General features: G+C 32.0%; 47 protein-coding genes, 1 tRNA gene and 2 pseudogenes. 44 read left to right on the top strand and 6 right to left on the bottom strand.

What is annotated here, in order from left to right:
* Positions 1–291: 291 nt before the first annotated feature.
* A complete protein-coding gene (locus M2475_RS05915) occupies positions 292–672 on the bottom strand; it encodes a VOC family protein (RefSeq protein WP_277490218.1) in 381 nt (126 codons plus the stop codon).
* A 213-nt stretch (positions 673–885) separates the two neighbouring features.
* Between M2475_RS05915 and M2475_RS05910 the strand changes: the two genes are divergently transcribed.
* From M2475_RS05910 to M2475_RS05890, 5 genes are all read left to right on the top strand, one after another.
* Positions 886–1,857 (top strand): helix-turn-helix transcriptional regulator, encoded by a 972-nt coding sequence (locus tag M2475_RS05910; RefSeq protein WP_277490217.1) that lies wholly within the window; start codon positions 886–888, stop codon positions 1,855–1,857.
* Between the two features lie 16 nt (positions 1,858–1,873).
* A complete protein-coding gene (locus M2475_RS05905) occupies positions 1,874–2,623 on the top strand; it encodes a GNAT family N-acetyltransferase (RefSeq protein ID WP_277490216.1) in 750 nt (249 codons plus the stop codon).
* Positions 2,624–2,718: 95 nt separating this feature from the next.
* The gene (locus M2475_RS05900; RefSeq protein WP_277490215.1) at positions 2,719–3,360 is read left to right on the top strand and encodes a TetR/AcrR family transcriptional regulator; all 642 of its coding nucleotides are present in this window, start codon (positions 2,719–2,721) and stop codon (positions 3,358–3,360) included.
* Positions 3,361–3,426: 66 nt separating this feature from the next.
* Complete coding sequence (locus M2475_RS05895) at positions 3,427–3,696, top strand: hypothetical protein (RefSeq protein ID WP_277490214.1); 270 nt, start codon at positions 3,427–3,429, stop codon at positions 3,694–3,696.
* A gap of 19 nt (positions 3,697–3,715) precedes the next feature.
* Complete coding sequence (locus M2475_RS05890) at positions 3,716–3,925, top strand: hypothetical protein (protein ID WP_277490213.1); 210 nt, start codon at positions 3,716–3,718, stop codon at positions 3,923–3,925.
* A 109-nt stretch (positions 3,926–4,034) separates the two neighbouring features.
* Here M2475_RS05890 and nrdI read toward each other — a convergent pair whose 3' ends face one another.
* Positions 4,035–4,391, bottom strand: coding sequence for a class Ib ribonucleoside-diphosphate reductase assembly flavoprotein NrdI (gene nrdI / locus M2475_RS05885; RefSeq protein WP_277490212.1), 357 nt, complete (start codon positions 4,389–4,391; stop codon positions 4,035–4,037).
* A 162-nt stretch (positions 4,392–4,553) separates the two neighbouring features.
* Between nrdI and yaaA the strand changes: the two genes are divergently transcribed.
* The 4 genes from yaaA to ytvI all read left to right on the top strand — a co-directional run bounded on the left by yaaA (position 4,554) and on the right by ytvI (position 7,604).
* Positions 4,554–5,306, top strand: coding sequence for a peroxide stress protein YaaA (gene yaaA / locus M2475_RS05880; protein ID WP_277490211.1), 753 nt, complete (start codon positions 4,554–4,556; stop codon positions 5,304–5,306).
* 74 nt (positions 5,307–5,380) lie between these two features.
* Positions 5,381–5,908 (top strand): DUF308 domain-containing protein, encoded by a 528-nt coding sequence (locus tag M2475_RS05875; RefSeq protein WP_277490210.1) that lies wholly within the window; start codon positions 5,381–5,383, stop codon positions 5,906–5,908.
* Positions 5,909–6,008: 100 nt separating this feature from the next.
* The gene (locus tag M2475_RS05870; RefSeq protein ID WP_277490209.1) at positions 6,009–6,431 is read left to right on the top strand and encodes a GNAT family N-acetyltransferase; all 423 of its coding nucleotides are present in this window, start codon (positions 6,009–6,011) and stop codon (positions 6,429–6,431) included.
* An 81-nt stretch (positions 6,432–6,512) separates the two neighbouring features.
* Positions 6,513–7,604: a sporulation integral membrane protein YtvI gene (gene ytvI / locus M2475_RS05865; RefSeq protein ID WP_277490208.1), complete on the top strand. Its 1,092-nt coding sequence runs from the start codon at positions 6,513–6,515 to the stop codon at positions 7,602–7,604.
* 53 nt (positions 7,605–7,657) lie between these two features.
* Here ytvI and asnA read toward each other — a convergent pair whose 3' ends face one another.
* Positions 7,658–8,671 carry an aspartate--ammonia ligase gene (asnA, locus tag M2475_RS05860; protein ID WP_277490207.1) on the bottom strand — a complete coding sequence of 338 codons (1,014 nt, stop codon included), beginning with the start codon at positions 8,669–8,671 and terminating at the stop codon, positions 7,658–7,660.
* A gap of 129 nt (positions 8,672–8,800) precedes the next feature.
* Here asnA and M2475_RS05855 point away from each other — a divergent pair, with 129 nt between their 5' ends.
* From M2475_RS05855 to M2475_RS05770, 18 genes and pseudogenes are all read left to right on the top strand, one after another.
* Positions 8,801–9,118: a hypothetical protein gene (locus M2475_RS05855; RefSeq protein ID WP_277490206.1), complete on the top strand. Its 318-nt coding sequence runs from the start codon at positions 8,801–8,803 to the stop codon at positions 9,116–9,118.
* Between the two features lie 78 nt (positions 9,119–9,196).
* The gene (locus M2475_RS05850) at positions 9,197–9,529 is read left to right on the top strand and encodes a rhodanese-like domain-containing protein (protein ID WP_277490205.1); all 333 of its coding nucleotides are present in this window, start codon (positions 9,197–9,199) and stop codon (positions 9,527–9,529) included.
* Between the two features lie 145 nt (positions 9,530–9,674).
* Entirely contained in the window at positions 9,675–12,278 is a 2,604-nt protein-coding gene (locus M2475_RS05845) for a calcium-translocating P-type ATPase, PMCA-type (RefSeq protein WP_277490204.1), read from the top strand.
* A 344-nt stretch (positions 12,279–12,622) separates the two neighbouring features.
* Positions 12,623–12,907, top strand: coding sequence for an autorepressor SdpR family transcription factor (locus tag M2475_RS05840; protein WP_277490203.1), 285 nt, complete (start codon positions 12,623–12,625; stop codon positions 12,905–12,907).
* Positions 12,891–13,565, top strand: a complete 675-nt coding sequence (locus M2475_RS05835) for an SdpI family protein (protein WP_277490202.1) — start codon at positions 12,891–12,893, stop codon at positions 13,563–13,565. The genes M2475_RS05840 and M2475_RS05835 overlap by 17 nt, the downstream gene beginning before the upstream one ends.
* A 346-nt stretch (positions 13,566–13,911) precedes the next feature.
* Positions 13,912–14,151 (top strand): annotated as a pseudogene (locus M2475_RS05830) (transposase); the annotation flags it as partial.
* Between the two features lie 416 nt (positions 14,152–14,567).
* Positions 14,568–15,599: an SIS domain-containing protein gene (locus M2475_RS05825; RefSeq protein ID WP_277490201.1), complete on the top strand. Its 1,032-nt coding sequence runs from the start codon at positions 14,568–14,570 to the stop codon at positions 15,597–15,599.
* Positions 15,600–15,601: 2 nt separating this feature from the next.
* Positions 15,602–16,276, top strand: a complete 675-nt coding sequence (locus M2475_RS05820; RefSeq protein ID WP_277490200.1) for an HAD family phosphatase — start codon at positions 15,602–15,604, stop codon at positions 16,274–16,276.
* A complete protein-coding gene (locus M2475_RS05815; protein ID WP_277490199.1) occupies positions 16,269–17,102 on the top strand; it encodes a sugar phosphate isomerase/epimerase family protein in 834 nt (277 codons plus the stop codon). The genes M2475_RS05820 and M2475_RS05815 overlap by 8 nt, the downstream gene beginning before the upstream one ends.
* Positions 17,099–17,509, top strand: a complete 411-nt coding sequence (locus tag M2475_RS05810) for a PTS sugar transporter subunit IIA (protein ID WP_277490198.1) — start codon at positions 17,099–17,101, stop codon at positions 17,507–17,509. The genes M2475_RS05815 and M2475_RS05810 overlap by 4 nt, the downstream gene beginning before the upstream one ends.
* 12 nt (positions 17,510–17,521) lie before the next feature.
* The gene (locus M2475_RS05805) at positions 17,522–17,992 is read left to right on the top strand and encodes a PTS sugar transporter subunit IIB (protein WP_277490197.1); all 471 of its coding nucleotides are present in this window, start codon (positions 17,522–17,524) and stop codon (positions 17,990–17,992) included.
* An 11-nt stretch (positions 17,993–18,003) separates the two neighbouring features.
* Positions 18,004–18,780, top strand: a complete 777-nt coding sequence (locus tag M2475_RS05800) for a PTS sugar transporter subunit IIC (RefSeq protein ID WP_277490195.1) — start codon at positions 18,004–18,006, stop codon at positions 18,778–18,780.
* Positions 18,764–19,597 carry a PTS system mannose/fructose/sorbose family transporter subunit IID gene (locus M2475_RS05795; RefSeq protein ID WP_277490194.1) on the top strand — a complete coding sequence of 278 codons (834 nt, stop codon included), beginning with the start codon at positions 18,764–18,766 and terminating at the stop codon, positions 19,595–19,597. Before M2475_RS05800 ends, M2475_RS05795 begins: the two co-directional genes overlap by 17 nt.
* An 8-nt stretch (positions 19,598–19,605) precedes the next feature.
* A complete protein-coding gene (deoC, locus tag M2475_RS05790) occupies positions 19,606–20,244 on the top strand; it encodes a deoxyribose-phosphate aldolase (RefSeq protein ID WP_277490193.1) in 639 nt (212 codons plus the stop codon).
* A 12-nt stretch (positions 20,245–20,256) separates the two neighbouring features.
* Positions 20,257–21,651 carry an MATE family efflux transporter gene (locus tag M2475_RS05785; RefSeq protein ID WP_277490192.1) on the top strand — a complete coding sequence of 465 codons (1,395 nt, stop codon included), beginning with the start codon at positions 20,257–20,259 and terminating at the stop codon, positions 21,649–21,651.
* A gap of 101 nt (positions 21,652–21,752) precedes the next feature.
* The gene (locus tag M2475_RS05780) at positions 21,753–22,193 is read left to right on the top strand and encodes a GNAT family N-acetyltransferase (protein ID WP_277490191.1); all 441 of its coding nucleotides are present in this window, start codon (positions 21,753–21,755) and stop codon (positions 22,191–22,193) included.
* A gap of 62 nt (positions 22,194–22,255) precedes the next feature.
* Complete coding sequence (locus M2475_RS05775) at positions 22,256–22,981, top strand: GntR family transcriptional regulator (RefSeq protein WP_277490189.1); 726 nt, start codon at positions 22,256–22,258, stop codon at positions 22,979–22,981.
* Between the two features lie 16 nt (positions 22,982–22,997).
* Positions 22,998–23,723, top strand: coding sequence for a GntR family transcriptional regulator (locus tag M2475_RS05770; RefSeq protein WP_277490188.1), 726 nt, complete (start codon positions 22,998–23,000; stop codon positions 23,721–23,723).
* A 95-nt stretch (positions 23,724–23,818) separates the two neighbouring features.
* On the opposite strand, the gene M2475_RS05765 is transcribed toward M2475_RS05770, so the two are convergent.
* Both M2475_RS05765 and M2475_RS05760 read right to left on the bottom strand, forming a co-directional pair.
* Positions 23,819–25,432 (bottom strand): hypothetical protein, encoded by a 1,614-nt coding sequence (locus M2475_RS05765; protein WP_277490187.1) that lies wholly within the window; start codon positions 25,430–25,432, stop codon positions 23,819–23,821.
* Between the two features lie 22 nt (positions 25,433–25,454).
* A complete protein-coding gene (locus tag M2475_RS05760) occupies positions 25,455–26,333 on the bottom strand; it encodes an ABC transporter ATP-binding protein (RefSeq protein WP_277490186.1) in 879 nt (292 codons plus the stop codon).
* Between the two features lie 325 nt (positions 26,334–26,658).
* On the opposite strand from M2475_RS05760, the gene M2475_RS05755 reads away from it, so the two are divergent.
* From M2475_RS05755 to M2475_RS05685, 15 genes are all read left to right on the top strand, one after another.
* Entirely contained in the window at positions 26,659–27,255 is a 597-nt protein-coding gene (locus M2475_RS05755; protein WP_277490185.1) for a TetR/AcrR family transcriptional regulator, read from the top strand.
* Positions 27,256–27,395: 140 nt separating this feature from the next.
* Positions 27,396–27,677: a co-chaperone GroES gene (locus tag M2475_RS05750; protein WP_277490184.1), complete on the top strand. Its 282-nt coding sequence runs from the start codon at positions 27,396–27,398 to the stop codon at positions 27,675–27,677.
* A 21-nt stretch (positions 27,678–27,698) separates the two neighbouring features.
* Positions 27,699–29,318 carry a chaperonin GroEL gene (gene groL, locus M2475_RS05745; RefSeq protein WP_277490183.1) on the top strand — a complete coding sequence of 540 codons (1,620 nt, stop codon included), beginning with the start codon at positions 27,699–27,701 and terminating at the stop codon, positions 29,316–29,318.
* A 250-nt stretch (positions 29,319–29,568) separates the two neighbouring features.
* Entirely contained in the window at positions 29,569–31,362 is a 1,794-nt protein-coding gene (locus M2475_RS05740) for a vWA domain-containing protein (RefSeq protein ID WP_277490182.1), read from the top strand.
* A 10-nt stretch (positions 31,363–31,372) separates the two neighbouring features.
* Positions 31,373–32,032 (top strand): BsaA family SipW-dependent biofilm matrix protein, encoded by a 660-nt coding sequence (locus M2475_RS05735; RefSeq protein WP_277490181.1) that lies wholly within the window; start codon positions 31,373–31,375, stop codon positions 32,030–32,032.
* A gap of 3 nt (positions 32,033–32,035) precedes the next feature.
* Positions 32,036–32,581: a signal peptidase I gene (locus M2475_RS05730; RefSeq protein WP_277490179.1), complete on the top strand. Its 546-nt coding sequence runs from the start codon at positions 32,036–32,038 to the stop codon at positions 32,579–32,581.
* The gene (locus tag M2475_RS05725; RefSeq protein WP_277490178.1) at positions 32,578–33,501 is read left to right on the top strand and encodes a BsaA family SipW-dependent biofilm matrix protein; all 924 of its coding nucleotides are present in this window, start codon (positions 32,578–32,580) and stop codon (positions 33,499–33,501) included. The genes M2475_RS05730 and M2475_RS05725 overlap by 4 nt, the downstream gene beginning before the upstream one ends.
* A gap of 152 nt (positions 33,502–33,653) precedes the next feature.
* Positions 33,654–34,232 carry a hypothetical protein gene (locus tag M2475_RS05720; RefSeq protein ID WP_277490177.1) on the top strand — a complete coding sequence of 193 codons (579 nt, stop codon included), beginning with the start codon at positions 33,654–33,656 and terminating at the stop codon, positions 34,230–34,232.
* Between the two features lie 93 nt (positions 34,233–34,325).
* Positions 34,326–34,949 (top strand): pentapeptide repeat-containing protein, encoded by a 624-nt coding sequence (locus M2475_RS05715; RefSeq protein ID WP_277490176.1) that lies wholly within the window; start codon positions 34,326–34,328, stop codon positions 34,947–34,949.
* A gap of 9 nt (positions 34,950–34,958) precedes the next feature.
* Positions 34,959–35,774, top strand: a complete 816-nt coding sequence (locus M2475_RS05710) for an SIR2 family protein (protein ID WP_277490175.1) — start codon at positions 34,959–34,961, stop codon at positions 35,772–35,774.
* A 9-nt stretch (positions 35,775–35,783) separates the two neighbouring features.
* Complete coding sequence (locus M2475_RS05705) at positions 35,784–36,527, top strand: DeoR/GlpR family DNA-binding transcription regulator (RefSeq protein WP_277490174.1); 744 nt, start codon at positions 35,784–35,786, stop codon at positions 36,525–36,527.
* Positions 36,528–36,612: 85 nt separating this feature from the next.
* The gene (locus M2475_RS05700) at positions 36,613–37,701 is read left to right on the top strand and encodes a Gfo/Idh/MocA family oxidoreductase (protein ID WP_277490173.1); all 1,089 of its coding nucleotides are present in this window, start codon (positions 36,613–36,615) and stop codon (positions 37,699–37,701) included.
* Positions 37,701–38,522, top strand: coding sequence for a sugar phosphate isomerase/epimerase family protein (locus M2475_RS05695; protein ID WP_277490172.1), 822 nt, complete (start codon positions 37,701–37,703; stop codon positions 38,520–38,522). Before M2475_RS05700 ends, M2475_RS05695 begins: the two co-directional genes overlap by 1 nt.
* A 12-nt stretch (positions 38,523–38,534) precedes the next feature.
* Complete coding sequence (locus tag M2475_RS05690; RefSeq protein ID WP_277490171.1) at positions 38,535–39,323, top strand: alpha/beta hydrolase; 789 nt, start codon at positions 38,535–38,537, stop codon at positions 39,321–39,323.
* A 105-nt stretch (positions 39,324–39,428) separates the two neighbouring features.
* Positions 39,429–39,504 (top strand) — tRNA-Asp (locus M2475_RS05685).
* A 304-nt stretch (positions 39,505–39,808) separates the two neighbouring features.
* Here M2475_RS05685 and M2475_RS05680 read toward each other — a convergent pair.
* Positions 39,809–40,939 (bottom strand): annotated as a pseudogene (locus M2475_RS05680) (IS3 family transposase).
* A 306-nt stretch (positions 40,940–41,245) separates the two neighbouring features.
* On the opposite strand from M2475_RS05680, the gene M2475_RS05675 reads away from it, so the two are divergent.
* Both M2475_RS05675 and M2475_RS05670 read left to right on the top strand, forming a co-directional pair.
* Positions 41,246–42,736 carry a LuxR C-terminal-related transcriptional regulator gene (locus M2475_RS05675; RefSeq protein WP_277490170.1) on the top strand — a complete coding sequence of 497 codons (1,491 nt, stop codon included), beginning with the start codon at positions 41,246–41,248 and terminating at the stop codon, positions 42,734–42,736.
* A 455-nt stretch (positions 42,737–43,191) separates the two neighbouring features.
* Positions 43,192–44,721, top strand: a 1,530-nt coding sequence (locus M2475_RS05670; RefSeq protein WP_277490169.1) for an InlB B-repeat-containing protein, incomplete at its 3' end; no start/stop codon positions are given.

Genomic DNA, 44,721 nt, shown 5'->3' with positions numbered 1-44,721 from the left:
ATAATATAAGACATTATCACAATGAAAAAGTAAGAAAAATGGAATCTGAGCAAAAAGTGAATTAGTTTTCCACATAGGATAGAAGATATTATAAAGGAAATAGTCGAAGTATGGATTCGACCTTTTTAAGGGCTGCAGTTTTCCACGATTTCTCCAAAATGGCATAGAAAAAAGGCTGTTAACCTTCAAGGCGATAAAAATCACCTATCTGTCACAGCCCCTTTTTATATACTACAAATAAATAGCTAATCTTTATAAGATTAGCTATTTAACAAGTTCATTTTTATATTTCTATGTGCTTAAATACCATGTAAATCCAAATTTGTCCAAAACCTCTGCGCCTCCATCTTCTTGGTGTGGTGCAGGATGTGGAGTAAAGCTTTGTATCAATTTACCACCCTTTGCAAGTTTTACAGAAATTTCTTCTATTATTTTTCGTGATGGTAGTACAACACAAATTGCCATTCCCGAAATTACGACAGGATCTTTTACATCGGCACCCATAATGCATCCTTCATATTTTGAAAAAGAAACACTTGCATGCATGATAGGATTGTTTGGATCATTGTTCAATCGTACAAAATCAGTTTTGCCACCTCCGAATGCTTCAGCATACAAAGTAAAAGCTTCTTCACAGTTCCCATTAAATGTTAAATATGGAGTTATCATCATTAAATCCTCCTTAATAAATTCTATATGAAATGATTATATCATTTTTGAAATGTATTACAATGAAAATTAAGTCTCTCTCTTTTTGAAAAGCAATGTCGAGTAAGAAATAAAACAAGTTATTGAATACGCTAAAAAGAGAAAGATTAGAATAGCAAGTGAAATCAAGTAATTTATTCATAAATTTTATATAATAGTATAAGGTGTGGTGATATTATGTATACATGGAAAAAACAGATTCAAATAATTGTGGATGAAATTGATGAGTGTATAAAACAATATAACAATGAAGCATTAACACTACGTTTGCTTTCTGATAAGCTAGGGTATTCTGAATTTTATATGACTAGAAAATTCAAAGAAATATCGGGGATGAAATTTAGAGAATATGTAATACATAGAAAATTAGCGTTTGCATTAAAAGAAGTTCGTGATAGTGATAAGTCTATTTCTGAAATTGCTTTTACTTATGGATTTTCCTCACACGAAGCATTTACTAGATCTTTTAAGAAAGCCTATGGAGTTTCGCCAAGTAGATATCGGAAAAATCCAAAACCACTTGTTCTTCGTACTAAAATAAATACGGTTGATCGCTACTTTCTAGGAAGTGAAGAACTTGGTATGATAAATTCAATAGAAGATATAAAAATCTATTATGTGACGATTCCTGCTCATAAGTTTGTATATATTAAAAATTGTGAGAGTAATGGATATTGGGATTTTTGGGAAAAGCAAAATTGTATAGCTGGACAGGATTATGAAACGATTTGTGGATTGCTTGATAGTATGAAAGGAAAGTTAGATGATTATGGTAGTAGTGAAGTCAATGGTGGAAGTGGTCAAGTTATGGCTTATATAAATGATCTAAATGGAAGGCTTTGTGATTGGGGGTTCTTACGGAGTGAGTGTTATGGGGCGAGACTTCCAAAGGATTACAAGGGATATATTCCAAAACAAATGGATTTGCTTGAAATTCCAGAAGCTGAATACCTTGTTTTTGAACATGGGCCATTTGATTATGAGCAAGAAAGTGTTTATATTGAAGAAAGAGTTGAAAAGATAATGGCTACTTTTGACTTTACGAATACAGAATATTGTTTTGATATGAGCGCAGGGAGAATAATGTATTTCTATTATGATCCAGAGAGGTTTTGGAAATATGTTAGACCAGTAAAAAGAAAGAAATGATAAAGAGGTGTAGAGAATGGATAATTTTATTAATATAACGGAAGAAAATCTTGTAAATGAGCATATTTGTTGTATTATTCGAAGTAAAAAAATACATCCAGGTATTGAAGCTAAAAAGAAATGGTTGTCAGATAGACTTAAGGAAGGTCATGTGTTTAGAAAATTAAATGCTAAAGCTATGGTATGTATTGAATATGCACCACTTGAAAAAGCATGGGTTCCCATTGTAGGCGATAATTATTATTATATTTATTGTTTATGGGTATATGGTAGTGATTGTAGAGGAAAAGGGTATGGAAAAGCTTTGATGGAATACTGTATAGCAGATGCAAAGGCAAAAGGGAAATCAGGGATTTGTATGTTAGGGTCTAAGAAACAAAAATCTTGGCTTAGCGATCAATCTTTTGCGAAGAAATTTGGGTTTGTAACAGTTGATGCCACAAAAGATGGCTATGAATTACTCGCTCTTTCGTTTGATAAAACAACACCAAGGTTTACTAAACATGCAAGACAACAAAAAATTGATAACCAAGCTTTAACAATCTACTATGATATGCAATGCCCTTATGTATTTTCATATATTGAAAAAATAGAAGCTTATTGTAAACAAAACGAGATTCCTTTATCACTAATGTATGTGGATAGCTTACAGAAAGCAAAAAGTGTTCCTGGAGTATTTAATAATTGGGGAGTGTTTTATAAAGGAGCTTTTAAAACCGTTAATTTACTAGATATTACAAGCTTAAAAAGGATATTATCAAAATAAAAAAATAAAAATTTCAAAAAGGTGTTGACAACAAATCATTGATATTATATACTGTGAATGTAAACAGACCGACCGACGGTATAGAAAGGTGAGAGATGAGAGTTGTAAAACACCATGATGAAAGAAAGAATGAAATATTGGATACAGCTGAAAAGTTATTTATTACAAAGGGTTATGAAAAAACAACCATCAATGATATATTAAAAGCTATTGGTATTGCCAAAGGAACTTTCTATCATTACTTCATTTCAAAAGAAGAAGTATTGGATGCTGTGATTATGAGAATTATAGAACAAGATATGATCGTTGCAAAAAAAATCGCAAATAGGAAAGATATTCGTCCATTTGATAAAATGCTCCAAATCTTATTATCACAGTCTTCAAGTAGTACGGAAGGGAAAAGTGATATGATTGATCAATTCCAACAACCACAAAATGTTCTGATGAAACAAAGAGCAATGGAACAATCTATGCATTACCTTGGTCCAATTCTAGCAGAAGTGATAGAGGAAGGGAAACAGCAGCAGGAATTTAATACAGCATATCCACTAGAATCCATTCAATTTCTAATGGTTGGTATTCAAACATTATTGGATAGCCCAATGCGAAACAAAGAAGACATGGAGAAGCTATTTCAATCGTTTATTGATATTATCTTTCGTGTATTAGGAGTGAATGAAAAGATAATTCGCAAAGAAGAAGTAACAAATCAAATCAAACAAATTTTTATAAATTAACTCAACAAATGTTGAGTTTAAAAAACACCATTAATAGACCGTCGGTCGGTAAAGGAGGAAAGAAAGATGAACCATACAGAAGTAATTGCAACAATTGCAGAAGAAACAAGCATTAATGAAAGCACATGTGAAGTAGTAGTAAAGGCATATGAAAAGTATTGTGAGAAGAATATTACGAGTGTATCAAAGAAACACATAGAGGCTATTGTTCGTTATATTGTGGATACAACAGATGTGAAAGAAATCGAAGCGAGAGCTGTTATGAATATCTTATTTGATCTTTTAGGGGATCAATTAAGAAGTAAAATACCATTTATGAAAAGCAAAAAATATTAAGGAGAAAGAGAGAAGAACAATGGAAAATAAAAAAACAAGTAAAAAGGGAATTATTATTGTATGTAGTATTTTAGTAGTATTAGGAATTGTATCAAATATCGTTGAACAAAATATTGATAAACATGCAATTAAAAAAGTAGTGACAACACATCTTGAAGAAAAGGATGACGAGCGAATTCAATTTGAAGATAATGAATACCAAGGATTTCTTGAAGAGATAGGATTTTAGTAAAAGGCACTACGATTAAATACTATGACAGTTAAAAAGAAGCAATAAAAAGCTTCTTTTTTCATGATTTGTATCATCTATATAGATGATTTCATCAGTTTGTTTTTCATTATATAGCATTTAAAATATTTTTCACTTTTTCAACGTCTTCATAGGTTCCATCATTTTCAAACTTGTAAAGACAATCAACGCCATAATTTTCAGCGACAACATCGGCTGCTTTGGCAAACACTTCCTCACCATAACTACTATCACCACTTCCAATAACGCCTTTTATGTGGTTTTTGTTATTTGTAAGGAATGACTCTACTTCATATGGTAATTCTCCATAACCATCAGTGTATGTAAGTAAGATGAAGTCTTCGTTGATTGGCTGGTCCCCTTCTATTTTCATGGTATTAGGAATACCTAATTTATCAATAAACAAGTCAATATTTCCTGTTCTTGATGCATATACTATTTTCATATGTATTTCCTCCTTATGTTAGTTTAAGATAACTTATTTAAATATTATCATCTCTTCATGGAAAAGTAATGTATCTTGACCAACAAAAGAATGAATACTATTTTCAAGTTTTAATAATTTAAAAGTAACATATGATATAGTATATCTGGAAGGAGTGAGTATATGATAATTCTTATTTCCCCAACGAAGACGATGGTAGAAAATCCCAATGATACATATTGTATGAGTGAATTTTTTGAGATTAGTAAAAGTATTATGAAAGCATTATCTGGATCTTCAATTGAAGGTTTGATGAAGCTAATGAAGATCAAAGAACCACTAGCGACTCAAAACCATGAGCGGTTTTCAAATTTTTCATTTGATGGAAAGGGTACTTCAGCTATTTTAGCGTATCAAGGAATTCAATATAAATATATGCAACCAGCTTCATTCAATAAGGAAGAAAGGCAATATGCGCAAAAGCATTTACGTATTTTATCTGGTTTATATGGAATATTAAAGCCATATGATAATATTTATCCATATCGATTAGAGATGCAGACAAAGTTATCAATAAATGAATATAAAAATTTATATGCACTATGGAAACCTATTATTTCAAAGTATATTATGGAAGAAATTCAAAAAAGTGAGGAACCATATATATTAAATTTAGCTTCTAATGAATATAGCAAAGTATTAGATGAACAATGTAAAATGTATATGATAACGATAAGCTTTAAAGTTATTAAAGAAGGTATTCCTAAAAATGAAGCAACTCAGGCGAAAATAGCTCGTGGTAGGATGGTGCATTTCTTAGCGAATAAAGATGTGCATACATTGGATGAAATAAAACAATTTCATGAAGATGGGTATCAATATGACGAAACATTATCAAGTGTAAATGAGATGGTGTTTGTGAAAAATAAGAGGTGAATTTAACCTGTGCACTTTACTTTTCATATAGATTGTTTAGTAGTATTCTAAAAGTAGGATAGGAGATGATTTATATGAAAGAAAGTAAAAGCATCGGCTGGCTAGAGCTGGCGGTAGGGATTGTATTTCTAATTTCCGCATTTGTGAGTTTTACAAATCCTGAGAATACATTAGAAGCGTTTGTGATATTGTTTGGTATTGCAGCTATTATGAAAGGAATTGGTACTTTTGTTGGATATACAAAACTCAAATCAATGACTGGTTTGGGAACTAGTTTAGTTCTTATATCTGCTGTTTTAGATGTTATATTAGGTATTTTATTCTTAACAAATTTAGCTTCTGGAGCAATTACATTAGCTTTGTTATTTGCATTGTGGTTTATTTTGGATTCTTTTGTAGGGTTGATGAATTTATCTTATGTGAAAGAAGCAAGTACAGGACTATATTGGGTATATTTAATTTTAAATATATTCTCTTTGATAATTGGGTTTATGATGTTATTTAATCCAATGATTTCACTTGTTACAATTTCGATGTTAGCAGGTATATATTTTACTGTTTTTGGCATCCAGTTTATTATTTTAGCCTTTAACCGTATATAAGAACTTCCTAGTATTAGGAGGTTCTTTTTTATATAATAGCAGTAGAGGTGATGGCATGTGAGAAATTCGAAAATTAAAGCCAAGTGAAGTGAAAGAAGCAATGGAACTTGTATGGAATGTATTTTTAGAGTTTGAAGCAATTGAGTATCCAAAACAAGGAGTTGAAGAGTTCAAACGTTATATTATGGAAGATAATATCTTACAGATGTTGGATAAAAAGGAAATTGTTATCTGGGGATGTTTTGATCGTGAGTTAGTTGGGATGATTGCAGGAAGAATTCCAGATCATATTACCTTGTTATTTGTTGATAAAAGATATCATCGTCAAGGAATTGCGAAACAGTTATTTCAAATAATGAAAGATGATTTTATAAACACTTATCATATTGATAAAATCACTGTAAATTCATCTTTATATGCTAAAGAAGTATATAAGAGACTTGGTTTCTATGAGGTCCAAGAGGTACAAGTTGTAAATGGGATACCGTTTATTTCCATGCAAATGGATGTGGGAAAAGTATAGATAGCAACATAATCTTACATAATTGTTAGGAAATATAAAGGTGATTTTATGTATAATAGAATATAAATAGTGAGGTTTTATATGGAAATGGAAAAACGGAAGAAGTTTTTGGTGAATCTTTGTTATTATATAGCGATTATAGGAATTGTTGTTTTTGTCTTTCGTTATGTAGTTGGCTGGTGTCTGCCATTTATTCTTGGCTTTGGTATAGCTTTTATCATGCAAGGATTGATTAAAAAAATAAGCAAACGTATCAAGATAAAAAATAAGTTTGTATCATTGCTTGTACTGACCTTGTTTTATATTATCGTAGGTGGTTTGGTTACCTTAGGTGTAATGCAGTTATTAGCAATGCTTGGAAGCTTTTTTAAAGACTTACCAGCGTATTACTCTTCAACGATTAAACCAGCTTTAGAAACGCTATTTAGCGGGTTAGAAGATGTTTTAAATAATATTAGTCCAAACTTAGCACAAGGATTAAATGATGTAAATACAGTATTGTTAGATATTGCGAAATCGGTTGCCCCATCCGTATCTTCAAAATCACTTAGTTATCTAACTTCTTTTGCATCGTTTGTGCCATCCTTTCTAATCAGTTTTTTATTAATGATTATATCTTCGTATTTTTTCACGATTGATTTTCAAAAAATAACAAACTTTATTATGCTTCAATTTAATGATAAGACAAAAAACATCATTCGGCATACAAGGCGACATATGGTGCAAACAATAGGTAAATTTATAAAATCTTATGGTATTATCATGTTTATTACTTTTGTGGAATTAAGTATAGGTTTGTTTATTTTACAAATTGATAATGCGATAGCAATTGCTTTTTTAATCGCTGTATTTGATATTCTACCAGTGTTAGGAACAGGTGGAATTATGATTCCATGGATTATTATCACTATCTTGAATGGACAATTAGAATTGGCTATTGGTTTAGCGATTGTATATATCATAATCACTGTTATCCGTAATATCATTGAACCAAAGATTGTTGGTGTTCAAGTTGGAGCACATCCAATTATTATGTTGATATCCATGTTTGTTGGGACAAAGCTTCTTGGTATTTTTGGGATCTTCATTTTACCAATCCTTGTTATTTTGGTAAAAAATTTAAATGAAGAAGGAATTATTCACCTTTACAAGAATCCAAATGATAAAAAATAAAAGGTATGTTTCCTGTCAATTAGGAAAGATACCTTTTTTAGTTGTATAGACCATTATAATAATGGAATATTATTTTTTGCACATGCTTCAATAACATCGTCTGACCACAAGGATGCTTGTACTTCACCAACATGCGCTTTTCTTAGGAAATACATACATAAGCGTGATTGTCCAATTCCACCACCAATAGTAAGTGGTAAATCATGTTGCATAATTGATTTATGATATGGCATTGCTAGACGGTAAGTAGCATTTGCTTTTTTTAATTGTTCATCTAAGACACGATCATTTACTCTTATTCCCATCGAAGATAATTCCAAAGCGGTATCCAACATTGGATACCAAACTAGGATATCGCCATTTAATTGCCAATCATCGTAATCTGGGGCACGTCCATCATGACGTTTACCAGAGTTTAATTTATCACCAATCTGCATTAGGAAAACAGCACCATATTCTTTTGTAATCTTTTGTTCTCTTTCTTTTGGTGATAACGAAGGATATAAATCTTCTAGTTCTTGAGATGTAATATAATGTATTTTTGGAGGTAACATAGCACTTCCTAAAGAAGGATAGTGTTTGATAATTTGATATTCAATCTCCAACAAGATATTATATATTTTATTTACAGTTGTTTTTAAGTAATTTAGATTCCGATGTTTGGTATCAATGATAAGTTCCCAATCCCATTGATCAACATAAATAGAATGGATATTATCCAATTCTTCATCACGACGAATTGCATTCATATCCGTATATAGTCCTTCAAACTTTCCAAGATCGTAACGTTTTAAAGCATCTCTTTTCCATTTTGCTAGAGAATGTACGATTTCGATTGAACGATTGTTGATATCAGGAGCATCAAAGGAAATAGGACGCTCAATCCCATTTAAATCATCATTTAAACCACTATCAGCTTGAACAAAAAGTGGGGCTGATACCCGAGTAAGATGTAAGGCTTCACCTAACCTTCTTTCAAATGTATCTTTTACTAACTTTATTGCAATTTCCGTCTCTAATAAAGATAGTGATGGTGTATATCCACTAGGGACAATTGTTTTTCCCATAAGTTCAACTCCTTTTCCATTAATAATAGTATATATTATAGGTGTTGTCAAAATGAAATTAATAGAAATTGTATTACTATGAAAGGATTGCTATAATTAAAAAAGATACCTAAAGGAGGGAACATTATTATGGAAGTATACGTAATAGAAAATCATGATGGAGAGGGAAAATTTCCTACTTTTCCTAAAGGCAGCAAAGTTGAAAACATTATCCCATGTAAACAGTATACATACTGGTCAAGTGGTGTAATAGATGGATATGAAACATATATTCCCAATACATATATTGAAAACAATTGTTTAAACTGTGATTATAATCCAACCGAATTGGTTGTGAAAGCAAAGGATTGTGTTGAACTTATAAAGGTTGTTTTTGATTGGGGTTATGTAAAAAGTAAGCATGGTGAATATGGTTGGTTGCCATTTGGAATCTTATATATGAAGTAAAATATATCTTTTTATGTGCATAATATTAGTAGTGAACTTCTATATATTATAAAATATATATTGATAGGAGTTAGAGATATGTTTAATAAAAATGAAGAAATATATGTAAGAGAATTGATAGAGAAGCTAAAAGAGAAGCCTTTGATTGTCGATGTTCGAGAACCTGATGAATATCAAGGTGGTCATATTCCATCATCTATTAATATTCCTCTTGGTCAAATTGATTATTATGAACCTCCAGAAGAGGTATTCTTGGTTTGTCATTCAGGAAGAAGAAGTCGTGCTGCGGCTTTGATATTAAAGGATAAAGGCTATTCAGCAAGAAGTGTAAGTGGCGGATTGTTGAAGTGGAATGGACCACTTGAAGAAGTAAATGGAGATAATGATACGTTAAATAAGATGACTTTATAATGGATATGAAAGTCTGATTAGAATTATTTTTATATTGTAAGAAGATGCTAGGTACTAGCATTTTTTCTTTTGTCATGTAAAAATTTAGATTTTTGAGGTAATCAAGTATATAATAATAGTATTATATAGTGAAAGGATGAATGAGATGTTAGCACATAATAAAAGCGCAGAAGATGTAATCAAAGAATTACATTCTGATGAAATTAAGGGATTATCAGATGAACAGGTAAAAACATATTTAAATACATATGGAGAAAATAAATTAAAAGCACAGAAAAAGAAAACTATCTTGATGAAATTTTTGGAGCAATTTAAAGATGTAATGATTTTAATCTTGCTTTTAGCAGCTTTGATTTCTTTTGTTGTGGCCATCATGGAACAGCATTTATCTGGTTTTTTTGAGCCTCTTTTGATTCTTGTTATTGTCGTTTTAAATGCCATTGTTGGTGTTTATCAAGAGAATAAAGCAGAGAAGTCATTGGAAGCACTAATGAATATGACAACTCCACAAAGTCGTGTAATTCGTGGTGGTGAAGAAAAAGTAATCGATACACTAAATCTAGTCCCAGGGGATATTATTAAGTTGGAGGCTGGCGATTTTATTCCAGCAGATGCGAGATTGATTAGTGCGAATTCCTTAAAATCAGATGAATCGGCATTAACTGGGGAATCAGTACCTGTGGATAAGAACGCAAATTTGATTGTTGATGAAAAAGAACCGTTAGGTGATCGATTAAATATGGTGTATTCGGGATGTTCTATTACAAATGGGACAGCGATAGCAATTGTAAGTGCAACCGGAATGGATAGTGAAATGGGTAAGATAGCAGGTCTATTAGACAGCGCAGTTGATACCAAAACACCACTTCAAGAACGCTTAGCTGTGTTGGGTAAATATTTAGGAATCATAGCACTCATCGTTTGTGCAATTATTTTTGTGATGGGAATTATTGATGGAATGCCAATTATGGAAATCTTTATGACAGCTGTTTCTTTGGCTGTTTCTGCAATTCCTGAAGGTCTCCCAGTTATTGTTACCGTGGTTTTATCTATTGGTGTAGAGCGAATGGCAAAGCAAAATGCGATTGTAAAGAAATTACCAGCTGTAGAAACCTTGGGAAGTACTTCCATTATTTGTTCGGATAAAACAGGAACATTGACACAAAATAAAATGACCCTTGTAAAAGCATATGATGAGAAAACGGGAATGGAAGACATCTCATCTGATAATTCAGAAGCAATTCGTAAATTACTTGTCTATGGGATGCTTTGTAGTGATGGATCGATTGTGATTGAAGATGGTAAAGAAGTATCCATTGGGGATCCTACTGAAACAAGTATTATTGCAGCAGGGATTAAAAATGGTATTTCTCAAGAAGTAATTAATGAAAATTATCCGCGTTTGTTGGAGTTACCATTTGATTCGGATCGTAAAATGATGACTACTATTCATAAAATGGATGGCAAAAATATTGTAATCACCAAGGGTGCTTTCGATGTAATGCGTGAACATTGCAGTGTTGGGGATCTTGGAAAAGCTACCCAAGTAGTAGAGGATATGAGTAAAGAAGCATTGCGAGTGATTGCAATTGCATATAAAGAGATTGATGAAATACCAAGTGAAGTTGTTTATGATGAGATAGAAAATGATTTGAATTTCATTGGTCTTGTGGGGATGATTGACCCTCCTCGTGAAGAAGTAAAAGAAGCAGTAAAGGTTTGTCAACACGCAGGGATTAAACCAATTATGATTACTGGTGACCATGTATTAACTGCGGAAGTAATTGCTCGAAATCTTGGTATTTTCCATGATGGAGACGTTGCCTTAACCGGTGTGCAGTTAGCATCGATGAGTGATGAAGAGTTGGATGAAAAATTAGCTTCTATTTCAGTTTATGCTCGAGTATCTCCAGAAGATAAGATTCGGGTTGTAAGAGCGTGGCAGAGCAAGGGGAAAATCGTTTCTATGACTGGTGACGGTGTAAATGATGCGCCTTCTTTAAAAGCTGCTGATATCGGTTGTGCGATGGGTATTACAGGTACCGATGTGGCAAAAAGTGCAGCTGATTTAACCTTGATGGATGATAATTTCGCAACCATTGTTGAAGCTGTAAAAGAGGGACGTGGAATCTATAGTAATATTCGTAAAGTTGTAGCTTTTCTGTTGGGTACCAATATTGGTGAAATTGCTTTGGTATTCTTCTCAATGCTATTTTGGCGAGTATCTCCATTGCTGTCAATGCAATTATTGTGGATTAACTTAGTAACCGATAGTTTACCAGCGATTGCTTTAGGTACAGAACCAATTGAAGAAAGTGTTATGGATGAAGCACCAAGGCCTAAAAATGAAGGTATTTTCGCACATGGATTAGGTGTGCGTGTTGCATTACAGGGATTCATGTTTGGTGGCTTATCTTTATTGGCATTCAAATATGGATTTGATCATGATGGATTGGGAGCAGCTAGAACAATGGCCTTCATTGTACTAGGTCTTTCACAAATCAATCACGCATTTAATATGCGTTCTCATAAATCGATATTTAAAATTGGTATTTTTACCAATAAGAATCTGAATAAGGCTGCAGCCCTATCGATTGTAATGATGTTGTTTGTAATTTTTGTACCACCGATTACTAAGATTTTTGGATTGGTACATTTACCAATAGAGTTATATTTGATTTGTTTAGCACTTAGTTTGGCACCAGTTTTAGTTCTAGAAATTGCAAAAGCGCTAAAGTTGGTTAAATAATTTTAAGAAGATGCGTAAAGCGCATCTTTTTATTATATGAGTGAAGCAATACAAACTACCTGCTAAGCAGGTGAGAAATATAAAAAGCGAAAGCGTTCAGTGAAAATATAAATTACCTTCTATACAATATGTACAAAAGAGGAATACAAATTTTTTTAAAAGTATTATTGTTTACTGGACATTATACAAAGGAATTCATGTAAAATTGTCATCTTTTAATAGTCATATATCCTTTTTATATTCCTACGTATATTTACACTAATGAATATTATAAAATATTGATTATTATAAAGAAAAATGTTAAAATCTATTTAAATAATCATTTAAATAGATTGGGGGTCTTTATGGGAATTTCTGAAACATTAAAGGCAATGTCTGATCCAATAAGGAGAGATATTCTTTTTCTTCTGAAAAATAAAGGTAAAATATCAGCGGGGGATATTACAAAAAATTTCAATATTACTAATGCAGCAATTTCATATCATCTAAATTTGCTAAAAAAGGCAGATTTAGTGTTTGAGACAAAATATAAAAACTATGTATACTATCAAATTAATACATCGATATTTGAAGAATTAACACTATGGCTAAAACAGTTTGAAGGAGGAAAAGATGGAAATAAGAAATAAACTTACAAATACTTTAATTGTTATATCACTGCTTGGATTACTTGTTATCATTTTTATGCCAACATCATTCCCCATGCAGTACAGCTTTAGCGGGGAAATTTCACGATGGGGAAATCGTTTTGAGTTTCTTGGTTATTGGATGATACCTGTTTTTTGTGGTTTTATTACCAAATGTTATATAGCTTATCAAAGAAATAAATATAAAATAAGTCCAGATGAACATTTGCGTAATGAAAAGCCTTTACTAACGTTTGCTATAATCTTTATGACAATTTTTGATAGTATATTGATATTTGTAGTAACACAGGGTTTCATTTTACTATCTACTAAAGCAACTGTTTCCACATTTCCTTTTATAAATGTTGCTATCGGATTAGCAGGGATTTTAATTATAGTTGTTGGAAATTATTTTCCTGTACTTGATTATAATTCGATGATTGGATTCAAAAATACATGGAGTATTGCAAATGAAAAATCTTGGGAATTAACACATAGATGGATAGGTAGGGTGTTTCTTATTTTCGGATTTTCACTAATCCTATATGCTGTTTTGTCACAAGCAAATACATTTAATACAATTATCTTCTTTATTCTTGTAGGTTCTTGTGTAATCGTATCTTATATTATTTCCTATATTGCCTATCAAAAAACAAAATAACAATTCTATTATTATCCCCTTAAATGCTTATTAGGTATAGATATTTGACAATACAGTGACATTGAAAATTTTGAATACAATAAATAATATGGATATTTGGAATCAAAAATGCAGACAAATAATGATATACTATACTAGAAAATATATGATTTATAGCATTATGTCGAGTAGGAATTAGTTGCCCCTTATTTTAAAGGGTTTTAGATTTGACACCAATTTAGTGGGAACCAAAACTACCTGCTAAGCAGGTGAGAAATGTAAAAAGCGAACGCGTTCAGTGAAAACATAAAATTACCTCCTATACAATATGGATGAATACTCGCCATATAGCAATAGGAGGTAATTTATGTTTAAAAAGAAAAAAGGTATCGATGAAAGCCAATTGTTCCACACAAAATGAAACTGTCAGTATCATATTGTGTTTATTCTAAAATACCGCAGAAAAGTAATCTATGGTGAATTGAGGAGGGACATTGGCGTTATCCTCAGACGTCTTTATGAATACAAAGACGTAGAGATTATTGAGGCGAATGCATGCGTGGGTTATACCCATATGTTGGTTATCATACCGTCTAAAATCAGTGTATCACAATTGCGAATATTCAAAAAGCTCCCATATGGGAGTTGCCAATATTCATCCCCTTATAGGGGTGGATTTTTTATTTTGGTATATGAAAAATCAAAATTGGAATAGATAAGTAGCCAAAAATGGAAAATATTATATAAAATTCATAAAAAATGGGAAATGAGAGAAAATTATAGAAAAAATATGATGCTATGAAAAAATGAATAAAACACTATAAATAAAGGAGAATCTGATGATTTGTCAGATTCGTTTTTTTATAATCTTTTAAAAAAATCATGAAACCGCTTGCAATTTATCGCTCATACTGGTATATTGAAATCGTAAAGTGGAATACAAAAGGAACCACAAAGGCGCCAGGTTCAATTCTGTCTTTATGATTAAGTGAAACGATATATTTTATTATGGAGGAGAACGAAATGGAAAAAGAGATGGTAACACTACCAAAGTTTGATACAGAAAAGTATTTAAAAGAAGGGGATGCAATCTATGCACAACGTGCAGAGGTTGAAAAAGTAGCAGATAAGATTTCAAAAGATGGATATTCAAACATTTTCTTACTTGGAATTGGAGGAACTTGGGCAGAGTTTGCCCCAATTAAATATGCGATTGAAAAATATTCTGATGTAGAAGTTTATTTGGTAAACGCAGCAGAGTTAAATGTATTAAAACACCGTAAACTAACTAAGGATTCAATTGTGATTACAGCAAGTGCATCTGGAGATACAAAGGAAATTGTAGAAGCAGCAAAATGGATTGTTGCAGAAGGAATCCAAGTCATGGCTTTCACAAAATCTAGTGGACCACTTGGAAAAGTTGCACAAACGGTAATTGAAGCAAATGTTACAACCGGAATGTGTGAATATAGTTATTTATTATTTAACTTATTAGCATTAAGATTATTATATAACCGTGGTGATTTCCCTGACTATGAATTGTTTGCAGATCAAATGAAAGGAATCTTTAAAAACTTAGTTGATATTCGTGAACAATTTGATCCAAAAGCAGAAGAAATTGCAAAGAAATACTACAATGAACCATATAATATCTGGGTAGGATCTGGTGCATTGTGGGGAGAAACATATTTATTCTCTATGTGTATTCTTGAAGAAATGCAATGGGTACGTACAAAATCTGTTACATCACCAGAATTCTTCCATGGAACACTTGAACTAGTTGATAAAGATGTACCAGTATTCTTAGTGAAAGGTGAAGATGAATGTCGTGCCTTAGATACACGTGTAGAAACATTCTGTAAGAAGATTACTGACAAGTTAGTTGTATTTGATACAGCAGAATATGCATTGGATGGTGTTGATGATAAGTTTAGAGGACTTGTATCACCATTAATTGCAACAAGTCTATTGACAGAGAGACTGGCTGCTCACTATGAGACATATACAAAGCATAACTTAAATTACAGACGTTACTATCGTCAATTTGAATATTAATCATGAAGATTAAAGCCGTAATTTTTGATATGGATGGTGTATTGATTGATTCAGAACCATATTATATGTATGAAATGATGACATTTTTGGAAAAGCATGGTAAACCACAACCACCAGAAGTTGTATCAGAAGTTATTGGATCTAGTCATCAAAGAACTTGGGAATTAATGGCTGGGTGGTTAGAGTGTGATTATACATATGATGAGATGTATGATTATTATTGCAAAACTTCAAATGTTGAAGAGGTTGATTGCACAGATATTTTAAATCCTTATGTAAAGTTTTTAATCCGTTATTTAAAAAAACAAGGGGTTAAAATAGCAATCGCCTCTTCAAATCATTTGGATTTCATTGAAAAAGTCTGTAAAGAAAATGGGATTGAGCATTACTTTGATGTCATAGTTAGTGGAATGATGTTTCAAGAAAGCAAGCCACATCCAGAAGTGTATTTATATACGCTAAAGAAATTATCACTTGAAGCAAGTGAGACACTCGTTATTGAAGATTCTGGTTATGGAATTGCAGCTGCAAGAAATGCAGGTATAAAAGTAGCAGCAAAAATAGATGATCGCTTTCATTTTGATCAATCAAAAGCTGACTATCATGTGAAAGATTTGTTTGATGTCTATCAGCTAATAAAGCGTATTGAAGCAGGTGAGGAGGGATTTTATGATTAAGCTATGTGCAATGAATGGACATTATCGCTTTTATGAGCTAGAGGATTTCTTTAAACATATAAAGTCAATAGGGTTTGATACAGCAGAGATATGGACAGGACCACAACATTTCTTCATGGATTATCAAGGATATGAAAGTGTAAAGAAATTACAACATTTAGAAGAAAAGTATCAAATAAAAATAGCGGTAATTTGTCCAGAACAAACAAATCCAAAGCCTAACAATATGGCTACAAAAGATCTAGAGCTACAAAAACATGTATATAAATACTTTACAAATGCTATTGATGTAGCTGCAAGTATTCAAGCAAAGATGGTGTTAGTTACAAGTGGATGGGCATTTCTAAATGAGGATATAGAAGATGCCTTTAATCGTAGTGTACATATGATGAAACGTCTTTGTGAATATGCACAAAGCAAACGTATTTATTTAGCAATGGAATCATTACAACATGACGAGTCATTAATTGTAAACTCGATTGATGGATTAAAACGTTATAAAGAGGCAGTAAATAGCAATCAATTGAAAGTATGTATTGATTTTGGAGCCATGGCTGGGGCAAAGGAAACGATTGAAGACTATTTCAAAGCCTTCAAAGATGATATTGTTCATGTTCATTTTGTTGATGGAGCACCAACCGGACATCTTGCATGGGGTGATGGTGAGCGAAATATGAGTGAAGATATTAAAGAATTACAGAAATATGGATATGATGGATTATTATCGCTGGAAAGTGTAAATGGACAATATTATGAGAAACCATATGAAGCAGATTTAAAAACAATGCAGCAATTTAATAAAATCATGAAGGAGAATGAACAATGAAACATTATATTATCGCATCTCATGGAACCTTTGCGAAAGGTATCTATGAGAGCATTAAAATCATTGTAGGAGAGCAAGAGAATGTACATCTCATTAATGGATTTGTAGAATCGAATGATATTGAAGAAGATATCAAAAAAGTTATGAATGAAATTCCTGAGAATGCTGAAATCATAGCGATGAGTGATGTGTTTGGTGGAAGTGTAAACAATGAATTGATGAAACATTTAGGAAGAGAGAATTATTATTTAATAACAGGAATGAATTTACCCTTGCTCATGCAAATCTTTTTAGCAGGTGATGGTAATACAAAGGAAATAATTGAGAATATTGTCAATAGTGAGGATACGACACCAAAATTTTGTAACCCTCTTATTGAAGACGTTTCTCAAGAAGATGAATTTTAGGAAGGTAAAATTATGATAAAACTAGTTAGAATAGATCATAGATTATTACATGGACAAGTCGCATTTTCATGGACTAATGGAGTTGGAGCGGACTGTATTTTAGTTGCTAGTGATATGGTTGTCAATGATGATGTTTGGAAAACAACATTAAAACTTGGTAAACCTTCTGGATGTAAATTAGTAATAAAAAACATGCAAGATTCTATCGATGCAATTAATAGTGGTGTTACAGATAAATATAAGTTGGTTATTGTCGTTCAAACAATTGAGGAAGCAAAACAACTTGTTGATGGATGTCCACAGATTAAATCAATAAATTTAGGAAATACAAAAGAATCAGAGGAAACAAAGCAATTGAGTAAACAGATATTTGTTACCAAAAAAGAAGAAGAAATTCTAAAAGAATTTGTTCAAAAAGGTTTAGAAGTAGAAATTAGAGCTTTGGTTGATGACAAAAAGATATTTGTTGAAAAAGTGTTATAAGGAGGAAAACAATGGTAGTTCAATCAATTTTATTAGGACTAGTTGCAGTATGGGGAGTATTGGATTATCAACTAGGGACATTATATACATTTAGACCAATTACAATTGGTCCAATTGTAGGACTTATTTTAGGCGATTTTCAAACTGGTATTACAGTGGGGGCTAGTTTGGAGTTGTTATTTATGGGAGCAATCTCAGTTGGAGCATATATTCCACCAGATGTATTGATTGGTGGAATCTTAGGGACAGCATTTGCTATAACAACAGGGGCTGGATTGGAAACAGCAGTTACCCTTGCAATGCCAATTGCTCTTATTGCATTATCAATTAGTAATTTTATAGCAGCATTAACACCGACATTTTTAAAATTTGCGGATGATGCAGCAACCAAAGGTGATTCGAAAACAATCAAAAAAGTACACTGGCTTATGGGAGCAATCGGTGCACTTGAAAAATTCTTACTTGTATTCTTTGCTTATTACCTAGGTGTAGATGCAGTTGAATCAGTATTAGGATCTATTCCACAAGTAATCATTGATGGAATGGCAGTCGCTGCAGGAATGTTACCTACATTAGGATTTGCAATGTTAATGAGAATGATTTTGACGAAGAAAATAGTTCCATATTATTTCTTAGGATTTATTTTAACTGCATATTTGGGAATGCCAGTTCTTGGAGTTGCAATTTTAGGAATCATTATCGTTGCTGAAAAATTTGGGTTCTTATCTGGCGCAAAAGAGGCAATAGTAGGAGCAAGTAATGAGGAGGTAGATGATGATGACTTCTAAGCAAACAGGAATAATAACAAAAAAAGAATTAACTAGAATGAGCTTTAATGTAGGTGGTTTAGGAATGGAGTGGTCTTGGAATTATCCTAGACAGATGCATATGGCATTCTTATTAATGCTAGATCCTTCATTAAAGAAGATTTATGCAAACAATCCAGAAGGGTATAAAGAAGCACTTGTACGTCATATGGAATTCTTCAACATTACACCTCAGTTAGCACCATTTGTTGGTGGAATCGTTCTTTCGATGGAAGAGGAAGTAAATAAAGGTGATATTAGCGGTGATGGAATCAATGGTATTAAAGCTGCTCTTATGGGTCCATTATCAGGGATTGGTGATTCTATTTTCTTAGGTTGTATTCGTGTTATTGCCCTTGGTGTAGGTCTTTCATTAGCGCAACAAGGAAATATTCTTGGACCAATCTTATATGTACTAATCTACAATGTTCCAGCCTTTTTAATACGTGTATTTGGAGCTAGATTAGGATATAATTTAGGATTTAATTATCTTACTAAAGCACAAGAAAATGGAACGATGGATAAGTTAATGTATGCAGCAGGTATCTTAGGGATTATGGTAATTGGTTCCATGACGTTTGATATGTTCTGGGCTACGGTGTCTTTGAAAATTGGTTCAGGAGATTCGGTAGCGAGCTTGCAAGAAGTGCTTGATGGTATTATGCCTGGAATTGTAGGGCTAGGTGTAACATGGCTTTATTATTGGGCATTAGGTAAAAAAGTAGGTCCTGTTAAATTAATTCTTATTACCGTTGTAGTTGGAATTGCACTAGCTTACTTTGGCGTTATGAGTGCATAGGTGCACTTATGATAAGTAAATACATAGATTATATTGATGATCCTAATGATACATTTATTGAGTACTTACAAAAAGCAAAGAAATTAAATGTAAGATGTGTATTTGCATCTTTGGATCAATATGATGAAGCAGTTGCATATTTAAAGGATACGGATATTATTGTTGCGGGTGCAATTGATTTCCCTGAAGGTAACTTATGTTTGGAAGATAAATTAAAAGCATTCCAAATGTACGCAGATAAAGGATTTAAAGAAATTGATTATGTATTAAACCAAAAGAATGTGGAAGAAAGAAATTATGAAGGGTTGCTAGAAGAGCTAAAAGCAGTTGCAACATTTTGTAAAGAACATCAAATTACAGATAAAGCAATTGTGGAAATGTGTAAGCTTGATGAAGAAGCAAAGGTTAAAATTTGTGAATTAGCCAACCAAGCAAATCCAAGTTTCTTAAAAACGTCTACAGGAAAGAGTTTTGGTGGAGCCAAACTACATGATGTAGAACTAATGAAAAAATATTTAAATGATAATATCAAAATCAAAGCAGCAGGTGGCATTCGTAGCTACTTATTTGCGAAAGAATTGGTGGATGCAGGTGCCCAGGCACTTGGTGCCAGTGCCGCAATTCAAATTATAAACGAAGAAAATTAGAAAGAAACTGGCATGTATGAAGATGCCAGTTTTATTGTAGAAGTGGGGTGGACAATGAATGCAAAATTAGATAAAAAATTTATCAAACATGTTTTATTATTAGCATTACCAGTAATCATACAACAGTTACTCGTCAATTTATTAAGCATTGCAGATACGGTAATGATTGGTGGACTGGGAGAAGATGCGATTAGCAGTATTACGGTTGCTAACAAATTCTTCTTTGTATTTAATCTAGCAATTTTTGGATTGGCAAATGGAATTGGTATTTATATTTCTCAATATTATGGAGCAAACAATAAACACTCGTATAATGCAGTATTCCGTTTTGGTTTATGGTGTTGTACACTTGTTGGTATTGTAGCAACCATATATTTATTGCTCTTTCCTGAATCGGTAATTACCATTTTTTTGGAAACACCAAAAATAGTAGAAGGAGCCCTTGAATATTTATATGTGGTAAGATATTCTTACTTACCCTTTGCTTGTGTGATGATGATTGCGGTTGCTTATCGAATTAAAGGGGAACCAAAGGTTCCAATGGTTAGTGGGTTTATTGCTTTTGTTGTAAATGTTGTATTAAATTATATATTGATTTTCGGACATTTTGGATTTGAAGCAATGGGCATTAAAGGTGCAGCGATTGCAACTTCTCTATCTCGTTATGTAGAACTGTTTTTCTTATTATGGTTATTATCAAATAAGAAATCAGATTTATACTTATTTGCCAAGATAAAGAAATTAAATATAAAAGAGAAAGTAATCATCATTAAGCAAACAATACCCTTAGTATGTAATGAAATACTGTGGTCAATAGGGCTTAGTATTATCTTTATGAACTATTGTTATGTTGGTGAAAGTTATATACCATCATTAACCGTTGTTGATAATATATCATCGCTTGTTCATGTTGCTTTTGCTGGATGTGCAACAGCTACAGGAATTATTATTGGAAAGGATCTAGGTGCAAATCATTTGGATGAGGCGCGAAGTGACTCTAAGAAGATGATTAAAATAGGTCTAATCATTTATGTGGTAGGTAGTGTTTTGATTATGATAGGTTCACCATTTATTCCTCAGTTGTTTTCGCTAAAGGAAACAAGTGCTGATATGGCGATGATATTATTGATTGTAAAGGCCGCTATTATGTGGACACAAGGATATGCAGAAACAGCATATTATATTTTAAGAGCAGGAGGAGATACAAAATCGGTACTAGCTATTGATGGATTATTTATTATCTTTGGACCGTTGTTGTTGAGTATCTTGGCATCAAGAGTGTGGCATATGGATTTACTTATGATGTTTATATTAGTAGAAGGCATAAATATAGTAAAAGTATTTTTATCTACTTATTTTTATAAGAAAGAACATTGGATAAAGAATTTAACACTGATAAAGGAGTGAAAATGTGGATGATGGTGAAGAGCAAATAATAAAAGATTATTATCAACAAAATCCTGGATAGCTTCAAACTCACGAAATATTAAATTTGAAAGGAGAAAAAAATGAAAGTTCGTGATTTTGAAGTAAAGGATAAAGAAGCATATATTGCGATGTCAAAAGCTTTTTATGAAAGTGAGGCATCCATAGAAGATGGAAATGAAGAACAATTTATAACAACGTTTAAACAGGTAATGAAAAAGTCACCTTATGTAAGAGGCTTACTTTTGGAACAAGAAGGAGCAATTATAGGATATGCTCTATTGGGCTTTTTTTGGTGTAATGGAAATGAAAGTATAACGATACTGATTGATGAATTATATATAAAGAAAGCCCATCGAGGTAAACAATATGGAAGAAAGTTTTTTACGTGGTTGGAAAAAAACTACGATTTAGATGAATATACGTTTACTTTAGAGGTAAATCCAAGAAATGAGAAAGCACTGTCTTTTTATACCAAACTAGGTTATAAACAGAGTAAATATATTGTAATGGAAAAATATTAAGGTATATCTTTTTTATAAACTTTAATGTGGTATAATAAACAAGGAAAGAGGTTCAAATTACCATGAGATTGTTAACACTTGATATTATCGTATGTAATGAAATTAAATACATGATAGAAAACACTCCTATTTTGGAGGGTGAGAAATTACCTAGTGAAAGAGAATTGGCAGAGAAACTTGATGTGCAAAGAGCAACCGTTCGTACGGGGTTAAAGATATTGCTTCAAGAAGGTTGGATTTGTTCAAGAGAGCGTAGTGGCTACTATGTAGCACCACGACGCATCGAAAAGAATGTGTATCGAATTTCATCTACCTCGCAGGTAGTTTCAGATATGGGAAAACAGCAGCATATCAAACTACTCAGTATTGAAAAAAAAGAAATAGGAAAAGATTTATTTAATAAAATTAAACTTCCCATAGGAACGAAGTGTTTTTTTATTGATCGTCTTCGTTATGTAGATGATGAAATTGTTTCACTCGAAGAATCGCTTGTGCCTTGTGATGTAGCACCTACACTGATGGAAAAAGATTTAGAAAATCGATCTTTTTATAGTATTTTAGAAGAAGATTATTTAATTGATCTTGATTCTTCTGAACAAGAAATTATTGTTGTGGAAAGTGATGAATTTTTATCGAAAAGTTTACATGTACCAGTTGGTGAAAAATTGGTAAAGCAACAGGGCTTGGTATTATCTATTGATGGAAAACCAATTGAATACTCAGAGACTTATATGATTATGAATCGCTTTGTATACGTGAATGATGATTTAACTGGGAAAAAAAGTTAGGAGGGTGGATACGAACATGGATTATCGGATGCCAATATATATACAGATTAGAGATGCAATTGTTCAAAAAGTAAATAATAAAGAGTATCTACCTGGAGAGGCTATTCCAAGTGAGCGCAAGTTAGCAGAGAGTTATGAAGTGAATCGAATGACTGTTAAAAAAGCGATTGATGCTCTTGTAGAAGAAGGCTATTTATTTCGTGTACATGGAAAAGGAACCTTTGTACAACGTAAACATCGACAACGGTTAGCTTGGGGAAGTGATGATGCTTCAGGAATTAGTGCTTTATTTCGTGAACAAGGGGTTAGAAGAAAAGATAAGGTACTAGTAAAAGGGCTAACAAAGGCATTTAATTATTTGGGGTCAAAATTAAATTTGGCAAAGTATGAAGATGTATATGTTGTTCATCGTTTGCGTTATGCAAATGATGAGCCTTTTGGAGTAGAGTATTGTTATATGCCATTTAAATTTTTTGAAGATGCAGATGAACATAATTTTGAAAATGTTTCGATTTATAATTATATGGAGTCCAAAGGACACTTCCCAATAAAATTTGAACAACGCTTAATCATTATTGAAGCAGATGAGAAGCTTGCCAAGCAAATGGGAATTCACACCAATGATCCTTTATATTACTTTGAGTACTTAGGCAAAGATAAAGATGGTAATGTTGTAGAGTATACTGAGAGTTATATTCGTTGTGATAAAGCAGTATTCACCTATGAAGCAAAAAGAATATAAATATCTAAATTATGAATAAAAAGAATTATATTCTTTATGAAATATAAAAAGGTTACAATTAAGAAAGCGAGTACATGGTGTACTCGCTTTTGTCATTATGCTCTTTCTTGCATGTCTCTTTTTTTATAACCAATATAACCTAAAATCATTAATCCAATACCAAGTAGTGATATGATAAGAAATATCGTTATATCAAAATCTTCCATAGGCATTCGTGGAATCCAACTCATGATTGCGGTTTTAGAGAACCAGTTTGGTAAATTTAAGATACCTCCAAAATAGTTAATTGCAAAGGAATACCCAAGATAGGCATAAACAACTTTTCCTAGCTTTGGAAGCCAGCCAAGGGCTAAGGCAGCTAAACCTGTGAAAAATAAGACCGATGGTAAGAAGTTAAACCCAGCAGCAAGAAAATCTATCATATTAAGTGTAGAAGTTCCATTCATGGATGTCATAGCTGCCAAACCTAATCCACCAGCCCCAAAAACAATACCGATTATTCCTGCCAAAATAGCAATGATAAGCGTCGTCCAATACAATTGTCCTCTTGTAACTTTCGTAGAATATAGTTGACTAAGATGCATTCGCGTTTCTTCTGAAAATAGTTTATTTATAACTGTAATAGGAAGAATGGCAACAAGTCCGATCATGATCATCATGATGGTTCCTGTGAAGGAAGCCTCAAGTGAAATGCCACTCATTGTAAACATTTGACTTATCAACTCATTACTTTTTAAGAATGTTTGCATATCTCCATAAATGGATCCATAGGCAGCTCCCATAATCATAAAAGCAATAAGCCAGCCAATAATAGAACCTTTGTTGATTTTGAATAATAAACCAGGAACCGATAATAACGATTTCTTTGCTGTTGCTCGTCCTTCTTTTTCAGGAAGATAACCTGCACCCATATCACGTTTACCTTCCAACACAAAGGATAAGAAGATAATTGCGATACAGAATATAATACCAATGAATAGGAAATACCAATTATTTTCGGTAAATGGATAAGTTAAATATACCCATCCCATTGGATTGATTTTTGACAATGTGATATTTGAAATATCACTACTAGCACGCAAAATATATAATAATCCAATGATTGATAAAGTAGTTCCAGAGGCTCCAGATGAAGTAGGCATGATTTGTGAGATTAACAAAGCAAGTACTGCTCCGATAATTCCAGCTAAACCGATTGATGCTCCAAATAGAAATGTCCCTTCTGCAACAATGGAATCTACGCCAAAGCTTACCATTATACCACCTATAAAGAGGGCTAATATAAGGTTAATGAGAATTGTTTCGATGATAACGGCTAATGAATTTGCTTGTCTACCCACTTCAAAAGAACGGACGAGTTCACTTAATCCTAATTCTTCTTCTTTACGAGTATGACTAACAACATGCAAAGCAGAAATAATCATTGCAAACAATCCACAAAATAGTAGCATCTCATTTGCATACATGGCACCTAACGTATAGTTAGCAGCATGTTCAACAGGGGTAGGTCCAATCATAGAAATCATTGCAGGATTTTGCATAGTTTCAAATAACCCAATTAGACCTTGTCCCTTTCCAATTTCTTCAAAAGCAGGAACAAAAGCTCCACAAAATAAACCTAAACCTAAAATCCATACAATAATTTTTTTCCAATCACGTTTGATGTATTGTATAAACAAAACATTCCATAGTGAGAATTTTTCTTTCATGATGTAAACACCTCGCTCCTGTCTATTCTGCATAATGACGCATGAATAAATCTTCTAGCGTTGGTGGTACAGATTCAAATTTTTTAACTCCTAATTTTACTGCTTCTGCCATAATATCATTCATATGATGATTATCGACAGAGAATGTAGCTTGATTCCCCTTTTTCACAAAATCATAAACACCTTTTACTTTCGCCATCGCTTCTACATCTTTGGTTGTAGCCATAGTTACTGTAGAACGAGTTAAATGACGTAGTTCATCAAGTGTTCCTGTTTCAACAACTTTCCCTTGGCGAATAATTGCAACTTTATCAGCTAATCGTTCTACCTCGCTTAATATGTGGGAAGAGAGCAAGATAGCCTTTCCTTCGGTTTTGATTTTCTCAATTTCTTCTTGAAATACTGCTTCCATTAAAGGGTCTAATCCAGAAGTTGGTTCATCAAATATATATAAATCTGATGCAACCGACAAGGCTGCAATCAATCCAACTTTTTGGCGATTACCCTTTGAATAACTTTTGGCTTTTTTCTTTGGATCTAGTTCAAAACGATTGATTAAATAATCCCGCTTTGTTTTATCTCCTCCACCATGCAATTTCATAAATAAATCAATAATCTCTCCCCCAGTTAGGTTTCCCCAAAGCGCAACATCCCCAGGAACGTAAGAAATACGTTTATGAATTTCTAAGCTGTCTTTCCATACATCGTGATTAAAGATGGTTACATCTCCAGCATCTCGATTGATAATCCCCAACAAAACACGAATTGTTGTTGATTTTCCAGCTCCATTTGGTCCAATGAAACCAACAACTTCACCAGCGTTAACACTAAGTGATACATCATGTAAGGCAGTAAACTTACCAAACTTCTTTTGTAATCCTTTTATTTTAATAATTTCCATAACACAGATACTCCTTTTCATATAAATAGTAAAGTGCGTAACGTGCTTTCCAGTTCTATGCAAAGTTTCATGGTGAAGAATTCTTGTTATTGGGGAAGGATAAAGAATTGTCATCAACCTTAACTTGTGTCAAACCAAAGTTCATTTACAAGTTTAATAATAAACATTTTTTTACTATTGTCAACCAACAACAATGTACCTTTTTGATAAAATAGTTCTTAATTAATTAATATAATTATAAAAATAAAAAATTAAGAACTAAAAAATATATTATAGTATTTAATTTTGGTTATGCTATAATGAAAATAAGAAAGTGAGAAAACATATGAATGGATTTGAAAAGAGAACGGAAGAAAAGCGGCAATTAATTTTAAAAACAACCTTTGATATGATGAATACAGACGCAGGTATAACAAATGTAAGGATTGATGAAATAGTGAAACAGGCAAAGGTTGGAAAGACAACGATTTTTAAATATTTTGGTAGTAAAGATAATTTAATTCATCAAGTGTTTAAAGAATTTATTGAACAGATTGCTACAGAAGCTAGAAAAATAATGGATGAAAATAAACCATTTGCGGAGACATTAATAGCAATGAGTCAAAATAAAATAACTTTTTTTAGAGAAGTAAATCATCAATTTTATTTGGATTTAATGGATTACTTCACAAATAAAAATGATGATGGATTTACGGTATTGATGATGGATTATTTACATGAGAGTTCGGGTCTGATGTTGGATTTATTCCATCGTGGAAAAAAAGAAGGAAAAGTTGATTTGAAATATTCTGATGAGTTTCTGTTGCTTTATTTTCAAGCGTTAGTTGAAGGAATTTCAAACCCAAAAGTATATGAACATATTGTCCCATATACAGCCGAGTGGACAGAACTTATGATCAAAGGAATTGCACCTACGAAGTAGGTGTTTTTTTCTTATGATGATTTAGAAAGAATATGAAAAATTGTTTAACTTTTTTGTCACTCGTATTGACAGAGTGCTAAAAATGATTATAATATCTATTAACACTTGATGGTTGAGAGTGCTAAAAAGGAGGTAATTATATGTTTGAACCATTACATGATAATGTAATACTTGTAAAAGAAGAGGTTGAAAATAAGACCTCGAGTGGGATTATTTTAAGTGGTAGTCCTAAAGAAACACCTAGTATCGCTACGGTAGTAGCATGTGGAAAGGGAAAATTTGTTGATGGGAAATTGGTTCCCCTGCAAGTAAAAGAAGGAGATAAGGTTGTATATAAAGAATATGCAGCAACTTCAATTACATACGAGGATAAAGATTATTCAATCGTTGCAGAAGAGAGTATATTGGCAATTTTAAAATAAAGATACAAGGAGGAAATAAAGATGAGTAAAGATTTAAAGTTTGGTTTAGAAGCACGGGATAAAATGTTAAATGGTGTAGATACATTAGCAGATGCTGTAAAGATAACATTGGGACCGAAAGGAAGAAATGTTGTTTTGGAAAAAAGCTATGGGTCACCTTTGATTACAAATGATGGTGTATCTATTGCAAAAGAAATAGAATTGAGTGATCCATTTGAAAATATGGGTGCAAAGCTTGTCTATGAAGTGGCAAATAAGACAAATGATGTAGCTGGAGATGGAACGACAACTGCAACATTATTGGCACAAGAAATGATTCATCGAGGTATTAAAGCAATCAATAAGGGAAGCAATTCTGTATTGATGCGTGAAGGTATTGAAGAAGCAGGAAAGAAAGTTGCTGAAAAAATCTTGGAGAAATCAAAGGAAGTAAAAACAAACAGTGAAATTGAAAGTGTAGCTTCTATTTCTGCACAAGACACATCAATTGGTAAAATCATTGCTGAAGCGATGGAAAAAGTCGGAAATGATGGTGTTATCAATGTAGATGAGTCAAAAGGCTTTGATACAAGTTTAGATGTTGTAGAAGGAATGCAATATGATAAAGGGTATATTTCTCCTTATATGGTAAGTGATCGTGATAAGATGCAAGTTTCATTAGATGATCCTTATATATTAGTTACAGATCAAAAAATAAATACCATTCAAGATATACTACCAATTTTAGAAAAAATTGTAGAACAACATAAATCTTTATTGATTATTGCAGAAGATATTGATAATGATGTTGTAAGTACATTAGTAGTAAATAAGTTAAGAGGGACATTTAATGTTGTTGCAACCAAAGCACCAGGTTTTGGGGATAATCAAAAAGCACTTTTAGAAGATATTGCAACGATTACAGATGCTAAATTAATTGCTAAAGATTTACAGATGGAATTAAAGGATATGGATATCAGTGATTTGGGAACAGCCAAAAAAGTCCTTGTAGCAAAAGATACTACAACGATTATTGATGGTGTTGCAGATAAGTCTGTGATTGATGAGCGAAAAGCAGAAATTAGCACACAGATAGCAAATACGACTAGTGACTATGATAAAAAGAATTTACAAGAGCGATTGGCTAAATTATCCAATGGTGTAGCAGTGGTAAAAGTAGGAGCTGCTACAGAAAGTGAATTACAAGAAAAGAAATTGCGAATTGAAGATGCATTAAATGCAACTAAGGCAGCGGTTGCAGAAGGAATTGTAAATGGTGGTGGATCCATTTTAATAGATGTATATAAGGATTTACGCGATGAGTTGAAGCATGATGTTGTTGATATTCAAAAAGGGTATAACATCGTTTTAGATTCTTTATTGATACCAACATGGCAAATTGCTGAAAATGCAGGTTATGATGGAGATGAAATCGTCGAGAAACAAAAGAATGCAAAATCAAATATTGGGTTTGATGCAAAAGCGGGTATCTGGGTTGATATGTATAAAGAAGGAATTGTTGATCCAACAAAGGTAACACGTAGTGCAATTTTAAATGCAGCAAGTATATCAGCGTTATTTTTAACCACTGAAGTAGCTGTTGCTGATAAACCAGAAGAAAAACCAGCTGAGACGTCAGCTGCGATGCCGGGAATGTATTAATTAAAAATGTAGCAATGAGTTCTATACTCAAAGCTACATTTTTTTTGGAATTTCATAAAAAAATAATGATATTATATAAACTTGTTATGATTTACTTATACATTTAATTATATAATTTGTTATATTTTATTACAAAAAAACCTTTTTTTATAACAAAAACATTTTGAATTGCTTTTCTTTGTTTATGATAGGAATGCAAGTTAGTATGGAATATGTTATTCATTAATACCTAGTTTGCAAAGGAGGCAATGTGAAAAGAAAAATTTATAAAAGTATCTTGATGTTTATCGTATTCCTTTCTTGTATCACAGTGATGCCTGAAATGAAAAATACTAAAGTTTCTGCGAATGAACCGACAGGAGCTATTATATTTGTAACGCATATGGTTAGCGGAAGTGCTACTCCTGTGAATAGTGAAATTGGTATAAAAATTGAAGGTCCAACCAATACAAATTCTTGTGTAGAGGTTGGAAATTATGAACCATTTTTTAATTTAGCAGATGGTACCTATAGTGTTACTTTGGTTGAACCGATGGGTTTAAGAATTAAAAGAACAAGTGTTGATTATATGCAGCAAGTTAATTCAACAAAATTTAATGTAGAAGTTGTAAATGGGAAAGCAGTACCAGTGGATATAATAATAGAAGCAGTTAGCTTACCAACGTTTTATTCTTTTGCGTCGATACAAAACGAATTATTGGCTGGTCAGTGGAGTAAAGAAAAATTATATTCTATAGATCTTGAAATACAACCAAAACCAGCACAACCACGACCTGTAGATGTCGTGTTCGTTGTCGATTTATCATTTACCATGGCGTATGACATTGATTATAAAGGAATCCCTTCAGATCCTAAATATAGTCGTTTACATCTAGTAAAAGAAACAACCAAAGAGTTTGTTAAAGCATTGTCTATTGATGCACATCCAGACAGTAAGCTATCCATTATTACCTATAGTCGTTATGCAGATGTAGCAATGGATTGGACGACATTGAATGGAATTAATACAACTAGTGTCCATTCGATTATTGATAGTTGGGAAGTAGATGGTATTACAATGACAGATCTTGGATTTAAAGAAGCAAGGCGTCAACTTGAAAAACGTAATCAATCAAGCAATGAGCGATTTGTAGTCTTGTTTACCGATGGAGTTCCAGGTGGGGTAGTTCCATCCTATGGACCTTCTTCAAATAACTATGATTGGTATAAGAGTAAAGCTTATACATATGTGAATAATACATTCCAAGTTATGGCAGAAGCGCAAAATCAAGCGAATATATTAAAAGGTGTTAGAGGACAAACGACTTCAACAAATGAATCTTTCATAGGATATGGAAATAATGCCACAAATCAGTGGATTCCATATTATGGTGTGAAACTAGGTTCTGGATATACCTGGGAAGACTATCGAAGTGTACGTAATAATTCGCAATATAGTTTATATAATACAAGTTATATTCCTTATGTTGGTGATCCTAGCTATCCAGCATCACCTGAAACATTCTCAAGTGAAAAAGGTGGTAATTATGTACGAAGTGCTTTAGGTTTAGGAGCTACGATTTTCAGTATTGGATTATTTGATACGACATCTTATCCTGTATCTACTAATCCTAACGATTTGAGATTAGGAAATAAAGTTCAAGAATTTATGGAAAATGTAACATCTGCACCAGTTGAGAAAAACTTTAGAAAAGTAACAACAACAGATGAGTTAGGAGTAGCATTTGATTTATTCTCAGGTGTTATTTCCGGAAACTTTAAAAATGTTTATACGAAATATTACATAGATGATAATTTTGAAGTTGTATCTGCAGGGGATGGACGTATTAAAACCGATAGTAATGGAAGAACATATATTGAATGGGGACCATCAGAGCTAAAATCATCTGCATTCATAAAGAAAAATGTTGTATTGAAAGCAAAACAAGACATGTATCCAACACCACCACAAAATGAATTAGTAGTGGAAATGATTGTGAATGATACTGTTGTGGTTTTGGAAGATTCAATAACAAAAATAGAAGATGTAAATGCAGTGAAGTGAGGTAAATGATGTGAAAAGAAAGAAACGAAGATTAAGAAGAAAAATTAAAAAAGCTGTATTTTTCATAGCATCACTTTGCTTCTCGTTCTCGTTGCTGACATTGACATTTGCAGTAGATGAAAGCTATTTATGGTTGCTTGTTGATGATGAAATAGAAAATGTATTAAGTCTACCTTACTATCAAGTTTCGATTATTGAAGACTTTCCTAAAGTAGAAGATTGGGTGCCTGGAACAGCAGCTACCAAAAAAGTACAATTTTCTAATCGTGGGAATGCCGATGTTATTATTCGATGTACCTATCTAGAATATTGGCATAACGATAAGACACTATCGAATACCTTTGATCATGATGGTATTCCATCAACACAAGAGGTTGATACAGTAACAAAGCAATGGACGAATTATTGGGCAGATGGAAATGGATCAGAATGGGTGAATGGAAATGATGGATACTATTACTATACAAAGGTATTAAAGGCTGGAGATACAACAAAGCCAATCCTAAATTCATTGACTATGCATGGTGATTTACCGTCTATATATGCACAAGAAAAATACATACTTACCTTTAAAGTGGAAGCACTTATTGTAAGTTCTGATAGTAATGCAATATATGAATTATGGAAAAAACGACCACAAATTGAGAATGAAAGTACAGTACGGTGGTAGGATATGAAGAAGTTTTTAAAAGTTATGGGAAACATTGTATTTTATACAATCATATTCGCAGTAGTATTGTTTGCATTCTTATTCTCAATGAATGGGAGTCAAGATAAATCGATCTTTGGATATCGCTTCTATGATGCGTTATCAGAAAGTATGAGCCCCCAAATAAGCAAAGGCGATTTATTAATAGTTGAAGTGAGAAGGCCAAATGAGATAAAAGTTGGCGATATCATCACATATACAGCGAGTGATGATGGTGAGGTTACGGTTACTCACCGAGTAGTTGAAATACAAGATGAAGCAAGTGACAATCCTATCTTTATTACACAAGGAGATGCAAACAAATCGATTGACCCTCCGGTTCAAGCTACGCGTGTAATAGGGGTTGTGAAAGGGAAATTACCAATGGTTGGGTATATCAGTTCTTTTGTTAAAAGGAATGTAATGGTTGTAATAACTATGGTTATTTCTTGTATTGGTTTCATTGTATCAATGAAAGTATTAAAAAACCGAAGTTCAAAAAAGAATATATTAGAAGGAGAAAAAGTATGAACGAAAACAAAAAATCAAAAAAGAGTAAAATAACGTTAGGTGCTGGAGTCCTTGCATTAGTATTAGTGCTATCTTCAACATTCCTATGGTTTACAGCAAAGGATGAAATTGAAAATATTTTCAACTTTGATGTATTTGATGTAGTAATTACGGAAAAATTTAACCCAGAACCAGTAGTTCCTGGAACTGAAATCAACAAGGAAGTTGGGGTTCAAAATAAAGGTAATGCAGATGCTGCAGTACGTGTAAAAATTAAAAAAGAATTAATTCTAATGGAATTGGATCAAGCTGGTAATATTGAAATTGGCTACAATACAAGTACAACATTAGGAAAAGATCAAATTATTGTGAAGATGAGTGATCGTGAAATTGCTGATTTAAAAGCATCTGGATATAATGATGTAACTGCATCTGTTGGTGCTCCAAGTAAAGTGTTGGTTTTCGAAAGAAAACAAAGTGATTTAAATGGTACAGGTGGAGAAAAAGTTGAATATTTTGCTTACCTAAATGATGGAACAAACCGTCTTGTTCAATATGATCCAGTAGCAAAAACTTTTAAATATGCATATTATGTACAAGATACAACAAATGCAAAATTAGGATTCCATGGAAAAACAACAACACCAGATGCAGATTTCGCACATGCAGGAATCACATTGAAGTTTGCTAGTACAGCTTCTACAGATTGGTCATTAGATCCAAATACAGGTTGGTACTACTATACAAAATTATTAGCTGGTAATGAAACAACAACTTCATTACTTGAAAAAGTAGAATTTGCTTCATCTTTAGGAAATGAATACAAAGGTGCAATATTTAAAGTAACACCAATGTTAGAAGCTATTCAAGCAGACCAAAGTGCATTGGATGACAATGGATGGAATGCAACAATTAGCGGTAAAACAGTAACTGTAAAATAGTTTAAATAATCGTAGTTTGAAAGGAGGAGTGAAATATCAAGAAATGGCGATGGATTTTTGTAATAAGCATAGTATTCGCTAGTTCTCTTATATCAATCTCAGCAAATGATATTGAATTACCAGATGTTAGTGTTGTTGGAGATAGTGATGGATTGACAATAGAAAAGGATTCATCAGGTAACTTTGTTTACTCTGATAAAATTCTTCCAGGCGATGTTATCACTCGTTCTTTCAGGATTACAAATACGTTAGATGTACCATATCATCTGACCCTGTTTCACAAAAATGAAAAAAGTAATCCTAAAGAAGTGTTGGAATATATGGAGATTGAAGTTGTTTATAAAGATAAAACTTTATATAGGGGGAATTTGTTTCAAGATAAACAAGCTTTTGGCAATAGTGTTGAAACAGGACTTGATTTAGGATATATACATGTAGAAGATGTATCTTTACTAACAATTCATTATTATTTTCCAGGTGATAAATTCACAAATGAATTTCAAAAAGCAAATGCATCATTTGATTGGGTTTTATATGCAACACAAACACCAGAAAAAACACCTGATAAAGTACCAGATAAAACACCAGAGAAAACACCGGATAAAGCTGGTACAATTAGCACAGGCGATGATGTGAATATAGAAGAGATATGGATTGTATTAATTATTAGTGGGGTCATTATTATATGTGGTACTATCCTAAGAGTGAAGAAGAAGTATGCGTATGAATAAAATACGTAAGAGATACAAGTAAATTAGTGTATTGATGTAGAGAGTATAGTTATACTCTCTTTTTTGTTTTATAATAGAGTGGAGAGGTACAATATGAAAAAGCGGATAGATCCAATTGAGCATTATGAAGAAATCATAGATGATAAAGCGTTAACTATAAGTGATATTAAGAGCAATACACACTATAAGAATTGTCATATTGAGGGGATAGAAGAAACAAATAAATTTGATGAAGTTAAATTTGAAAACTGCTTTTTTGCAGATAAGGCATTATTAAAACTTGAATGTTTAGATGTTATTTTTGAAAAGATAGACTTTTCAAATGTCCAATTTGATGAATCGTTATTTTATCGAGTACGGTTTGCAAATTGTAAGTTTATCGGAACGAGTTTTTATAAAACAAAAATGAAGAATGTTGCATTTCATGAATCCAATTTGCATTATGCTAATGTATCACTTAGTAATCTTACTCATGTGAGTTTTCATAATTCGGATTTAAGTGAAGCCTCATTACAAGAGGTTGAACATAAAGAATTAATGTTTGTAAAATCAAATCTTGATAAAGTTGATTTACATGATACGGTGATAAAAGGATTGGACTTATCTAGTTGTGAGTTTGATTCATTAGGAATAGATTTACGTGATTGTAGAAATGTTAAAATTCGTTATGATCAAGCAGTAATAATTGCAAAAATGCTAGGATTTGAAATAACGTAAGGAGCGACTATGGATAAGGTACTATTTGTAGGGAATGGAATCAATCGGATTCATTCAGGATATTCTTGGGCGGATTTATTGGAAGAATTGAAAAAGGATACGCAAACGAATAAGGAAATCATGAATGGGAATAAACCTTTTCCAGTTCTTTATGAGGAAATTTATTTTCGTTCGAAGCGAAATCTACAATTTAAGGAAGGGGATTTATTAAAAGCAATAGTTAAAAAAATGAAGCATTTGTTACCAACTGTAATTCATAAGCAAATAATGGATTTGTCGATTTCGAATATCATTACAACAAACTATGATTATACGTTGGAAAATAGTGTGCAAAAAGAATTTAAAATACAGAATACAATTCCAGATATGGCTGCTGAAAAGGTGTATCGTATTACAACAAGGAATTGTGTAGAAGATAAATCTATATGGCATGTTCATGGGGAACTTAAATATCCTCGAAGTATTGTTTTAGGGCAAAATATGTATGCGAAAGTAGTTGGTAAAATGAATGCATATATAGAACAAGATGATTTTTTAAAAGCATATCATAGTTGGATTGATTTTATGTTTTTAAAAGAGGTTCATATGATTGGCTTTGGATTGGATTATAGTGAAATTGATATATGGGCAGTGTTAAATGCTCGAGTTCGTTATTTTCATAAACATGAAAATGAGAACACAATTTATTTTTATATCTATACAGAAAACCCTAAAGATATTAGCGAATTAGAAACAATTTTAGAGAGTTATCATATTAACGTTATAAAAAACAAGGAAAATGAAGATCCAGAAACTTTTTATATGAGGATCTTACAAGCGTTATAGGAGTAAACTATGTTGAAAGAAGAAAGACAACAAGCAATTTTAAATGTTTTAAGGATGAAGGGGAAAGTCATTGTCAATGACCTTGCCAGCGAATATCATATTTCAAAAGATACAGTTCGTCGAGATTTGCAAGAGATGGAAAATCAAGGATTACTAAAACGTGTATTTGGAGGAGCTTTGCCACATCACCTTCCAGTTGCTAATTATATTGAGCGAGAACAAGAAGAAAGTATAGCCAAGTACCAGGTAGCTAAAAAAGCGATTTCTTTAATTCAGGAAAACCAATTGATTGCCATTGATGGAAGCTCTACGAATAAGATGATAGCAAAACTATTACCAATGAATATGAAGTTAGAAGTTTTGACTAATAGTTTTCCTATTGCTAATGAATTAGCAAATCATGTAAATATAAAAGTAATTGTTTTAGGTGGTGACTATTTACATGAATCAATGACGAATGTAGGATATAATGCTACACAACAGTTGTCTATGTTTCATCCAGATATTTGCTTTCTAGGTGCTCATGCGATTGATGCAGATTTTGGTATTAGTGTCCCTTTTGAAGTGGAAATTAGTATTAAACAACAGTTTATAGCAACAGCAAATCAAGTTGTTGTCCTAACGACACCTAATCGAATTCAGAAACGATCAAAGTATAAAGTAGCAGATCTAAGTGATATTGATATCTTAATTTGTGAAGATGAAAAGATAAAAGAAATAAAAACTTTGTATTCACAAAATCGAATAATGTAATCGAAACACGCATAAAACAGCATAAACAATGCTTGAATGTGTTGGTTTGCCAACCTATACTGATGGTAGATAAGGAGATGTGATTATGAATACAAATGTGAAGAAAGATGAAAGAACCTTAAAAGTTGGCATCTTAGGATGTGGAACAATTTGCCAAGCTGCTCATTTTGAAGCTGCACAGAAGGCTAAAAATGTTGAATTGTATGCGATTTGTGATATTGCAAAAGATTTGCTAGATCGAATGGAAGAATTATATCATCCCCAAAAAGTATATAGTGATTATAAAGAAATGTTGAAAGATCCAATGGTGGATGCAATAATTATCGGGGTTGCAGACCAATTTCATGCAATGTGTGCAAAACAAGCTATTTTAGCGGGGAAGCATGTATTGGTTGAAAAACCATTGGGTGTATCTGTAGAAGAATGTGAAGAACTACAAGCGTTACTTGCTAAGGAAAACTTGATTTTTCAAGTTGGAAATATGAAACGTTTTGATGCAGGGTTACAATTTGCAAATCGTTTTATAAAAGAGGAAATAGGTGATGTAACAACATTTAAAGCGTGGTATTGTGATAGTAGTCAACGTTATAAGGTATGTGATAATGTTATGCCAGTTTTATATTCAAGTGTTACAATGAAGAAGCCAAAAGGCGACCCTAAGGAAAACAAAGAAGTGTATTACTTATTAGGACATGCAAGTCATTTGTTTGATACAGCGCGTTATATGATGGGAGAGATTGTTTCAGTTGAGGCGAAACATGTGCAAAAAGATGGATTATATTCTTGGTTAATTGCTTGTGAATTTGCAAATGGTGCAATTGGTAACTTGGATCTTACAATCGCTGCTAGAAAAGACTGGCATGAAGGAATGCAAATTTATGGAACAAATGGAACCATTGAAGTAAAAACGTATAATCCATGGATTTTTCGAACATCAGATGTAATTTGTTGGAATGATACAAAAAAGCTTACAACAAGTCCATATGATGAAGATGGTCATTTCTTTAGAAGACAGTTGGAAGGTTTTAGTGATACTATTTTAAATGGAAGCAAACAACTTGGCGCAACGATAGAAGATGGAATAGCAACACTAAAAGCATTAATTGCTACCCATCAATCGGTACAAGCAAATGGAAAAAGGATTGTAATAAAGGAAGTAGGAGGAAACTTATAATGGAAATTGGTATTTTTTCAAAAACTTGGAATTTATCTTTAGAAGAAACATTTAAAGAAATGAGCGCATATGGAATTCATCATACGCAGTTTAATCTATCATCTGCAGGTTTACCAACCATGCCAGATGAAATTGATAAAGCAAAGCTAAAGGAGATTAAGCATTTAGCAAAGAAGTATGATATTCATCTAGATGCGTTATCAGGTACATTCAATATGATTGATCCAGATATTGAAAAAAGAAATGAGGGGATAAAGCAATTTGATATATTATGTAAAATTGCAAAAGAATTGCAAATTACAATCATTACACTATGTACAGGTAGTAAGAATAGAGAAAGTAAATGGAAATGGCATCCAAATAATGATACTCCAGAAGCATGGGAAGATTTATTGGATACAACAAGTCAGATTTTAAAAAGTGCAGAAACACATAATATTATTTTAGGTGTAGAAACCGAAGCTAGTAATATTGTGAATACGCCATTAAAAGCAAGAACATACTTAGATACATTCAATAGTTCAAATTTGAAAATTGTAATGGATGGAGCAAATCTTTTTCTACCATCACAAGTAGAAAATATGGAAGAAGTATTAAAGGAAGCATTTATATATTTAGGGAAAGATATTGTTTTAGCACATGCAAAGGATTTAGCAAATACATCGGATATTGCATTTGTTGCTGCAGGAGAAGGAATTTTAGATTATAATACATATATAGCGTTATTAAAAAAATATGCTTATGATGGTCCACTAATTATGCATGGATTATCAGTTGATCAGATTTCAAGTAGTATAGAATTTTTGGAAGAGAAACTATAAAGGAGAAATTGGATGTCATATTTTGTAAGAAACTTAGTAGAACTTAACTATGAAGTTATTGGTGAAGGAATACCATTTATTTTCCTTCATGGCTTGGGTGGAGATATTGAACAACCTAAAAACGTATACAAACCTATCGAAGGTGTAAAGCTTATTGTGCTTGATCAAAGGGGACATGGGAAAAGCGAAATTACAGATTGGAAAACTTTAGACTTTGATACATTAGCAGATGATGTTATAGGTTTAGCCAAGTATTTAAAATTGGAACAATTCTATTTAGCAGGAATATCAATGGGAGCAGGAGTTTCTACAAATATAGCGATACGCTATCCAGAATTTGTAAAAGGTTTAGTGTTAATCCGTATTGCATGGTTGGATCAACCGATGGAGAAACAAATTAAGACATGGTTTGAAAATATGGAAAAATATCTCCATATGGAAAATGGTAAAGAATTATTTATACAAGATGATATGTATAAGAGACTGATAGAAGAAACACCACAAGTAGCAGCTTCATTGCTTCGTTTCTTTGATGATCCTAATGCAATTAAAAATCCAAATAAATTTAAAATCATGCCTTCAAAACAACCAATAAATAAACTAGCTGATCTTGAAAAAATAAAGGCACCAACAATGATTTTATCAAACCAACAAGATCCGATTCACCCTTTCCAGTATGGTGATATATACAAGAAATATATAAAAGATGTTAATGAATACGAAATTACATCAAAAGCAGTCGATGAAAAGAAACATTTGGAAGAGTTAAATTCGTATTTAAGGCAGTTTATACAAGGATAAAACAGATCTTTTGCTGAGAAATCTATTTTTTTCAAAAAATTGTTCTAAAACGCTTGCGTATTGTGCAAATATTTGATAGAATAAACTTCGTCAGCAAAAGAAAATGGTCCAGTGGTGTAGTGGTTAACATGCCTCCCTGTCACGGAGGAGATCGTGGGTTCGAGTCCCATCTGGACCGCCATAAAAAAATAGGGCTTTAGATTAGTATAAGGTTTATATTGAATGAACCTATAAAGTAATGTAGGGTCTAGTAAAAAAACAAACCAGAGTTTCCTAAGAAATTCTGGTTTCTTAAATTGTAATCTCAACCGCAACACTTCGTTGCGGTTTTTTATGGCACTATAAATTCTAACGGGGTTTATACCCTAAATCTGTACTCAATAAGATCAATAAAAATTGATCTTATTTTTTTCCTTGTATGATACTTGTAAACCTTGTTCTTGTATCATACGTCTCTGGAATGGCAACACTTTTGTAGACAAATTTTATAAGGTCATGTTTTGTCTATATTCCACAGGACTTTGATAACCTAAAGTTGAATGCACTCGCTTATTGTTGAACCAATATACGTATGCGGATAATTCTTGTTCCAAATTCAGCAATGATGCAAACGTTCTTTCGCGGACGAATTCAGTTTTGATTATTTTGAAATGTGCTTCTGCAACTGCATTGTCGTATGGATTTCCTTTCCTACTTAAGGATCTGTCAATTCCAAATGTTTCTAATACATTATCGATTAAATAATTATCAAATTCATTACCTCTATCTGTGTGGAAAATATTGTATTCAAATAGATTTCCTTTGATGCTTAAAAATGCTTGTTTCACAAGTTTTGCATCTTTATATTTCCCACAACTATAACCAACAATCTCCCGGTTATACAAATCGATAACTACACAAATGTAATTCCATTGGTTATTCACTCTAACGTACGTTAAATCACTTACTATGACTTCTTTTGGGTTTCTGTTATCAAATTCTCGATTTACTTTATTTTCTATTTTTGCTTCATTAACAGTTGTCTTATGTACTTTATATTTCTTCACTGTATATACCGATACAAGTCCATTTTGATGCATAATCCGTGCAATTCTCCTTCTCGAGATACAAATACCTTGTTTCGCTAATGAATGCTTGATTTTCCGTGTTCCATAGACTTTCTGATTATCATTAAATATTCTAACTACAATATCATTGTAATTATCAACCTTTGCAACCTTATCTTGGTATTTATAATATCCAGATCTCGAAATATTTAATGCCTTACACATTTTCACAACCGAATACTTGTGTGCATTTGCTCTGATTACTTTTACTTAGGACGTAATCAGAGCCGCTTGCTTCTAGGTGCCCTTGGGGTATAAAATGTCGTTCTCCATTTCAAGCTGTTTATTTCTTTTTCTTAAAGCAATCAATTCTTTTTCTTCTGGAGTAAGGTTATCTTTTGCTTTGAATGATCCTGCTGTATCTGCCTGTTTAATCCATTTCGTTAATGCTGAAGGGGTTAAATCATATTCTCTAATAATTTCGGACTTGGGTTTTCCACTTTGGTATAAATTTACCATTTGCTGTTTAAATTCACTTGTAAATACTCTACGTTCTCTTCTTGTTGTCACTTTCTTTTCCTCGCTCTTCTATTTTACCATGACAACCTTATCTTTTCTGTCTACTTTATTGTAGCCTATCCAATAAAAGACATTTACAACAGAAACAACAAACGAGTATCTATGCATAAGAAAAAGACGCTCTATCCTATTGATAAATCGTCTATATAAATTTTATATATTTCCCCTGTCTACTTGACAGAGGGAACATCAATCACATAGCTTTTTTATTACTAATTTAGATAAAATATCAATTTTTCAAATAATTATGTATAATTATATATACTAGAAGTAAAAGAGGAATAAGAGGGGCATATAATGAAATCAAAAAATACAATATATAGTAGTTTGTTTTTAATATTTCTAATCGTCGTATGCTTATGGCTATTTGTTTTTCATGAATCAAAAAGCATCAATATTGATAATGCTATTAGTACACAAGGAACATATGATTTAACAAATGTTGATTTTCATAAAGATGTATATGAGCTTTCTCCACAATGGGATAGTTGGGAAAATAAACTGTATTCGCCAAAAAATATCTCTGACGCCGAAAGTCCACTTCCATATAATCAATTAAATTATCGAGAATTAAATTATATAACACATCGAATCAATCTCAAACTTGAACCAAATAAACTTTATGGATTATCCTATAATACTTCTAATTTTTCTATGCGCATGTATATTGATGGAAAAGAAGTAGCTTGTGTTGGAAATCCAGGAACAACCAAAGAAGCAACACAACCATCTATACAAAAAAAAGTTACATATTTCACTCCTACAAATACAAATACTGAAATTATTATACAAGTTGCAAATTTTGTATATGTAGAGGGTGGAAAACCGCCAATTTTCACCCTTGGGGAAGCAACAACAATGATTAATTATGAGCGAAACTCTAATATCAAATATGGAATTATCTTTGGAATATTAATAATGTCTTCCATATTTTATTTAAGTGTTTTCTTATTAAATCGAAAACAAATCACTTCTTTACTTTTTTCGATTCTTTGCTTGTTTTTATCTTTTGCGGCAGGGAATGTATTTGAATTATATGTTGATGAATGGCAACTTAGTATTCGCCTAGAATATTTGAATTATATTTGGGCCGCTATTATCCTTGCTTATTTAGTGAATCGATTATTTCCAAATACTTTGCATAAATATAGTATTTATTTCTATTTACTATTTAGTTTTTTATTTTCGTGTTTAATTCTATTTACTGAGCCTCTCTTCTTTTCATCCTTTCTTGTCCAATTTCAAATTATTTCCGTTATTATGATTTTACAAGGTGTTTTTTCTCTGGTATTTATAAACAAAGATTGGTCATTTAAAAAAATCTTTACTTTTGTTGGGATTTTCTTATTTGCTGTTTTCATTATTATTGATATCCTTACCCGAAATAATGTTACAATTGTTCACTTCTTTGCAGGGAAAACTTTTAATTCTGCCATTGGAATGGTCTTGTTTGTATTTTGTTATATGTTAGTTTTATCGGTTGAGCAATCAGAAACTTCCAAAAGAATTGAAAGGCTTCATTTATCTTTGAAATCAGCAGAAAAAAAATATTATGAACTCATCACAAGACAAGAAGAAATACAACCTGAAGATAAACTTGTAAAGTATGGATTAAGTAAAAGAGAAAAAGAAATTGCACTACTTTTAATTGATGGTAAAAGTCGTGAAGAAATAATGAATTTATTGCATATCAGCTTAGGTACTATAAACACACATTGTACACATATTTATCAAAAAGCAAACTGTAATAGTGTAATAGATTTAATTTGCAAATTACAAAAAAATTAATTTTAAAATAACAAATATCTATCATATAGTCTTTATTAAGCACCATTTGGTGCTTTTTGTTTGTTTTAAAACTTTCTAATAAATAAAAAATCATTGGTATGAATGATATGAAAAATAACATGAATATGCTAAAAAATAGGTATGGGATAAAACATTATGCTATAACATTTTATCTTTTTTACTTCAACAAAAAAGATGATTAACATATCAGAGAAACCTTTTTAATTAATAAAATAGGAAAGGAGACACAGAGTAAACAATATTAATTTCAAGAGAGTAGATATGTACAAATGAATTTATTTATAAGAGAGAGCATATTGATTCAAAACCATATACTGTATAGTCAAATAATTAAACTTAATGACTTACATATAGTATTAAATATTTTGTTATGATCAAGAAAGGAGTTTATAATATTTATGAAAACAATTTCATAAATATTATAGAATTATTAAATGAAAACAATTATAAAAAAAATAAGCTATTTTTCTTTAATTTTATTATTAATTAGTACCATCTTTACACCTGCTACTAATAAAATATTGGCTGATGATACTGCAGGACCTAGTAATAAATGGAATTCTGTTACTGATTCAGAATCAGGAATAGATATGACTTTAGCAAGTTCTGTTTTTGCTGTACATTCTGGAGAAACTTTCACAATAACAGCAGAAGCATTATGGACAACGTCTTTGCCTCCATTTATGTACTTTGGATATGCGTCTATTGTTCTTCCACCAGAATTAGAATTTGTGAGTGGAAGCGGAAATGTAGAAAGTGGAAATGTAGATTTCTATGAGCCTGCTTTAAATATAAATACAGTACGTGCAGATATAGGATTAATGGCTCCCTACTCAAGCAATAAAATAAGTTTTATTGTAAAAGTAAAAGATGATGTTACCATAAATAATACAATTTCTATAAACATGTTTTCAGAGTCATTTAAAAATGATCTTAATATAAACCTCAATATACCTGTCGTTGCCCCTTCTTTAGAAGCAACAAAAACATCAAATCGTAATGAAACAACACTTGTGGGAGATTCTATTGACTATACAATTAAGGTCAAAAATACTGGAAGTGATACGGCAAGACAAGCTGTCATCAAAGATACAATCCCTGCAGGGCTTAGTGTTAAACAAGATAGCATTACTTTAACAGATAGTCAAAATTTAGTTTCTAATCCCATATCAAGTATAAATGGAAATGCATTAAAGATAGAAACTATTGACATTCTGCCAGGAGATTTTATAACTATAAATTATACTGCTATGGTAAACAATACAGCTTTCAAAAATAGTATTGAAAACAAAGGGGTGGCAGAGGCACACTATAAATATAATGTTTACACATCAGTAAAAATTAAAGTAATCTCTGCTGCTTTTAGCGATAATAATAAAAAACCTATTTCGAAAAAAACAAATATTTCATATCTTATCAATAATAAAAATTCTGCTTCTAAATACGATGATACAGCTATTTACGGTTTAACTTATACAATTTTAGATAATAACACTACAAAATTTAAAAAACCAGGATATACTTTAGATAGTTGGAATACTAAAGCAGATGGATTAGGGACTAAATATACATCATCTCAAGTACTAGGTGCTTCACCTTTTGAAGATGATATAACATATCTTTATGCGCAATGGAAGAAAAATCATTATACTGTTACTTATGATGGTAATGGTGCCACAAATGGACAAATGAGTGATGGATATGCTGTATATGATGATTCTTTCACTTTAGACACTATTGGATATACAAAAAAAGGATACACATTTGTTGGTTGGGAAGCTACATTAAAAGATGGAACACTTATTACTTTGGCAGATCAAGAATTATTAGATCCATGGCAATATGAAGAAAACATTACCTTAGTAGCAAAATGGAAGAAAAATCATTATACTGTTACTTATGATGGTAATGGTGCCACAAATGGACAAATGAGTGATGGATATGCTGTATATGATGATTCTTTC

The organism is Breznakia sp. PF5-3, assembly GCF_029504745.1.
In the GTDB taxonomy this organism is placed as follows: domain Bacteria; phylum Bacillota_I; class Bacilli_A; order Erysipelotrichales; family Erysipelotrichaceae; genus Breznakia.
This window is presented reverse-complemented; position numbering and strand designations above follow the sequence as displayed.

Excerpts from the sequence above, each read along its gene's own strand:
- M2475_RS05915 (WP_277490218.1), bottom strand. The coding sequence starts at position 672 with ATGATGATAACTCCATATTTAACATTTAATGGGAACTGTGAAGAAGCT.
- M2475_RS05910 (WP_277490217.1), top strand. The coding sequence starts at position 886 with ATGTATACATGGAAAAAACAGATTCAAATAATTGTGGATGAAATTGAT.
- M2475_RS05905 (WP_277490216.1), top strand. The coding sequence starts at position 1,874 with ATGGATAATTTTATTAATATAACGGAAGAAAATCTTGTAAATGAGCAT.
- M2475_RS05900 (WP_277490215.1), top strand. The coding sequence starts at position 2,719 with ATGAGAGTTGTAAAACACCATGATGAAAGAAAGAATGAAATATTGGAT.
- M2475_RS05895 (WP_277490214.1), top strand. The coding sequence starts at position 3,427 with ATGAACCATACAGAAGTAATTGCAACAATTGCAGAAGAAACAAGCATT.
- M2475_RS05890 (WP_277490213.1), top strand. The coding sequence starts at position 3,716 with ATGGAAAATAAAAAAACAAGTAAAAAGGGAATTATTATTGTATGTAGT.
- nrdI (WP_277490212.1), bottom strand. The coding sequence starts at position 4,391 with ATGAAAATAGTATATGCATCAAGAACAGGAAATATTGACTTGTTTATT.
- yaaA (WP_277490211.1), top strand. The coding sequence starts at position 4,554 with ATGATAATTCTTATTTCCCCAACGAAGACGATGGTAGAAAATCCCAAT.
- M2475_RS05875 (WP_277490210.1), top strand. The coding sequence starts at position 5,381 with ATGAAAGAAAGTAAAAGCATCGGCTGGCTAGAGCTGGCGGTAGGGATT.
- M2475_RS05870 (WP_277490209.1), top strand. The coding sequence starts at position 6,009 with ATGGAACTTGTATGGAATGTATTTTTAGAGTTTGAAGCAATTGAGTAT.
- ytvI (WP_277490208.1), top strand. The coding sequence starts at position 6,513 with ATGGAAATGGAAAAACGGAAGAAGTTTTTGGTGAATCTTTGTTATTAT.
- asnA (WP_277490207.1), bottom strand. The coding sequence starts at position 8,671 with ATGGGAAAAACAATTGTCCCTAGTGGATATACACCATCACTATCTTTA.
- M2475_RS05855 (WP_277490206.1), top strand. The coding sequence starts at position 8,801 with ATGGAAGTATACGTAATAGAAAATCATGATGGAGAGGGAAAATTTCCT.
- M2475_RS05850 (WP_277490205.1), top strand. The coding sequence starts at position 9,197 with ATGTTTAATAAAAATGAAGAAATATATGTAAGAGAATTGATAGAGAAG.
- M2475_RS05845 (WP_277490204.1), top strand. The coding sequence starts at position 9,675 with ATGTTAGCACATAATAAAAGCGCAGAAGATGTAATCAAAGAATTACAT.
- M2475_RS05840 (WP_277490203.1), top strand. The coding sequence starts at position 12,623 with ATGGGAATTTCTGAAACATTAAAGGCAATGTCTGATCCAATAAGGAGA.
- M2475_RS05835 (WP_277490202.1), top strand. The coding sequence starts at position 12,891 with ATGGAAATAAGAAATAAACTTACAAATACTTTAATTGTTATATCACTG.
- M2475_RS05825 (WP_277490201.1), top strand. The coding sequence starts at position 14,568 with ATGGAAAAAGAGATGGTAACACTACCAAAGTTTGATACAGAAAAGTAT.
- M2475_RS05820 (WP_277490200.1), top strand. The coding sequence starts at position 15,602 with ATGAAGATTAAAGCCGTAATTTTTGATATGGATGGTGTATTGATTGAT.
- M2475_RS05815 (WP_277490199.1), top strand. The coding sequence starts at position 16,269 with ATGATTAAGCTATGTGCAATGAATGGACATTATCGCTTTTATGAGCTA.
- M2475_RS05810 (WP_277490198.1), top strand. The coding sequence starts at position 17,099 with ATGAAACATTATATTATCGCATCTCATGGAACCTTTGCGAAAGGTATC.
- M2475_RS05805 (WP_277490197.1), top strand. The coding sequence starts at position 17,522 with ATGATAAAACTAGTTAGAATAGATCATAGATTATTACATGGACAAGTC.
- M2475_RS05800 (WP_277490195.1), top strand. The coding sequence starts at position 18,004 with ATGGTAGTTCAATCAATTTTATTAGGACTAGTTGCAGTATGGGGAGTA.
- M2475_RS05795 (WP_277490194.1), top strand. The coding sequence starts at position 18,764 with ATGATGATGACTTCTAAGCAAACAGGAATAATAACAAAAAAAGAATTA.
- deoC (WP_277490193.1), top strand. The coding sequence starts at position 19,606 with ATGATAAGTAAATACATAGATTATATTGATGATCCTAATGATACATTT.
- M2475_RS05785 (WP_277490192.1), top strand. The coding sequence starts at position 20,257 with ATGTATGAAGATGCCAGTTTTATTGTAGAAGTGGGGTGGACAATGAAT.
- M2475_RS05780 (WP_277490191.1), top strand. The coding sequence starts at position 21,753 with ATGAAAGTTCGTGATTTTGAAGTAAAGGATAAAGAAGCATATATTGCG.
- M2475_RS05775 (WP_277490189.1), top strand. The coding sequence starts at position 22,256 with ATGAGATTGTTAACACTTGATATTATCGTATGTAATGAAATTAAATAC.
- M2475_RS05770 (WP_277490188.1), top strand. The coding sequence starts at position 22,998 with ATGGATTATCGGATGCCAATATATATACAGATTAGAGATGCAATTGTT.
- M2475_RS05765 (WP_277490187.1), bottom strand. The coding sequence starts at position 25,432 with ATGAAAGAAAAATTCTCACTATGGAATGTTTTGTTTATACAATACATC.
- M2475_RS05760 (WP_277490186.1), bottom strand. The coding sequence starts at position 26,333 with ATGGAAATTATTAAAATAAAAGGATTACAAAAGAAGTTTGGTAAGTTT.
- M2475_RS05755 (WP_277490185.1), top strand. The coding sequence starts at position 26,659 with ATGAATGGATTTGAAAAGAGAACGGAAGAAAAGCGGCAATTAATTTTA.
- M2475_RS05750 (WP_277490184.1), top strand. The coding sequence starts at position 27,396 with ATGTTTGAACCATTACATGATAATGTAATACTTGTAAAAGAAGAGGTT.
- groL (WP_277490183.1), top strand. The coding sequence starts at position 27,699 with ATGAGTAAAGATTTAAAGTTTGGTTTAGAAGCACGGGATAAAATGTTA.
- M2475_RS05730 (WP_277490179.1), top strand. The coding sequence starts at position 32,036 with ATGAAGAAGTTTTTAAAAGTTATGGGAAACATTGTATTTTATACAATC.
- M2475_RS05725 (WP_277490178.1), top strand. The coding sequence starts at position 32,578 with ATGAACGAAAACAAAAAATCAAAAAAGAGTAAAATAACGTTAGGTGCT.
- M2475_RS05715 (WP_277490176.1), top strand. The coding sequence starts at position 34,326 with ATGAAAAAGCGGATAGATCCAATTGAGCATTATGAAGAAATCATAGAT.
- M2475_RS05710 (WP_277490175.1), top strand. The coding sequence starts at position 34,959 with ATGGATAAGGTACTATTTGTAGGGAATGGAATCAATCGGATTCATTCA.
- M2475_RS05705 (WP_277490174.1), top strand. The coding sequence starts at position 35,784 with ATGTTGAAAGAAGAAAGACAACAAGCAATTTTAAATGTTTTAAGGATG.
- M2475_RS05700 (WP_277490173.1), top strand. The coding sequence starts at position 36,613 with ATGAATACAAATGTGAAGAAAGATGAAAGAACCTTAAAAGTTGGCATC.
- M2475_RS05695 (WP_277490172.1), top strand. The coding sequence starts at position 37,701 with ATGGAAATTGGTATTTTTTCAAAAACTTGGAATTTATCTTTAGAAGAA.
- M2475_RS05690 (WP_277490171.1), top strand. The coding sequence starts at position 38,535 with ATGTCATATTTTGTAAGAAACTTAGTAGAACTTAACTATGAAGTTATT.
- M2475_RS05675 (WP_277490170.1), top strand. The coding sequence starts at position 41,246 with ATGAAATCAAAAAATACAATATATAGTAGTTTGTTTTTAATATTTCTA.